General features: G+C 53.7%; 48 protein-coding genes, 1 tRNA gene, 1 other RNA gene and 1 riboswitch (1 of these 51 running past the window's edge). Of the genes, 16 read left to right on the top strand and 34 right to left on the bottom strand.

What is annotated here, in order from left to right:
• A protein-coding gene (locus HY913_09250) for a class I SAM-dependent methyltransferase (protein MBI4963451.1) crosses the window boundary here: on the bottom strand, positions 1-155 show its beginning. 970 nt of this gene lie to the left of the window's left edge; only the first 155 of its 1,125 coding nucleotides appear in the window; the start codon lies at positions 153-155; its stop codon lies beyond the left edge, outside the window.
• A 531-nt stretch (positions 156-686) separates the two neighbouring features.
• Here HY913_09250 and HY913_09245 point away from each other — a divergent pair.
• The 5 genes from HY913_09245 (at position 687) to HY913_09225 (ending at position 7,626) form a co-directional block, all read left to right on the top strand.
• Positions 687-1,166, top strand: coding sequence for a hypothetical protein (locus HY913_09245; GenBank protein MBI4963450.1), 480 nt, complete (start codon positions 687-689; stop codon positions 1,164-1,166).
• Between the two features lie 349 nt (positions 1,167-1,515).
• The gene (locus HY913_09240; protein MBI4963449.1) at positions 1,516-2,337 is read left to right on the top strand and encodes an efflux RND transporter periplasmic adaptor subunit; all 822 of its coding nucleotides are present in this window, start codon (positions 1,516-1,518) and stop codon (positions 2,335-2,337) included.
• Positions 2,338-2,344: 7 nt separating this feature from the next.
• Positions 2,345-3,859: a TolC family protein gene (locus tag HY913_09235; protein MBI4963448.1), complete on the top strand. Its 1,515-nt coding sequence runs from the start codon at positions 2,345-2,347 to the stop codon at positions 3,857-3,859.
• Positions 3,860-4,004: 145 nt separating this feature from the next.
• Complete coding sequence (locus tag HY913_09230) at positions 4,005-6,122, top strand: HlyD family efflux transporter periplasmic adaptor subunit (protein ID MBI4963447.1); 2,118 nt, start codon at positions 4,005-4,007, stop codon at positions 6,120-6,122.
• A 10-nt stretch (positions 6,123-6,132) separates the two neighbouring features.
• Positions 6,133-7,626: an HlyD family efflux transporter periplasmic adaptor subunit gene (locus HY913_09225; protein ID MBI4963446.1), complete on the top strand. Its 1,494-nt coding sequence runs from the start codon at positions 6,133-6,135 to the stop codon at positions 7,624-7,626.
• A 218-nt stretch (positions 7,627-7,844) separates the two neighbouring features.
• Here HY913_09225 and HY913_09220 read toward each other — a convergent pair whose 3' ends face one another.
• Entirely contained in the window at positions 7,845-8,159 is a 315-nt protein-coding gene (locus HY913_09220; GenBank protein ID MBI4963445.1) for a DUF3467 domain-containing protein, read from the bottom strand.
• A gap of 1,403 nt (positions 8,160-9,562) precedes the next feature.
• On the opposite strand from HY913_09220, the gene HY913_09215 reads away from it, so the two are divergent.
• Positions 9,563-16,678, top strand: a complete 7,116-nt coding sequence (locus HY913_09215) for a DUF4347 domain-containing protein (GenBank protein MBI4963444.1) — start codon at positions 9,563-9,565, stop codon at positions 16,676-16,678.
• 163 nt (positions 16,679-16,841) lie between these two features.
• Here HY913_09215 and HY913_09210 read toward each other — a convergent pair.
• The 9 genes from HY913_09210 to HY913_09170 all read right to left on the bottom strand — a co-directional run bounded on the left by HY913_09210 (position 16,842) and on the right by HY913_09170 (position 25,301).
• A tRNA-Ser gene (locus HY913_09210) sits at positions 16,842-16,930 on the bottom strand.
• Between the two features lie 74 nt (positions 16,931-17,004).
• Positions 17,005-17,478 (bottom strand): tRNA adenosine(34) deaminase TadA, encoded by a 474-nt coding sequence (gene tadA, locus HY913_09205; GenBank protein ID MBI4963443.1) that lies wholly within the window; start codon positions 17,476-17,478, stop codon positions 17,005-17,007.
• 60 nt (positions 17,479-17,538) lie between these two features.
• Entirely contained in the window at positions 17,539-17,931 is a 393-nt protein-coding gene (locus HY913_09200; GenBank protein ID MBI4963442.1) for a HEPN domain-containing protein, read from the bottom strand.
• Entirely contained in the window at positions 17,906-18,235 is a 330-nt protein-coding gene (locus tag HY913_09195; GenBank protein MBI4963441.1) for a nucleotidyltransferase domain-containing protein, read from the bottom strand. The genes HY913_09200 and HY913_09195 overlap by 26 nt, the downstream gene beginning before the upstream one ends.
• Before the next feature lie 55 nt (positions 18,236-18,290).
• Complete coding sequence (gene ilvD / locus HY913_09190; protein MBI4963440.1) at positions 18,291-19,949, bottom strand: dihydroxy-acid dehydratase; 1,659 nt, start codon at positions 19,947-19,949, stop codon at positions 18,291-18,293.
• 127 nt (positions 19,950-20,076) lie between these two features.
• Positions 20,077-20,610 carry a ferritin family protein gene (locus tag HY913_09185; protein ID MBI4963439.1) on the bottom strand — a complete coding sequence of 178 codons (534 nt, stop codon included), beginning with the start codon at positions 20,608-20,610 and terminating at the stop codon, positions 20,077-20,079.
• 61 nt (positions 20,611-20,671) lie between these two features.
• Positions 20,672-21,190, bottom strand: a complete 519-nt coding sequence (locus HY913_09180) for a ferritin (protein MBI4963438.1) — start codon at positions 21,188-21,190, stop codon at positions 20,672-20,674.
• 172 nt (positions 21,191-21,362) lie between these two features.
• The gene (locus tag HY913_09175) at positions 21,363-24,596 is read right to left on the bottom strand and encodes an efflux RND transporter permease subunit (protein MBI4963437.1); all 3,234 of its coding nucleotides are present in this window, start codon (positions 24,594-24,596) and stop codon (positions 21,363-21,365) included.
• A gap of 150 nt (positions 24,597-24,746) precedes the next feature.
• Positions 24,747-25,301: a hypothetical protein gene (locus HY913_09170; protein ID MBI4963436.1), complete on the bottom strand. Its 555-nt coding sequence runs from the start codon at positions 25,299-25,301 to the stop codon at positions 24,747-24,749.
• 272 nt (positions 25,302-25,573) lie between these two features.
• On the opposite strand from HY913_09170, the gene HY913_09165 reads away from it, so the two are divergent.
• Positions 25,574-26,164 (top strand): HDIG domain-containing protein, encoded by a 591-nt coding sequence (locus tag HY913_09165; GenBank protein ID MBI4963435.1) that lies wholly within the window; start codon positions 25,574-25,576, stop codon positions 26,162-26,164.
• A gap of 140 nt (positions 26,165-26,304) precedes the next feature.
• Here the strand turns inward: HY913_09165 and HY913_09160 are convergent, their stop codons facing one another.
• Positions 26,305-26,481, bottom strand: a complete 177-nt coding sequence (locus HY913_09160) for a hypothetical protein (GenBank protein ID MBI4963434.1) — start codon at positions 26,479-26,481, stop codon at positions 26,305-26,307.
• A gap of 166 nt (positions 26,482-26,647) precedes the next feature.
• Here HY913_09160 and HY913_09155 point away from each other — a divergent pair, with 166 nt between their 5' ends.
• Positions 26,648-27,493 carry a phosphate ABC transporter substrate-binding protein gene (locus tag HY913_09155; protein MBI4963433.1) on the top strand — a complete coding sequence of 282 codons (846 nt, stop codon included), beginning with the start codon at positions 26,648-26,650 and terminating at the stop codon, positions 27,491-27,493.
• 64 nt (positions 27,494-27,557) lie between these two features.
• Here the strand turns inward: HY913_09155 and HY913_09150 are convergent, their stop codons facing one another.
• The 9 genes from HY913_09150 to HY913_09110 all read right to left on the bottom strand — a co-directional run bounded on the left by HY913_09150 (position 27,558) and on the right by HY913_09110 (position 36,327).
• On the bottom strand, positions 27,558-28,472 hold the full coding sequence (locus tag HY913_09150) for a LysR family transcriptional regulator (protein ID MBI4963432.1): 915 nt from the start codon (positions 28,470-28,472) through the stop codon (positions 27,558-27,560).
• A gap of 40 nt (positions 28,473-28,512) precedes the next feature.
• Complete coding sequence (locus tag HY913_09145) at positions 28,513-29,520, bottom strand: radical SAM protein (GenBank protein ID MBI4963431.1); 1,008 nt, start codon at positions 29,518-29,520, stop codon at positions 28,513-28,515.
• The gene (locus HY913_09140) at positions 29,517-30,611 is read right to left on the bottom strand and encodes an NAD(P)/FAD-dependent oxidoreductase (GenBank protein ID MBI4963430.1); all 1,095 of its coding nucleotides are present in this window, start codon (positions 30,609-30,611) and stop codon (positions 29,517-29,519) included. Before HY913_09140 ends, HY913_09145 begins: the two co-directional genes overlap by 4 nt.
• A complete protein-coding gene (locus HY913_09135) occupies positions 30,601-32,166 on the bottom strand; it encodes a DUF116 domain-containing protein (protein MBI4963429.1) in 1,566 nt (521 codons plus the stop codon). Before HY913_09135 ends, HY913_09140 begins: the two co-directional genes overlap by 11 nt.
• A gap of 281 nt (positions 32,167-32,447) precedes the next feature.
• Positions 32,448-33,008 (bottom strand): hypothetical protein, encoded by a 561-nt coding sequence (locus HY913_09130; GenBank protein ID MBI4963428.1) that lies wholly within the window; start codon positions 33,006-33,008, stop codon positions 32,448-32,450.
• A gap of 97 nt (positions 33,009-33,105) precedes the next feature.
• The gene (gene lpdA / locus HY913_09125; protein ID MBI4963427.1) at positions 33,106-34,512 is read right to left on the bottom strand and encodes a dihydrolipoyl dehydrogenase; all 1,407 of its coding nucleotides are present in this window, start codon (positions 34,510-34,512) and stop codon (positions 33,106-33,108) included.
• 131 nt (positions 34,513-34,643) lie between these two features.
• Positions 34,644-35,198, bottom strand: a complete 555-nt coding sequence (locus tag HY913_09120; protein ID MBI4963426.1) for an OmpH family outer membrane protein — start codon at positions 35,196-35,198, stop codon at positions 34,644-34,646.
• A 221-nt stretch (positions 35,199-35,419) separates the two neighbouring features.
• Positions 35,420-35,860: a hypothetical protein gene (locus HY913_09115; protein MBI4963425.1), complete on the bottom strand. Its 441-nt coding sequence runs from the start codon at positions 35,858-35,860 to the stop codon at positions 35,420-35,422.
• Positions 35,860-36,327 carry a universal stress protein gene (locus HY913_09110; GenBank protein ID MBI4963424.1) on the bottom strand — a complete coding sequence of 156 codons (468 nt, stop codon included), beginning with the start codon at positions 36,325-36,327 and terminating at the stop codon, positions 35,860-35,862. The genes HY913_09115 and HY913_09110 overlap by 1 nt, the downstream gene beginning before the upstream one ends.
• 526 nt (positions 36,328-36,853) lie before the next feature.
• Between HY913_09110 and HY913_09105 the strand changes: the two genes are divergently transcribed.
• Positions 36,854-37,264 carry a hypothetical protein gene (locus HY913_09105; GenBank protein ID MBI4963423.1) on the top strand — a complete coding sequence of 137 codons (411 nt, stop codon included), beginning with the start codon at positions 36,854-36,856 and terminating at the stop codon, positions 37,262-37,264.
• A 219-nt stretch (positions 37,265-37,483) separates the two neighbouring features.
• Here HY913_09105 and HY913_09100 read toward each other — a convergent pair whose 3' ends face one another.
• On the bottom strand, positions 37,484-38,914 hold the full coding sequence (locus tag HY913_09100) for a sigma-54-dependent Fis family transcriptional regulator (protein MBI4963422.1): 1,431 nt from the start codon (positions 38,912-38,914) through the stop codon (positions 37,484-37,486).
• Complete coding sequence (locus HY913_09095) at positions 38,899-40,383, bottom strand: MCP four helix bundle domain-containing protein (GenBank protein ID MBI4963421.1); 1,485 nt, start codon at positions 40,381-40,383, stop codon at positions 38,899-38,901. Before HY913_09095 ends, HY913_09100 begins: the two co-directional genes overlap by 16 nt.
• A 590-nt stretch (positions 40,384-40,973) precedes the next feature.
• Here HY913_09095 and HY913_09090 point away from each other — a divergent pair.
• The gene (locus HY913_09090; protein ID MBI4963420.1) at positions 40,974-41,669 is read left to right on the top strand and encodes a CBS domain-containing protein; all 696 of its coding nucleotides are present in this window, start codon (positions 40,974-40,976) and stop codon (positions 41,667-41,669) included.
• Between the two features lie 380 nt (positions 41,670-42,049).
• Here the strand turns inward: HY913_09090 and HY913_09085 are convergent, their stop codons facing one another.
• The 8 genes from HY913_09085 to HY913_09050 all read right to left on the bottom strand — a co-directional run bounded on the left by HY913_09085 (position 42,050) and on the right by HY913_09050 (position 49,533).
• On the bottom strand, positions 42,050-42,490 hold the full coding sequence (locus HY913_09085) for a hypothetical protein (protein MBI4963419.1): 441 nt from the start codon (positions 42,488-42,490) through the stop codon (positions 42,050-42,052).
• 81 nt (positions 42,491-42,571) lie between these two features.
• Positions 42,572-44,347 (bottom strand): hypothetical protein, encoded by a 1,776-nt coding sequence (locus HY913_09080; protein ID MBI4963418.1) that lies wholly within the window; start codon positions 44,345-44,347, stop codon positions 42,572-42,574.
• 149 nt (positions 44,348-44,496) lie between these two features.
• The gene (locus tag HY913_09075) at positions 44,497-45,390 is read right to left on the bottom strand and encodes a sirohydrochlorin cobaltochelatase (GenBank protein MBI4963417.1); all 894 of its coding nucleotides are present in this window, start codon (positions 45,388-45,390) and stop codon (positions 44,497-44,499) included.
• A 321-nt stretch (positions 45,391-45,711) separates the two neighbouring features.
• Positions 45,712-45,898: riboswitch (cobalamin riboswitch) on the bottom strand.
• A gap of 132 nt (positions 45,899-46,030) precedes the next feature.
• Positions 46,031-46,693, bottom strand: coding sequence for an ABC transporter ATP-binding protein (locus HY913_09070; protein MBI4963416.1), 663 nt, complete (start codon positions 46,691-46,693; stop codon positions 46,031-46,033).
• Positions 46,690-47,433, bottom strand: coding sequence for a cobalt ECF transporter T component CbiQ (cbiQ, locus tag HY913_09065; protein ID MBI4963415.1), 744 nt, complete (start codon positions 47,431-47,433; stop codon positions 46,690-46,692). Before cbiQ ends, HY913_09070 begins: the two co-directional genes overlap by 4 nt.
• 66 nt (positions 47,434-47,499) lie before the next feature.
• On the bottom strand, positions 47,500-48,165 hold the full coding sequence (locus tag HY913_09060) for a hypothetical protein (GenBank protein MBI4963414.1): 666 nt from the start codon (positions 48,163-48,165) through the stop codon (positions 47,500-47,502).
• Complete coding sequence (cbiM, locus tag HY913_09055) at positions 48,162-48,773, bottom strand: cobalt transporter CbiM (protein MBI4963413.1); 612 nt, start codon at positions 48,771-48,773, stop codon at positions 48,162-48,164. Before cbiM ends, HY913_09060 begins: the two co-directional genes overlap by 4 nt.
• A gap of 7 nt (positions 48,774-48,780) precedes the next feature.
• A complete protein-coding gene (locus tag HY913_09050) occupies positions 48,781-49,533 on the bottom strand; it encodes a DUF4198 domain-containing protein (protein ID MBI4963412.1) in 753 nt (250 codons plus the stop codon).
• A 266-nt stretch (positions 49,534-49,799) separates the two neighbouring features.
• On the opposite strand from HY913_09050, the gene HY913_09045 reads away from it, so the two are divergent.
• The 6 genes from HY913_09045 to ssrA all read left to right on the top strand — a co-directional run bounded on the left by HY913_09045 (position 49,800) and on the right by ssrA (position 53,951).
• Complete coding sequence (locus HY913_09045) at positions 49,800-50,003, top strand: hypothetical protein (GenBank protein ID MBI4963411.1); 204 nt, start codon at positions 49,800-49,802, stop codon at positions 50,001-50,003.
• Positions 50,004-50,598: 595 nt separating this feature from the next.
• Positions 50,599-50,757 (top strand): hypothetical protein, encoded by a 159-nt coding sequence (locus HY913_09040; GenBank protein ID MBI4963410.1) that lies wholly within the window; start codon positions 50,599-50,601, stop codon positions 50,755-50,757.
• Positions 50,758-50,764: 7 nt separating this feature from the next.
• Positions 50,765-51,052: an HPr family phosphocarrier protein gene (locus tag HY913_09035; protein MBI4963409.1), complete on the top strand. Its 288-nt coding sequence runs from the start codon at positions 50,765-50,767 to the stop codon at positions 51,050-51,052.
• A complete protein-coding gene (ptsP, locus tag HY913_09030; GenBank protein ID MBI4963408.1) occupies positions 51,030-52,862 on the top strand; it encodes a phosphoenolpyruvate--protein phosphotransferase in 1,833 nt (610 codons plus the stop codon). The genes HY913_09035 and ptsP overlap by 23 nt, the downstream gene beginning before the upstream one ends.
• Before the next feature lie 9 nt (positions 52,863-52,871).
• Positions 52,872-53,339, top strand: coding sequence for an SsrA-binding protein SmpB (gene smpB / locus HY913_09025; protein MBI4963407.1), 468 nt, complete (start codon positions 52,872-52,874; stop codon positions 53,337-53,339).
• Between the two features lie 259 nt (positions 53,340-53,598).
• Positions 53,599-53,951: a transfer-messenger RNA gene (gene ssrA / locus HY913_09020) on the top strand.
• A 101-nt stretch (positions 53,952-54,052) separates the two neighbouring features.
• Here ssrA and HY913_09015 read toward each other — a convergent pair.
• The 3 genes from HY913_09015 to HY913_09005 all read right to left on the bottom strand — a co-directional run bounded on the left by HY913_09015 (position 54,053) and on the right by HY913_09005 (position 57,396).
• Positions 54,053-54,331: a hypothetical protein gene (locus HY913_09015; GenBank protein ID MBI4963406.1), complete on the bottom strand. Its 279-nt coding sequence runs from the start codon at positions 54,329-54,331 to the stop codon at positions 54,053-54,055.
• 351 nt (positions 54,332-54,682) lie between these two features.
• Entirely contained in the window at positions 54,683-55,282 is a 600-nt protein-coding gene (locus HY913_09010) for a hypothetical protein (protein ID MBI4963405.1), read from the bottom strand.
• Positions 55,283-56,139: 857 nt separating this feature from the next.
• Positions 56,140-57,396, bottom strand: a complete 1,257-nt coding sequence (locus tag HY913_09005) for a hypothetical protein (GenBank protein MBI4963404.1) — start codon at positions 57,394-57,396, stop codon at positions 56,140-56,142.
• Positions 57,397-57,671: the final 275 nt, after the last annotated feature.

Raw genomic sequence — 57,671 nt, 5'->3', positions numbered from 1 at the left:
TACGGCGCGACTCCGGGCGACGAGTTTGATCCTGAGTCGCGGACCTCTCCTCGAATAGCTTTTTCATGCACTGCAAGCAATTTGGATAACTGCGTTTGTTTTCTAACATCGTAACCAAAGGTTCTGATGGTGCTAAGGACACACGATTTCAACATGTTGCATTTCCGTTCGATCAAATCCGCTTATTTTCAGGCTCGTACTGAGCGGCCACAGGTACGAAATTTCACGCTTGCCCGCGAAGTCACCTCCGCGGGTCCAAGGTGATTGGCGGCCGGAAATTTTCATCGAGAATAGCCTCTATTCAGGTGATCCGTCAACTTGATATTTCGGGGCCTAGTAAGTATAAGCCCCGATGCCCGCTTCGTCGGTCTCATTAAACAGCAATGAATTACTACCAGCCGTTCCCAGTTGCGCGATGGCTTCTTATTTCGCGAAAGCGGGAAATGGTCTGACACGCCGGAACCTTCGTGCGAGTGGTAAGTTGCTGAACTGCCATAACTTTGCGGTCGTGCCAGTCTGTTTTTTGCCGGGGCTCCTCGCTGCGTATTTGGCACGAAACCTGCATACAGATCAGTGCGAAATCCTGGTGCACATGGCACAGCGCGGAGGTCTCCGATTAATAGCTGTCCGTGTTGGGCCAAGAAAATGGGTTTCGGCAGCATCAAGCAATGGAAGGAGTTATGATCATGTCAAGCCCGAATCTAGAGAGCATCATGCCAATTATGAAGGTAATGGCCCAGGTTGAGGGGACTATTGCGAATTTCTACAGGTCATGCGCGGAAACTTTCCCTAGCAGCAAAGTATTCTGGGAACGACTTGCAGAAGAAGAAACCGCTCATGAAGATGCGGTGAGGGAACTGATGCTCGCTGCTGCCGAGCACCCCGAAGCATTTGAAGTTGGTGACTCTTCGCCACTAGACGCATTGGAAGCTTTTGCCGCGCGAATACATACAAATTTTGAGCAACTTCGAATGGGTTATCTCACAGAGGAAAAGGCACTGTTGGTAGCTTATCTCATAGAGAACACATACGTTGAAGGCAAGTACGCCGGAATTATTAAGTTAAGGGATACGCGTGATTCGAAAACGTTGAAGAAACTGTCATCAGACTCAATTGAACACAGAGACAGGCTTGTCAGGAAGATGAGACAACAAAAAACAAAGTGACCCGGATGTGCATCACAGCCACTCCGGCAAGGCGGGATAATGGTTTTCTGCTTGACAAGCGCCGACGTGGATGGGATAAAGACCCAAACGATTATGTTCACTAGGTTCGGTTCTTTTAGTAAGAAGTTTATTTATTGCAATGGTAGGGTATGGAAAGATGCCACGAAAAGGTTTTTCTGTTTGCTTTGTGGCCGCTCTGTGTTTTTTGTGTTCAGGACAGTTCTCACTTGCAGATGAGGCAAGAAATTCTCTCCCGGACCCCGGTTGCTCGGAGCCACGGATAGGTAATTCCGCTTCCTCAGCCTTCAGTGTCCCTGCCGACCAAAAGACCCACCCTAGCGCCTTGACCATGACCAGTTCCGCTTATTCCGTGGAAAAGGCCCCTTCGGTACTGATAACACCTGGAGATCCCGAGCCTTTTAAGCAGATCGAACCACCAGACTTCTTAGACCAAAGCCAACAGAAGACTACTCTCGGCAAAATCGAAGCCACAATTATTAATCCGTTCCGCAGCGCTGCTATAGCCGCGGAGGTAAGCGGTATCATTGAGCACTACAATTTCGAAGTTGGCGATCACGTTAAGAAAGGAGTCATCATAGCCGAGATTTCCAAGAAACGCTATGCGCTGGGGGTGGAGAGAGCAAAGCAAAGTCTGGATGCTTTTAGAATAGCCTTGAAGAGAGCGCAAAAAGATAAGGAAATAAAAGAGAAGCTCGTTTCATTGGACGCAAGCAGCGTGCAGGAGTTGTTGAGGGCCGAGGCGGAGGCTGAAATCACCGAACAGAAAATCCATGAGGCTGAGACATTGCTCAAGCAGGCGCTTCTCGACCTGGAAGCCTGCCAGGTCAAAGCCCCCTTTTCCGGTTATTTGGCCATTAGGTACAAAGAGCCTTTTGAGGCGGTGGGCTCGCTTGAGAAGATGTTTACTTTGGTCGACAGCAGCAAGGTCTACGCCGTGGCATACGTGCCTGAAAATCTTATGCCACTTTTCAAAAAAGGGGCGAAAGCCGCGTTTAATGATTCCTCCGGAAGGCAATTTGTAGGTGAGGTCGACAAAATCGAACCGATCATAGATCCGAAAACCGGCACCCAAAAGATCTTCGTACTGATGAATAATGCTGAAGAGCAGCTTGCCATAGGTATGAGCGGGGCCTTGGAGTCCGTCCAATGAGGTCTCCATGATGTTCCCGCTTCAGGGATTTCACAAGAAAGCTGCGCTAATAAGCCTGTGCCTGCTCGTTTCGCTGCTGGCGTCATGTCGGGCGTCGTTGCTCAACGGATTCCGCCCTGCAAATCATGTGCAGGTCACCGACTCCAATTCCGCGATGACGCTAATTAATCATCGAGTCAAGCCCGCTACAACGGTGACAGGTAAACGATTTCTGACCCTGGAAGATTGCAGAACTCTTGCGCTGGGCAACAATTTGGACTTGCAGGCCGCCCGCCTGGAGGAATTGACCCAACAGGCGATTCAGTACAGCAATCGGACCAGGATCCTTCCACATTTTATCTTTTCCGGTGACCTAAGCGAGAGAAGCAATCTGCGCTATTCTTACAGCGACGTGCTTGGCTTGGAAGGCGCCCATCCACGCTATCAACAGCAAAACCTCGGCGGTGCCCAACCCGGAGTCACCAGCTTTTCCACCGGGCACGAGAGGAGCACCTGGTATTATGTCTTGGAGACCCGGTGGAGCCCGACGGATGCCGCTCTAGCCTATTATGTGACTAAAAGCAGCGCCAATGAAACGACAAAGTCTCGTTATCACAAGCTCAGGATAGCCCAAAAACTCGTGGAGCTGGTAGACTCCTCCTTTTTTCGTCTTCTCGCCCTTCAAGAGGTCTTGCCTCTGGCCGAGAACCTCTTCTCACTCCGGAAAGGAATGCTATACAAGACGGAACAATTGCTCCAAGATAGATTGGGTAAAGTCGAAGAGTACCACAGAGCGGAACAGAGAACCTCCAGGGCGAAGAGGCTTCTGGGGAAGATCCGCAACGACATCGAGAATGAACGAAACATTCTTGCTTCGGCAATGGCCTTGTCACCCGATTATTGCATAGATGGAGGATTTCGGCTCGAAGGGGCCCTTTCCAGGCCGAGGTTCAGTTCGGAGTTATGCGAATTGGAAATGATAGCAGTTCGTAGACGGCCCGAGGCTTACGAGGCAGGCCTTGCTCACCTGAGTTCCGTGAACGATCTGAAGCGCACGATTGTCAAGTATTTCCCAAGGGTTACCGGTTTTTGGCGACACGCGCGAGACAAAGATAAATTCCTGTACGATCCCGCTTGGAAAGAGGTTGGTATATCGATTTATTTCGACCTGGTAGAATGGCTGGCCAATGTCGACGAGTCCAAAGCCAGCCGGATCAAATCCGAGAAGACGGAGAGAGAAATGAGCGCCATAGCACTGGGGATTACCTCCCAGGTCCGCCTGGCAGCCTTAAAGTACTTCGACGGGATGGATGAGCTGGAAAATGCGGAATCCAGTGTGGCCAGCCTTCGAAAGGTCCTGCATGCAGTAGAGGCGAGGGTCTCCATGCAGGATGTGGAAAGGCTCATGGCGGAGGAGGCGAGAGCCGAGTTGCTTGAGGCCAAAATCATGAGAATACGGGCGCTTGGCGAGGCCAATGCGACCCTGGCCGCTCTACAAAGTTCAATGGGAACGAATTATCAAGAATCGATGTCTGATCAATGACATGGAGCCTGGAGAAACGGCCTAGGTAAGCCCCTCCGACATCTCTTGATCGCTTATTGACTGGAAGCTGCAATTACCAGCGCTTGTTGACAATTTTGGACGCACAACAAATCTGAAATAACGATGATCCTGCGAGGAGTCGAGCATGGAAGGACGGATCAAGTTTCGAGTCGACCTTCAGGCGCACAAGTACGACGATGTGGAGGACAGAGACACCGTGGTCCTGAAGGACCCTGTCTCGGGGAAGTATTTTTACCTTTCGGTCTATGAATACCGCCTTTTGAAGACCCTCGATGGTAATCGTACTCTGGAGGAGGCTACAGAGCGACTGGCAGTCATGGGCTATTATTATTCGCTTGAGGAGGCGGGGGCAATTGTGGCGAAGGCAGCCCAGATGGGCCTCGTCCTGGGCACTAAATTCGGCACCGCGATGTTTCAGGAGCACCTCAAGCAACAAATTGAAGCCTCCAAGAAAGCCAGGCGCTGGGCGAGCATCTATTTCATGTTTATTCCCCTCTTAAATCCCGACAAATTTCTGGAAAAGACGCTCTGGATAGCCAAATTGTTTGCCAACAAGTTCACTATCGGCTTGTTTGCCCTGGCGTTGCCCGGAGCCATTTACTGCCTCATCTCAGGGCTTGCCGGGACAGAAACCGAGTACCTGTTTTTCTTCAACCTGGAGAACCTCATCTATCTATGGATAACCCTTGCTCTTACGAAATTGCTGCATGAGTTTGCTCACGCTTACGTGGCGAAAAGTTTCGGGATTCATGTCCCGGAGATGGGAGTGGCGTTCCTTATCTTTTTCCCATGCCTGTTCTGCAATACCACGGACGCATGGCAGTTAGCCGATCGCAAGCAGCGCATAGCTATAAGCGCGGCGGGTATTTTGGTCGAGGGCGCCTTGGCAATTGCGGCCACATACGTTTGGTATTTCACAAATCCCGGGGTCATCAATTCACTGGCCTTTTACCTTATGGCCGTTTCTTTCTTTTCGACGGTTTTGTTCAACGGCAATCCCCTCATGAGGTTTGACGGCTATTTCATCCTCATGGACTGGCTCAGACTGCCAAATCTGTCCACGAGGGCCCTGGCTTATGTAAAGTACCTGTTCATGAACAGGGTGCTCGGGATTTCCCTCTTTGTAAACCCCGCTACAACGCCCAGAGAGGTCATTATCTTCTCGATCTACGGGGTGTGCGCTTTCTTGTATCGGCTCTTTCTGTACACCATGATATGTGTGGGTGTTTACTATCGTTTTGACAAGCTCCTGGGCCTGATTCTGGCTTCTCTCGCATTCGTGTTGTTCATTGTGATTCCCTTGACCAAGGGCGTCCGAACCCTATATTCGAAGCGCAAAGAGATCCATCCGCAGCCATCGGGCGTCTTGGTTTTTTCCGCTCTGGTCTGCGCTATCGTCCTGATTTTGGTGGCCCCGCTGCCGAGAAGGTCTATTTACCCATGCTACCTGGCATCGGCCAAGGTTCAGAAGCTGACTGTGCCTCTCCAGACCTCGGTAGCGGATGTTTTTATCCGTGAGGGCAAAGAAGCCTCAGAGGGGGCTCTGTTATTCACGCTGGACGATTCCCTTTTGAAGCTGGCTTTGTTCGAAAACGAAATTCGGCGGGAGATATTGCGTACTGAAGTAAAGTATCTTCTTTTGGATCCGGGGCATCGGGGCGAGGCTGCAAGCAAGGAGATAGAACTGCGCAAATTGGATCACAAGACCGACCGTATTAGAAGAGACCTTGCCCTGGCCGAAAACGGAATAGTGGCCCCTTTTGAAGGGGTGGTCACTAACATGGATTACAGGTTGCAAACCGGGTTTCAGCCGGGTGAAGGGGTAGTGGTGGGCGAGTTCGAATCCCTGACAGACTGCACCGTTTATGCTCTCGTTCCGGCAAAGGATCTTCCCAAACTTCACACCGGCCAAGACGTCAGGATTTGGTTCCGAATGGGATCGGGAATAATCCTGACGGGCACTATTGAAGAGATTAGACCTTACGGGGAGCAGGACCTCAGAGATATGCCGTTCTCGAGTCGCTTTGGGGGGGACATGGCCATTGAGGCAAGAGGAGAAGATCGTACGGACGTCCCCTTGGAAGCCCTCTTCCGATGTTCAGTAAGTTTTCGGAATGTAGACCGCAAAATCCCTCTTGGAATGACCGGCAAATTGGTTGTGGATTCACCGCGAACGAGTCTTTGGAGCCGGTCCGTGGAAGGCATTCTCGAAGGCTTTCATAAAGAGTCGATCTTCTGGTAAAGGAACAGATATGGCTTCGCAAGTCCCAGGTATACCAGGCCAGGTTCCAGTGCAGGCAAAAGACCCGCGAGATCCCGCCGCGATTTCCCGGGAAAGAATTATTGTCTTGAGCCTTGAGTTCTCCCGCAGAGCGCTGGAAGCTCGTTCACTGGAAGAGCTTTACTTTTTGCTCACCAACGATATTCGGGCTCTTGTCGAATTCGACAGGTCGTTCTTGATCACCCACATCAGGGGAGAGTCACGCTACGTCGCAGCAGGAAACCAGCCAATTACGGAAAAAAAATCCAAATTCAGCCAGGAGCTGGACAACCTTGGACTGCGGATACAAGGGCTTAATAAGACAGTACTATTGGCAAGCCCAGCTGACTTGGAAAAGCTGTCTGACGACGTGCTCGCTCCGGAGTTCAAAGACGCTTTTCGTTCATATATGCACTTCGCCGAATGCACGGGCATCTTGTGTGTGCCTCTGATCTTCGATGGACAAACCTTGGGGCACTTGTTGCTGGAATACCTTGATGGGAAAGCCCCCGACCAGGTCAACGTCCTTGCCCTGGCGAAGTTGGCGCCGGTCTTTGCGGCAGCGCTGGCCCAAAGATGGGTTTTCGCTCAAAATCCCGAGCTTTCAAGGCTCACAGAGGTTTCGTCCTGGCGCCAGAAACCGGTTATGAAGTTTTTGGCGGGACATTGGCTTGTACTGGCAATTGGGGCGCCTCTGCTGATTGCGCTTCTGTTCATGATCCCATTTTCTTACCCAGTGGGGGGCGAAGCAGATATCGTCCCTCGGGACAGGCATGTGGCCTTTTGCATGACCGATGGATTGATCGACAAAATCCTGGTTGCCGAGGGCTCTCAGGTGAAACAAGGACAGGTTCTAGCCACCATAGACCCTACGGAGTTGGATTTCAAAATAAAGACCTCTGAACGACAGCTCGAGTTGCTTACTGCTGAAATGACTCTGTTGAAAAGGTCTTCAGGACAGGATATCTCGAAACTGGCTGAAAGCAGGCTGGTAGAACTAAAAGCCAAAAACGTGCAGACCGAATTGCAGTTTTTTCAATGGCAGAAGCAGTTTCTGCAAATCAAAGCACCTGCATCCGGGGTAGTTACCACGAAACACGTGGAAACTCTCATAGGGAAGAAATTCAAAGCCGGTGAGCCTTTTTGTGAAATCGCAGCTCCCGGAGAATTATGGGCGGAAATTTATGTCCTGGAAGACAAAGTGAGTAGGATTAAAAAGGGACAAGATGGTGTTTTGAATCTGAACAACGAACCTCGAACCGGGTACGAGATTGATGTCAAGGAGATTGCCCCGCGTGCAGAAGCCATTCCGCGTCTGGGTAACGTTTATCGTGTGAGAGCGTCTTTCCGAGGCGACCCGCCACCGCGTCTCAAGGTAGGCATGAAGGGAGTCGGGACAATTTACGCGGAAAAAACGAGCGTGTATTCATTTATTACTCATCGACTGGTCGCCAGGTGGAATCAATTGGCGCTGTACCTTCTGTGATGGCCAAACGTGTCATTGCGAGTCCGCAGGCCCGAAGCACTCTCCGTGGCGTGCCAAGGAGAGTGCTTCCTTGGTAATGCGGGATTTCACGGCTCGCAATGGCAACGTTACGGTCTTTGCCGGCCAAACCACCGAGCTTCAAGGGCACCAAAATTCGGGAAATTGGGTCTTGCGCCATGCATTAGTCCCTAGGGCAAGGGCTTGCAGGTGCGCCTCGGCTAGCCGATGTTGCCGGCTTCTTTTCTTCTCGCCTTCGTAACCTGAACTGTCTGCCCCAGGATTCTGACCAGATCTTCGGCCTGCTCAAGCGTCATGTAAATCTGGTGCTCGTAAAGTTCCACCATCGCCTGCTCGCCTTTCTCGTTGCTGCCGGGGACATACCGCCCGAAGAAAAGCGAAATGTCTCTGGGGCTGGTAGCCACCATCGCGCAGTTGCTGTAGTAAATGCCCATCTGCTTAGCCATGGCTCTGGCCGGGGCCCCTGGTTGCTGCGGTCTCGCTTCTTGTTCCTTGTCTGTCGTGCTGTCTGCCATATGTTTCTCCTTTCCGCACAATTCCACGTTTAGTATTCAGGCCGGAAGAAAACCAATACCTTCAACACCGAATCTCTGTCGAAGGGATCGTTTACCAGAGTTACCGTTTGGCATCAGTGTTCCAAGGAGGAAGAATTCCGGTAACCCTGCGTGCGATTATCCTCGACCTCCGGGAAGTTGTTACACGTATGTGTTGAACATAGTCAAGCGCAAAGCGCGCCCGGTTTTTATTGCGGCCGCGTTTGACGTCAGGTGTCGATCGTAAAGCACCCAAGCAAACCCGAATAAGACACCACAATCCTTGGGTAATTCCTGGGGCACATGCTTCGCCGGTGAATGAAAGGCAGGTTTGAAAGCTCTCAGAGGCGTTAAGTTTGAGTCGAGGGGTCCATGCTGACAAAACTTGACCGTGACGCGAGAATTTGCAGATGTCCGATAGATACAACTTAGTCAAGTATTGGCAGGCAGCAAGACTAAGCGATATATTCCGCTCCAGATGGGCGAGTGCTAACAAACCCCGAGTTAAGCGCTAGTGTTCCGCGTGTCCGAAAAACGCGACACGGCCAACCAGCCGCTGCGGGACATTGAAACCTCTCGAATCAAGCAAAATGGCATTCCCGACAATGTCAGACAGTTCCGCGCGCGCTTTTTTTGTCGATTGACCCGGTACCAACCTTCCTGGGGCGGGACTGATTTGCGCGAGAAAACCTGTAGCGTGTCAGAGAACCGCTCGCCTGAGAACGTGTTGAAAAGACATCATATAGGGTACTTTCCTGGAATCTCGTGTCAGAAAAGCGCTCCTGGCCGAAATTCCTCCGTTCAGGCCCCCTGCTTTACCGTAGTCCAAAAAGTTCCACAATCTCAGCATGATCTGCGACAAACCCACTGATAGAGATCCTGGCACGTGAGTTGCATAGATCGACGTAACCCTTCCAAAGTACCAATAGAGGGGGGGATGTTAGGTGCGATGTCAATGGGACGCACGGAAAGAGACAAATTTGGACCTTCGAAAGGTTTAGGGTCCCTGGCATTCCGAATGTGGTGGAGTAGGTACACGCGCCGCTTACCGGCGCGGCAGTGAAGAAATAGACAGGATGTAAAAGCAAACTTAGAACGCAAAAGCCCCGCCTCCCTTGGTGCCGGCAAAACCCCTCGGGACGGGACTCTTGCTGCAGACGTTTGCCGCGATGGAACCGCGCGAGCCAGGGGGTCTGCTGCCCGTTCTTATTCTGCGCCCCCCTCGACTGACCTGTCAAGGCCATTTCCGCTCTGTGACTCGGAAAAACGTGGTTCCTACGATTCCGAAGCTTTCAGGAATTCTAAATGCTAAACGCTTTTCAAAAGGCCATCGCAAGCGGTCGGGTTTGACCGAAATATCTATAGCCATTGACAAGAGGTGAACCATGAGTCGTTCGAGATTTTGGAGCCGAAACAGGAATTACCGGCCGTTAACTCTGCTCCAACAACTGGAGGAGAGAATTGTCCTGGATGCTGCGGTCAATCCGGCCCCTCAAGACAACCCCAACGGCAATCCGAGCGGTCAGCCGGACCAGGGGCCTGGGCCGGAGCAAGCTCCTGCCGGGGCCGAAGCGGCGGGCGGCAGCGCGGACGGCAATGCCGGTCTGGTGGGACAGGTCCCTGACAGCTACCAGCAGGTTTTCAACCAAGACCTGAACGTGGTCCTCGTGGCCAACAATCTGGCCGACGTGCATGCGGTTACTCAGGCCGCAGCCGAGAACGCGCAGGTGATCACGTACGACGCGGCCCAGGACAACCTGGCCACCATCACGGCCAAGCTCCAGGATCTCGTGAGCGTCGCGGGCCACACGATAGACAATCTGGCGATCGTGGGTCACGGGACCGAAGGGAATCTGGTCATTGGAACCGACCAGATCCAATTCTTCAGCCTTGCTCAATACAGCGCCACCTTCGAAGCGCTGGGGCAGACTCTGAGCCAGGATGCTCAAATTCAGTTCTACGGCTGCTCGATTGCCGGTGATGCCCCGGGCCAGGCAATGGTTGACAGCATTGCCGTTTACACCGCAGCGGATACTTTCGCTAGCACTAATACGACCGGCGGAACTGCGCATGACTGGACGCTTGAGTATTCGTCGAACTCCAGTGTCGCCATGAACGTGGTGTTGAACGCCGGTGCTCTCGCCTCGGACATCACCCCGCTGGCGGATGCGGTGCTGGTTACAGAGACTGATACCAGCAGCCCCACTCTTTACAATAATCTATCCAATTATGCGGTAATGGGCCAAAAAATCTATTTTTCCACAAATGACGGTATATATTCCACCAACGAGTACGGCGAGCCCTGGGTATATGATATGCAAACGGGTACGGCCACTCTGTTGAAAGATATTGCCGCTCAAGGCCCTGCTTACGGCAGTGTCGCCAAATTTTTCACGGTTTCGGGAGGCAAAGTATATTTCCAGGCCCAAGATTACGTAAATGGGACAGAACTCTGGGTGAGCGATGGCATAGCAGGTGGCGATACCCATATGGTTGGTGGAGCTGCCGGCCTTAACCCAACTGGTTCCAGCACCCCGACTTCGCTGATTGATGTTAACAATACGCTCTATTTCCTCGCAAATGACGGAAGCGGACAAACACTCTGGAAAACTGATGGCACCAATACTGTCGAGTATGCGACCGGGACCGCGTACAATCCATATAACGTGTCTGGCATCGGGAGCTTGACCAATGTCAATGGCACGCTTTATTTCGTTGGGACCAGTGCGACCTATGGCGGAGCGGAAGTCTACATGGTGGATGGCACGGGAAATATCGCGTTGGCCGCAAACATCAACACAGCTGCCGGAGCAGGAAGCAATCCTGCAAGCCTGACCGCGGTAGGCAGCATGCTGTACTTGGTCGCGAACGATGGTGGCGGACTGGCCGTCCACCAGATTAACGGCACGACGGATACGGAAATTCCCAATAATCTCAGCATCACGGCCTTCGCGAACCTCACCAACGTAAACGGAACCCTCTTTTTTGCCGGGACTACGGCCGCATCGGGCCAGGAACTCTACCAGGTATCCGGCGGAGCAGAATTACTGGTCCAGAATATTAATGCCAACGGAACCTCAGGAAGCAGCCCTGCAAGCCTGACAGCGGTAGGCAGCACGCTCTATTTTACTGCCAACGACGGGACGGGTGTTACCCTGTGGCAGAGTGACGGCACAACCACAGGAAAAGTCCAGAATTTAACCGGCAATGATGCGGTCACATCCTTCACGAATCTCACAAATATCAGTGGAAAACTCTATTTTACCGGCAGCAGCGTATCCACAGGTTCCGAGCTTTACAAGGTGGAAGCGGGGAACATAGCGTTGGCTCAGGACCTCAACCTAGGTGAGAATCCAACGACCCACGCTGCTCTGGGCAGCAATCCGAAAACCATGACGGATATTGGCGGCGGTAAGATGATTTTCACCGCCAACGACGGGTACACGGGCATTGAGCCTTGGATCTATGACGGCACGAATCCTGCCACATCACTCGACATCAATCATCTCGGCGGCGGCCCGCAGTGGTTGACCAATGTCAATGGCACCCTTTACTTCGCCGCGTCAGACGGGGCTCACGGCCTTGAATTATGGAAATCAGATCCTGTCACCGGCGTCACCAGCATGGTGGCAGACCTCAGTCCGGGGACAGGCAACGGAGTTGTCCCCTATGGTACCGGGAATCCTATGGTTAATGTTAACGGTACCTTGTTTTTCCTGGGAAACAGTTCTACAGGCATGGCTGGCGCCCTCTTCAAGATAGACAATGCCACGGGCCAGCCCGTCCAGGTGAAAGATGTCGCCACTGGTGGCAGTGGCGTCGAGTGGCTTGTCAACTTGACTGCGTTTAACGACACCCTCTACTTCCAAAATTACGACGCGGGGATGTACTATCTGTGGCGCAGTGACGGCACAGCGACCGGCACAGTCGCGGTCACCGACCCGAGCGGAGCAACGATTAGAAACACCTCAACTCCCTATTTCACTAACGTCAATGGGACCCTCTACTTTCAAGGCGGGACGACTGGCTTCACACCAAATGGCGCTGAGCTGTACAAGATAGATGCCAATGGCCATCAAGTTATGGTTCAAGACCTTAATGGACTACCAGGTAGCTACGTAGGCAGCAGCCCCTCATATTTGACTGAGGTGAACGGCACGCTCTATTTCGCTGCTACCGTAAATAATGTCATCAGTCTCTATGAGTATACTCCCACAGATCCCACCCCGACAATAAGCCTTGTTGACAATCCCGGCGGGGTTACAAACGTCCAAAACTTGACAAACGTGAATGGATCCCTGTTCTTTACAAGCACGGCTACCGGCAACACCGGTAAGCTTTTCTACGTTGATGGTGCAGGAACGATTCAGGGTGTCACAATTACGTGTGTCGATCCCAACGACGGTTCCACCATTACTGGCACCTCGCCATTAAGTCTTTACAATTCCAACGGAACTTTGTTCTTTTCCGCTGATTCTACAAAGGGTGCTTCTTCAATTGGGAAAGAGGTTTGGACCTATGACACCGCCACTGATACCATATCTTTGTTGAAAGATATAAATCCGACCAGCAGTAGCGTCTTCACTACCAACACATTTATGCATCTTGATGGATTGACGTACTTCAAGGCCACAGATGGTACGACCGGCGATGAGCTTTGGCAGACCGATGGAACAACCGCCGGGACAGTGAGGATCGGTTCGGCCGGTCAGACGGAGATTTACCCGGGCGCCACGGGCAGCAATCCGGCTAACCTCACGCCGGTAAACACGACCTTGTTTTTTACAGCCCAGGGACTCGGGATCGGGACTGAACTCTGGAAAGTTCAAGGCGCTGCTACCAACGCCATTCCAACCGTCAACGCTGCCATGAACCAGAGTCACACGATCAATGAGGATTCCGGGGCTTTGAACCTCCAGGATATCTTTATTACCGATGGTGACATAGGTGACACCATAACGGCCACGCTAACCCTCAACAATCTAACAGCGGGGGCTCTCTCATCCACCGGCGGCACGTACAATCCCGCAACAGGCATCTGGTCGATGAGCGGCGCGGTGGGAGACGTTAACCTTGCCCTGCAGAACCTCGCATTCACGCCGAACGCGGACTGGAACGGGACGGTCAACGTCTCCACCCACGTGCACGACGCGCATGGCACCGGGCCTGCCAATGGGCTTATCACCATCAATGTCTCCGCGGTGAATGATGGGCCGGTAACCAGTGACCTGGCCCTCACCATTGCGGAGGACAACTCCCTTGTCGTGTCGGGCTGGACGTTCAATGACGCCAAAGATCAGGTGGTAGGCGGATCGACCGCGAACAATCCCGTTTCAGTTCACGTCGCGGATTTGCCGCTTAATGGCACACTTTTCGACAATGGAGTGGCGCTGACAGCACCCGGTGACGTGCCCTGGTCAGACCTCACCGCCGGCTTGACCTTCCGGCCGGATCAGGACTGGAACGGCCTCACATCCTTCGGGTTCACCGTAACGGACGATGGCGGTGCAACGAGCGCCCTGGCAACGGCCAACATAAGCGTCACAGCAGTTAACGATGCGCCGGTAAATACGGTTCCCTTACCGGTGTCGGTGGCTGAGGATGCGCTAACTCCGATCGCCGGCATCCAGATTTCCGATGTGGATGCGGACCCGAACGCGGTGCAGGTAACCCTGAGCGTGTCTAACGGGACATTGCAGGTTAATGGAGCCGTGGCCCCAGCTTTGCAGATTGCAAACAACGGCACGGGCAGCGTTGTGCTGACAGGCACACTGGCGGAGGTTAACGCGACTCTGGGGGCTGTAGCAGGTCTCCAGTATCAGTCTATCTTAAACTACAACGGGCCGGATACCCTGACGGTATCCACCAGTGACCTGGGAGCTACCGGAAGTGGCGGCACGCTGATGGATATCGATCCGGTGGCTATAACGGTAACTCCTGTGGCGGATGCCCCGGTGAATGCGATCACACCGGTCAACGTTCCGGCAAACGCCAGCCCCACGATTCCCTTGATTGCCAGCACCTCGCCTGATGTTATTCCAGGGATCCAAGTGCACGATGGTGATTTGAACGACACTCTGTTCGTGGATATCCAAGCGGGCACCGGCGTGACCGGGCTCAGTTGGGGGAACGGAACGACGTTGGCTCCCCAGTATGTCTTCGCCGGTACCGAGGGGTATCTGAACTCGTTGTTCGCTAACCTCAACGGCCTCAAAGCCCATGTTGCGGCCGGGTTCTCGGGTCCGGCGACCGTCTTGATAACCACTACGGACCTCAGCGGTCTATCGGATACGGACACCTTGACAATCACGTTTGACGGGCCGACCTCTGCTGCACCGCAGATTACTACCGGACAGGTTGCGTACACGGTCTATGAAGACCATGTCGGCCCGGTGAGTCTCGGTTCGTGTGTCAGCGTGACCGATCCAAATAGTGATCCTCTGACAGTGCATCTGACTGTTTCGGCTGGATGGAGCGGGCTGAATGCCACGCCTTTCGGCCTGGCATCGGTGACGCCGGTGGGCGGCGGCACTGTGCTGGACATCAGCGGCTCCATGTCTGACGTGCAGGCTACGCTGTTGACCCTGCAAGGAACCCTGATTACTGATTTCAACGGCACAGCGACCTTTAACGTTACGGTGACGGACAACATCAATCCCATCGTGACTGCGCCGCCCGTGGACGTTCCCGTAATAGCGGTCAATGACGCTCCGGTGAACACGGTTCCGGTATCTGTTGCGGTAGATGAGGACGTGCTGACTCCGATTAGCGGCATCTCGATTTCCGATGTGGATGCGGGTACTAGCCCTGTGCAGGTGACGCTGAGTGTTACCAACGGCACATTGCATGTCAACGGAGCCGTGGCTCCTGGTCTGCTGGTTGCAAACAACGGCACTAACAGTGTTGTGCTGAATGGCACATTGGCGGAGATCAACGCGACTCTGCTTAATGCAACAGGTCTCCAGTACCAGTCAGCATTGGACTACAACGGTCCGGACACCTTAACTGTGGTATCCGATGATCTGGGGGCCTCAGGCACCCCTGGCCCGCTGACGACTGACACCGATCCGGTGGCGATAACCGTGAATGCAGTGAATGATGCCCCGGTGAATACGGTGCCTGTATCGGCTCTGGCAAATACCAATGTGTTGAGTCCGATCACGGGCATCTCGATTGCTGACGTGGATGCAGACCCGAGCGCGGTGCAAGTGACGCTGAGTGTTACCAACGGCACATTGCAGGTGAGTGATGCCGTAGGTGGCGGCTTAGGGGCCGCAGGGATTTCGGGCAACAACTCGGCAAGCGTTGTGCTGACAGGCACATTGGCCGAGATCAACGCGACTCTGGCTAATGCAACGGGTCTGCAGTATCTGTCCGGGCTGGACTATGTGGGAGCGGACACGCTGACTGTTTCGACCAGTGATCAGGGAGCCACAGGAAGCGGTGGAATACAGACGGACAGCGATCCTGTGGCGATTACAGTTAGTGCTGGCGCAGTCAACGACCCGCCTGTCATAACTCTGAGCAATATCGTGCAGCAGACCGATGCCAACGGCGCTGTGATCTTCAATTTGGCAAACGGCAACCTGATCTCAGTCGGGGACCCTGACGCGGGAACCGGCCTACTTCAAGTAACTCTGACCGCAACTAATGGGACCCTGACATTGAATGGAACTGCAAATCTGGATTTCAATTCTCCGGGTGGTGTAGGTGACGGAACCGCGGACGCGACAATGACCTTTACCGGGACGCTCACGGACATCAATGCGGCCCTTGACGGGATGACCTTCAATGGTAATGCGGGTTACGTCGGACTGGCCGAGGTAACGGTAACCGTCAACGATCAGGGCAATACCGGTTCAGGCGGAGCCCAAAGCAGCGCCCCTGGTGTGGTCAACATTTCGGTAGAGCCGTACGATGTATGGTTCCAGGGCTTCGGCCCTGATGCCGGTTGGGATGTTTTCAACTATAGCAACGGAGACACGATTCACACCCATACCTACGTTGTCGGGTGGCGGCATATAGCTTCTACGGGCGCCTGGGAATTCTACAACACGGTTGCCTGGGTGGGCACCGACGCCCTGGGCAACGCCCCGTACGCGGACGGTAACGGTCCGTATGCCACGTGGTTCCTCGACACTGTTCCCGGAGGGGTCTACAACGGGTACGAAGTTTTCATCGGCGACGGAGTGACTCAAATCTCACTGGATCACACGGCTCCGGGAGCCACCATGTGGCAGCAGACAGTTGCCGGAGCCTGGTCTTATTTTGACGGGAGCGCGTGGAACCCGACCGCGGGGTTCAATGTTGAGCCGATGAACGTATGGTTCCACGGGTACGGCCCTGATGCCGGTTGGGACGTTTTCAACTATAGCAACGGAGACACGATTCACACCCATACCTACGTTGTCGGGTGGCGGCATATAGCTTCTACGGGCTCCTGGGAGTACTACAACGGCACAGCTTGGGTGCCTACCACGGGATTGGGCGTAGTAGTCTAGTCCATAGATTCCACTTAGAGCGGATTCGCCTCTTCCCCCTGCAAACTCGCAGGGGGAACGGGGCGTTTTCTCGTTCTGGAGGCAACAGCCAGCCGCCCCGGCCATCCTCCGGAAAACTTTGTGCAGAGTGTTTTTTTGTAATGTGTTGTTTTTAGGAAGGGTGTGGCGGAGAGAGAGGGATTCGAACCCCCGGTGCCACAAGGACACAGTTGATTTCGAGTCAACCCCCTTCGGCCTCTCGGGCATCTCTCCGCCGGCGGTGAGTTCGCGCTGGATGCTCCCCGGTGCCATCCTACAGAACGCCAACCCTCCGCAGTTCATCGGCATCAGCGGCTGTTCTGTCGCAACCCCCTGAAGAACCGTTGCAGGAGTTCCGCAGACTCCTTTTCCATGACTCCTGAGACCACTTCGATTTCGTGGTTGATCCTGGGGTCATGGGAAAAGTCGAACAAACTGCCCACTCCTCCCCAACGATTGTCCCTTGCTCCGAAAACCAGACGCGGCACACGCGCGTGAAGCAGGGCGGCTGCGCACATTATACACGGCTCCAATGTAACATAAAGGGTCGTATGGAGCAATCTCCAGTCACCCAGAGTTTGCGCGGCCTCCCGCAGCGCGATGATCTCCGCGTGTGCGGTCGGGTCCTGCTCCGCCTCGACTCTATTGTACCCGCGGCCTATGATTTCGCCGCCATGAACGACCACCGCTCCGACAGGTGTTTCGCCCTTTTCACCAGCCCTCTGGGCCAGCTGCAAGGCCACCGCCATGAATTGTTCTTCCAGTTTACGGCTTCTTTTCATGGCAATGCCACGCAGCCCAAGTATATGGGAGATAACAACCCACCCTTCCGGCGTGAAATGCTACTGGGGACCCCCTAATTGGCTCTCTGCCCAGGCTATGACTCGTTCGAGGTGTGCCCCGATGCTGGCTCTATCCAGCTCGCAGGATTCCAGAAAGTCATAGCGGAACAAGACCGCATATGGAGTTAAGGTCTCAAGAATGTCCAGATCGGGTGGATTAGGCAGACCATTTTTTCCGAGCACATCTATCAGTTTCCCCAGGTCATGCGTTTTCCGTACTTCAACTCTGTGGTACGCCAGAACAGCCTTCAAGCACTTCTCCACCACTTGTTGAGCATGGAACCCCACAGACTCATCGGAGATAGATTCAACCCTGGTTAGAAGCAGAAAAACCTCGAGATCCCTATATGCAAGGCTCATGAATTTTCTAGCCAAGTCTATCGGTTGCTTCATGCAGAACCGTGCCTTCTTTCAACGCCCAATAGAGCACGCTGCCTGGCAGATGCCCCCAATCCTCGACTTCCTGCTTAGAGACGACAAGCAAATCCACAGATATATTTAGTCCTCTCAGCACGCCTCGGAGCCGAACCATTTCCTGAATTTTATTGTTGACTTCGTCTTCGACCACCAACAAATCAATGTCACTCTCTTCTGTAGCCTGTCCAGTTGCATGAGATCCGAACAGAATTATCAGTATCGGTTCCGCTGTTTGTACCAATCTACGAACGGCTTCTTCTATGGTACTTTGGGCAATCATCAAAAAGATCCTAAATGGGCGTCGGGCCTCTGGTGCAAGCACAGCTCGTGTCAGCTCACCTCAGCACCGCCCCTTGGGCCGCGGAACTGACCTGGGTCGCATACCGAGCCAGGTAGCCGTGGGTTATCGAGGGCGCCGGGGGCTTCCACTTGGAGCGCCGCGTGGCAAGCTCTTCTTCGGATACGTTCAGGTTAATAGTTTTTGCCGGAATGTCTATGGTAATCTCGTCGCCGTCTTGAACCAGGGCAATTGTGCCGCCGTGAGCTGCTTCAGGCGAAACGTGCCCTATCGCGGCGCCTCGAGTGCCTCCACTGAATCGGCCGTCAGTTATAAGAGCAACTGATCGGTCGAGACCCATGCCCGCCAGCGCTGAAGTAGGATTCAGCATTTCTCGCATTCCGGGCCCACCGCGCGGCCCTTCATACCTAATGACAACTATGTCTCCCTGCTGAATGCCTCCCCCTAGTATGGTCTCGACGGCCTTCTCTTCCGAATCAAACACCCTCGCTCTGCCTGTATTCTTGAGCATGGCGGGCGCCACTGCGGACTGCTTTACCACCGCTCCGTCCGGCGCCAGGTTCCCTCGCATAATGGCTATTCCGCCGAATGGGCTGTGAGGATTGTCCAGAGGCCGGATTACCTCGGTGTCATGCACGGCCGCACTTTTGATGTTTTCGCCAAGTTTTTTGCCGGTGACGGTCATTACATCCGGGTTGGCGAGACCTCCGGTGACGAGTTCCTTCAGTACCGCGTGGACCCCTCCTGCCGCGTTAAGGTCCTCCAGATGATGAGGCCCACCTGGGGAAAGCGAGCAAATATGAGGAGTGCGTCTGCTGATTTCGTCGAACAGTTCCAGATCGATCGCTATGGCTGCCTCACGGGCTATGGCCGGAACGTGCAGGACCGTGTTGGTGGAACATCCAAGTGCCATGTCCACGGCTATGGCGTTTCGGAAAGCTTCCGGGGTAGCTATTTGCCTCGGCTTGATGTCCCGTTCCACAAGCTCCATGACCTTCATGCCCGCTTGCTTGGCGAGCCGGATTCGAGCCGCATCCACCGCGGGAATGGTCCCATTACCGGGCAGGCCGAGTCCAAGCGCCTCAGTAAGACAGTTCATGGAATTAGCCGTGAACATACCAGCGCATGACCCGCAACCGGGGCAGGCCTTTTCTTCCAATTCGGCCAACTCTTCCAGGGTCATGTCCTCGGCTTTCACTCTTCCCACAGCCTCGAAAACGGTGATCACGTCGGCTTTCTTGCCCTTGAACCTGCCCGCAAGCATCGGCCCGCCACTGACGACAACCGCGGGTATGTTGAGCCTCAGAGCGGCCATGAGCATTCCGGGGACTACTTTATCGCAGTTCGGGACCAACACCAGGCCGTCAAAAGGATGGGCCACGGACATTATCTCAACGGAGTCTGCAATAAGCTCTCGGCTGGCAAGAGAGTATTTCATCCCCATGTGTCCCATAGCGAGTCCGTCGCAAACCCCGATGGTCGAGAATTCCAGAGGGGTTCCTCCGGCCATTCTGATTCCCGCCTTCACAGCGCCCACAATGAGATCCAGATGAATATGCCCCGGCACCAGTTCATTGGCGGAATTTGCTATCCCGATGAGGGGGCGGGCCATCTCTTCGTCGGTGAGGCCCATGGCTTTCAGAAGCGCTCGGGAAGGCGCTCGAACCAGGCCTGTTTTCAAAATGTCACTTCTCAAAAGGTCCTCCATATCGCAAGTTCTCGAAAGGGTAGGGCCGCAGACTTATTTGGGAAAAAAGGTCTGCGGACAAACCGGAACGAAATAATCCGGTTCGGGCTTGCACAGGGCTCTTCATTGCAGCGAATCAGGCCCCGTCCAGCACGTGATGCTCGTGTTCGACAAACCAAGATTCGGGATTCGTCAGATAGAATTTCATGTCGGCAAGGGATTCGTAGTGTATATGCTCCTCGGCGATCATGCACGAGATGAAGTCCCGCTCGATGGGATCAGTGGCCCTTTCCAGCTCTTCTCCATAGAAATCTATGGCTCCCTGCTCCATGGCCAGGCCGACATCCAGCGCTTCCACATCGCCGCTTTCGGTTTTAACTTTTGGCCCCAGTTTCACCATTCGCTCTCGGAAAAGCTCCTGCAGCTTCTCGTTGGTTCCCTGAAGGGATTTCCATTCTGCGGACCACGCCTTGCCGCTGTGAAGCGAGTCATAGATCATCTTCACCCGTTTTATGTGGATTCCTTCTTCTTCCATAAGGGTTTTGAAGATGTCCTTGCCGAGCTGGTTGGAGCACTTCGAGACTGCGTCTCGATAGAAGTCGCGACCTCTCTGTTCCTTTTCAAGTGCAGTAGCCAACATTGCCATAGATTTTTCCAATTTCCCTGCCATCTTATCCTCCTGTAGTCAATTCGGGCTGCCCGACGCAGCGTCAGCGGCCCCTGTCTTTGATTTACTCGCCACTCGGAGCGGCCGGCATTGTGAATACCCTGGCAGCCAATTCCTGATCTATCATGAAGAGCCCGCTGCCGTCATGGCCTGCAAGTTTTAATTTATGGACCACTTCTTCGGTGGACGCTTCTTCCTCGACCTGCTCGGTGACGAACCATTGCAGGAAAGCGTTGGAAGCATGATCTCTCTCCTCAATGGCAAGATCCACCAAATTATTTATCATACTCGTGACTTTCCGTTCATGGGAATTGGCGTCTTCGAACGCAACAATAGGCGAATCCCAACGGGTCGGCGGGGCCTCCAAAGCGGCCAGCACTACAGTGCCATTGCGTTCGTTGACGAAGTTATAGAACTTCATGGCATGAAGCATCTCTTCTTGGACCTGGCATTTCATCCAGTTGGCGAAGCCCTTGAGGTTGATCGACTCGAAATAGGCCGCCATGGACAAATAGAGGTATGCGGAATACAATTCCCTGTTGATCTGCTCGTTAAAGGCCTGCTGAATTTTGTCGCTTATCATACGTTTTCCCCTTTCTAATTGGCAAGCCGCGTCAGGAACCGGCCGGCACGGAGGTCCTCAAATTCGATGTTAACCGGTTTATAGCATGTGCGCAGGCGGACGCATGGTTTGTCGCTACATACAGACTAACCATTGACTCGATTTTCTGCAATCCTAAACAGAAGGAAAAAATTTAAGGAGCCGTATGCTTCCGTTTGTAAATCAAATAGTAAATTATGGGGACAACCACAAGCGTGAAGCAGGTGGAAGCGAAGATCCCGAAGATAAAAGACCACGCGAGCCCCGAAAAGACCGGGTCCAGTGTGATGACCCATGAGCCGAATATAGCAGCTCCTGCCGTGAGAAGAATGGGGGTGAACCTCACCGCGCCGGACTCTACTATCGCCTGCTTGAGGTCCAGGCCCGCGGCTGTCCGCATGTGAATGAAGTCAATCAATATGATGGAGTTTCTCACGACGATTCCGGCAAGGGCGATCATACCTATCATGCCTGTAGCGGTGAAGAAGATGGAGTCGGGATACCTGCCGACCATCTGCGCCAAAGTCGCGTTCAAAAAAGCGAAGCCGGGTAGAATGCCGATCATCGTAAGGGGTATGGCCACCATAATGACCAGGGGAATTACGAAAGACTGAGTCTGCTGAACCAGTAAGATATAGATCAATATAAGCGCTCCTGCGAACGCGAGTCCCAGGTCGCGGAAGACCTCAAGCGTAATTTTCCATTCTCCTTCGCCGGCCAAATTGACTTTGAATCCTTCCTTGAGAGGGGTCGTCTCCAGCGCCGTTTGTAGATCGAATATGGCCTCCACCGGACTGCGACCGGCCATCTCGCCTGTGACGAAGACCACCCGTTCCATGTTTTTTCTGTATATCGTCTGGTCCACAAGGGTTTCTTGCAAGGCCCCAAGTTCATTAAACGGTATCATGGACCCGTCAGCGGATTTGACACGAATCGGCCCCATATCTTCAACCCGGGAGCGCAGGGACCTTGGAAGGCGGAGATTGATCTCCAGAGGCTTCCTTTCCGAATCATCATGGACCGCGGAGGGAGATTCGCCACCCAGGAAAATTGCCGCGGACTTGGCGATTTCTTCTTCTGTGATCCCATGAAGGCCCGCCTTGGTACGGTCAACGACAAAGTTATATTGCATCTGAGGAGCCTGAACCGAATCATCCACGTCAACCACCATGGTTGTTGACTCCATGATCTTGCGAATCCCCTGGGACTGGGCGATTAATTCGCCGTAAGAGGCCCCTGGCGGCCCATATATTTCAGCGACCAATGTCGAAAACACCGGAGGTCCCGGAGGGACCTCCACTATTTTCACGTTCGCTCCGTTCATTGCGCCGATTCTTTGGATGTCCGGCCTGATTCGGAGGACAATCGCGTGGCTCTGGTATTTCCTTTCATGTTTGTCCAGGAGATTGAGGCGTATGTCCGCGTAATTGCTCCCCCTGCGCAGGTAGTATTGTCTGACCATGCCATTGAAATCTATAGGCGATGCAATTCCCACAAACGACTCAACATCGCGAACCTCGTTGACTGTTGCCAGGTACGATTCCAGATCCGCCACTACCTTGGCGGTCCCTTCAAGCGTTGTGCCTTCCGGCATGTCCACTAGCACCAGGAACTCGTTTTTGTTGTCAAAAGGGAGCATCTTGACGGGCACCAGTTTTACTACCACGAGCAGTACCGAAGCAAATAGAGCGACCACAACTCCGGCAAGGAAAAAGTAGCTCTTACGAGGACTGTCAAGGAACGGGACAATGATTCTTTGATAAGCACGGTAAATAGGGCCCGATTTGAAATCGTAGGGCTTTTCATCGACATCATACGTGCGCTTCAGCGCGTGATACGTCGTCCAAGGGGTCACCGTGAAAGCTATAACCAGAGACATGAGCATGGCTATGGGCACATTCAGGGCCATAGGGCGCATGTAAGGCCCCATCATGCCGGTTATGAAAAATAGTGGAATGAACGACGCTATTACCGCCAGAGTAGCCAAAATAGTCGGCGGACGAACCTCGTCCACCGCTAAGAGGGTTGCATCCAGCGGAGGATGGGTCTTCATTCTGAAGTGGCGGTGGATATTCTCAACGTCAACGATCGGGTCGTCCACGAGTAGGCCGAGGGACAGAATCAGGGCAAAGAGAGTCACCCTGTTTATGGTGTATCCCACGAGCAGATTTGCCATGAGCGTAACTGCCAAGGTCATGGGAACGGCGAGCGCCACGATCATTGCTTCGCGCCACCCGAGCATCACCGTTAGAAGAGCGATAATGCTTATGATAGCAATGCCGAGATGTTTTACCAGTTCGTTGACCTTTTCATCCGCGGTCTTGCCGTAGTCTCTGGTGACGAGGAAGTTGACGTCCGAGGGCACGACGGCTTTCTTGAGTTCAGCCACGCGTTTGACAAGGCCCTCAGCCACCTGAACCGCGTTGGTCCCTTTTCTTTTGGCAACGGCAATCGTAACCTGGTTGTAAGACTTTCCCTGCACAGCGGCTTCCAGTCCGCGGGTTTCCGGGTCACGAGAAGCCCCCGGACCGAAAGTCAGGCGGGTGTAGCTTTCCGGCTCTTCCGGGCCGTCAACGATTTCCGCCAGGTCCCTCAGAAATACAGGGCGTCCTGCATGCACTCCGACCAGAAGCTCCCTGACCTCGTCCACGGACTTTATGAAAGGGCCGGCATCGACCAGTATTTCCCGGTTCAACTGGTCCATGGACCCGGCTCGAAAGTTGACATTGGCCCCTTTGAGGGCCCTCTCAATCTCCAGCGCCGAGATCTGCCTTGAAGCCATTTCCTCAGGGTGGAGGAGCACCTTTACCTGCCGTTTGCGTCCACCGACTACGTAGGCTCGTCCTGTGTCGGGTATGCTCTGAATCCTGTGGAGGAGTTCGTCGGCAACCCGCCTTAATTCATAGTCAGAGTAAATCGAGCTGTACAGCGCAAAAGTGACAATAGGGACATCGTCAATTTCGACCGGCCTGACAACCCATCCGGTTACACCGGGCGGAACCTGATCTACGTAGGACATGATTTTACTGTGAGTTTTCAGGAGGCTGGCAACCCTGTCTTCGCCCACGTAGAACCGAACGGTAACTACGGCCGATCCGGGCCGCGAGGCGGAATAAACATATTCGACCCCGTCGATTTCCCAGAGCTTTCGTTCGAGATTTATGGTTACCAGGTTCTCCACTTCCTGCGCGGACGCGCCGGGAAAGTTGATGAGCACGTCTAACACAGGAACCACTATCTGAGGCTCTTCTTCGCGCGGGGTCAGAACCAGAGCCGCTGCTCCCACAAGAAGAGATGCGATGATAAATATGACCGGCAGCTTGGAAACGAGGAATGCCTCAACAATTCGGCCCGTGAATCCGAGATTATACTTTTCGGAAAGTTTCATGTCCCCCTACCACGATTCAACAATTTAAACGAATGACAGGACAGTCCGATCAGCCCCAATTGACGCCCGGAGGGGGTAGCGGTCGCAAGTTCTTTTCCTCAAATGTTGCTGCCTTGGCTCCCCTAACGCAAAGGGACACTATTATGTCTCCTATAAATGCTCATTTTTTTCATCACAGAAGGTAAATACACCTACAGCCTTCCGAAGGGATTCGAGGTTGGTTTCGGAGATACCGGCTATCTCATAACCGGAAAGCGTAATGCCGGACTTTGAATCGGTTCTCACCCACCTGCAATGTGCTTCCAGCGTAAACGGAAGAATTGCCGCAAACGAATCCGCTTGAATCAAGAAATTCTTTTTGTCGCCAACTTTTGCCCGAACACCGGCAACCTGTATTCCTTTTTCCGTCAGGTCCCTTACATATCCTTCGGACCGCAGATCCCCCAAATCGATAACAGGAAGTCTGACTACGGGATAGCATCGGGCTATGTCTCGCATCTCGTCCAGGTCCGCGGTGTCATCCCCGGGAGGCATCCGGAAGAGAAGTTCCTTTTTGGTGCAGAACTCGGCTTCTATTAGCTTCGTGAAAACACTCATCAACCCCTTCATGGAAAGTTGATATTTATCCATCAAGTCCGAATTGGACATACCGCTTCGGATATCGGTCACAACTTCTTTAGCCGGGATTCTTCGTTTCAAGGCCATTCTGTCGTCCTCCCCGATTCCGATTATTCTACCACACTATCTCGTAATTTTTCTCGACAGATATTGATCTTGGGACCCATTTACTCCCTGTAAGGAAACATAGCAGGCATCCAGCGTGCCGCGGGATTCCCCCGGGCCTCCGGCCGAGATGACCGGCAAGTTGGCGCCAATGGCGGCAGAGTGATTTTTCCCGCGAAAGTGGACGATCACTGCCAAAAAAATGTTGTTCCTCTCTGAATCTGATGTAAACTTGAAGAACCAAAAGGTAGAAAATGACACAACACGAAGCTCAAAAGCCTAAATGGGGCATCTCCCACGAACAAGCCCAGGCCCTTATGGAACAGTTCCTCGAGTCGGAAAGTATGCGAAAGCACTGTCTTGCCTCGGAAGCCATCATGAGGGCGTTGGCTCCGCGATTCGGCGCAGATCCCGAAATGTGGGCACTGGTGGGGCTTCTCCACGACCTTGATTACAATGAAACCCGCGACCGTATGGAACGCCACACCTTGGTGACCGAGCAGATTCTCGTTGAAAGAGGGGTAGACCCGGAGATAGTAGAGGCAATCAAATATCACAACGCAGAGAATCTAGGTCTGACACGCCAAGAGCCCATACATTTCGCACTTACCGCGGCGGAGACGATAACAGGCATGATCTCCGCAACAGCTCTGGTCTATCCGGACAAGAAGGTCGCCTCCGTGGCGCCCAAGTCAGTAAAAAAGAGGATGAAAGCCAAAGAATTCGCTCGTTCCGTTAACAGGGATCACATACTGTTGTGCGAACAGATCGGGATCAGCCTCGATGAATTCATTTCCATAAGTTTGGAGGCCATGTGCGGGATCAGCGACCGTCTGGGGTTGTGATTAACCAGAGGCTGCGACCGATTTGACATACTTCATATTAACGGAATCTCCAAGAAGTCTCCGGAAAGGTCAGGGAGGGCCTCCGGGGAACACGTTTTAATAAAACCCGAACCTTGAATTTTCTCCTGCTCCTTAGTGTGTCAGGTGTTCCGAAGCTTGCCGGAAGAGTTCTTCCTGCTCTTTAGAGCGGGTGAGATAACTTCAACGAGGGCTTTTACGGAAACAATCTTTACAAAAACCTTCAAGTTTGAGCAGAGACCTTCCGCTCCGGAGGATTTATGAAGAATCCTCACTTGCCCAGTATCCGTGATTTCCACGACATCTCCTTGAAACACGTTCACTACTTCAGTGTGCGGATGATATATCCACCTGTTTTTTCGGACAACCGACGCGTTTTTGCTTCAAAAGGTTGAAGTCATCGAGTTGAGTAGATTCGGTCTCGGCGGTTCAAACAATCATTCGTTTATCCAAAGGAGTGAAACGATGGACAGAAGCCGTTTGATGCCGGTCTTGGTTTCGTTGGCCCTGCTCATAACGATGATGGCCACTCCCGGCCAAGCCCAAGAGAAAGGCCGCGAGATCTTGAAAGTCAAGGGCGCCAACGCCATGGCCAGCATCTGCGACAAATGGGCGGCGCAGTTCACTGAGAAAAACCCGAACGTCAGGGTCGTCGTGAGTGGGGGAGGAACTGCGCTCGGATTCGATGCGCTTTTTGACAAATCAGCGGATCTGGTGATGGCATCTCGCAAGATAATCCCCAAGGAGATTCAAACCGGTGCGGTGGCAGACATGTCACCCGCTGAGGTTGAAATCACTCGATCCTGCGTGGCAATCATAACGCACCCCAATAACCCGCTCCGGCAGGTGACTCTGGAACAACTGCGGAAGATCTTGGCCGGAGAGTTGACCCAATGGAGTGAATTGGGTGGGCCCGTTGAACCGATAATCGTGGTCACCACAGACCAGGTCTCAGGCACATCCATCTTCCTTCGCGAAGCGGTTATGGAGAACGACTATTTCTCCTCGGATTCCAAGATTAGGCCCTATTACCATGATATCATTAGAGAAGTGGCGGCCAGAAAACCTTGGGCAATTGCGTACTGTGGCCTGGCCGATGCGGAAAGAGCCGTGGCAAAGAAGTCAATAAAGATCCTGGGGCTCCAGCGGGAAGCCCAGTCCCCTGCCGTGTTACCGTCCGAACAGACCCTTCGGGACAACTCTTATCCCTTGATTCTGCCCCTCTTTTTCTATTGGGACGGTGCGGCACGGTCACCGCTTGTTCAGAGATTTGTCGACTTCTGCAAGGAGAGGAGCAAAGAATCCCGCTAGACAATCCTGGAGCAGAGGATGAAAAGCTGTGCCTTTGAATAATCTGTCGGCATGATGGCGGAAGCTAAGTTGAAGCCGACTCCGCTTCTTTGACCGCGGTCCGTAAGTGGGCGAGGAAGGCCTCACACAATGGCGACAGCCTGCGGTTCCTGCGCTGAACCAGATACAGGGGACGATAGAAGCGAATCCCATCTATTTCCACAGGTTCCAGTGCCCCGTATTGCATGTCGTCTTCCACGGCCTGACGCGACAAAATCGAAACGCCGATTCTTGCCTTTATTCCTTGACGTACCGCTTCAGTGCTCCCCATCTCCGCAACAACAAAAAGACGGGAAGCATCGAAGCCGTGTTCCTCAAGTATTCGCTCCATGACCATCCTGGTCCCTGACCCTCTTTCTCGAAGGATAAAGGGCTCGCCAATCATCTCGTCAGGACTGATGCGCTTCTTACGGGCCCACGGGTGCCCGGAGAACACGGCCAATATCAGCTCATCGGTGAACAGTTCTTCGAGCAAGATTCGGCGATCATTCCATTTGGAGCCGATCATACCGGCCTCCAAATCTCCTTCCAGTACGGCCCGCACTATTTGTGCCGTGTCGGAGATCCGCAATGTCATCTGAATGGCTGGATGAATAGCTTTGAAAGAGCCAATGAACCTTGGAACCACGTACGTTCCCGGAATTGTGCTCGCTCCGAGGGTCAGGTGCCCTGACAGGTTCCCTTTGAATTGCTCGAGAGCCTGGACAGCCTCTTCGCGCAACTGGATGATGTTGCGCGCGTACTGATAAAAAACCCGGCCCGCCGGCGTGGCGAGAACTTCGCGTCCCAGTCGGTCGATCAGCCTCTCTCCAAGCGCCTCTTCCAGAGAACGGATATGCTCGCTGACGGTCGGTTGAGACAATAGCAGAGCCTCAGCGGCCTTGGTGAAGCTCTTCAGTTCGATAACCTTGCACAACACTTCCAAGCGCCGCATATCCATGATGTCTCACCTCTGGGTTCGAAATGTGCTATCTGAAGCGCTACCCCAAAGAACAGCAGGTCTCCTTGTACACCACATCCAGGCCCCTGACTTGCGCTTCCTCCAGGGCTCGATCGGATGGCAGCGCCAGCGAATTGACGCCCGCCTTCACAGCCAGGACATCGAGGGCCCTGCCGTAATGCCCGCGTGGCCTCGCGCAGCCCAAAGACGCCTTGAGATTCGGGAGTTTCAAACGCGCCTCCGCGAGGAAAGCAGCCACCCTGCTCGGTGACGGCACGGAGATGTCACTCATGGGGGTCCCTTTTTTCGGGACCACCACTACCACCACATACTTGTTGAGCGGATATTGTTTCAAGATTTCCAGTGCTGCTTGCTCGCCTCTTTCTTTCCCGTAATAAAGCCCGTACAGTACATGCGGCACGATTTCCAGTTCCGCTGCAGCCAGCGCATCGAGCGTCTCTTGAATGGAACGCACCCCACCGGCCAGGTGATAGACCTCTCGCGCGGTGGCATCGTCTCCTATGACATCCACCAGGGCCTGATCCACGCCCGATTCCTTGAGTGCCGCAGCGGTTTCGCTGTCCACCTGGCCTGAATGCACCGTAATGGTCAGGTCGGTTCGGGCCTTCAGCAAGCGGATGGCCTGAAGGAAGCCCTTCCAGGGCAATCTGCCTTGCTCATCGCAGCCACCCGTGACAAGAAGTCCGAAATCACCTCGGGCCGCGGCTTCCAATCCCAAACGGAGTAGAGATCGCGAATCCTCTGCATGGGGCATGGTCTTGAGCAAAGTGCCCTTGCAGTGCTCGCAATCCAGTTCGCATCGGTTTCCGGTTATGGAAACCGCTCGGTACTTTCCTCGTCTGCCGTTGACCACGAACATCCCCGGAACATGTACGCTGAGACGATTCCCGTGACGGTTCCTCGATTCAAGCCAGGCGCGCTCGCTCAGCAACGACAGTTCCTCTGACTCGAAGCTGTCGCTGGTAGTCCCTTGAGTGAAACCCGCGAGAGGATTATCTGTTCGAGGAATGTTCTTGTTCGGGTTCACTGAAAGCGCTCCCTAGTCTTGTAGCCTTTGAACGCGATCCATGTCCTTTCGCAGACACGGTCAAAGTCTGGTTCATTCCAGCTATCCATCATGACGCGGCGCTTTTTGAGCGCATGATCTATGATTCCGCCGTACCGGCCCTTGGTCTCAGCCTCGTAATCGGCCAAAGGCTGGCGGCTGCCACTCTTGATGGCCTCCGCGACGGCTTGTCCGGCCTGCCTGCCGGAGAAAACCGCCTGCGGAATTCCCGCACCGGTAATGGGATGAGTCAGGCCTGCCGCGTCACCACAAAAGACGACATTCCCAACTACTAGGGAATCCCTGACGCCGGACACCGGTATTACTCCGCCTGAACGGGCCAGTTGCCCCGGCCGGATCAGTCCTGCGCCGCCCAGGTAGCTCAAAAATTGGGCGAGAATCCGGCCGGTATCAGGGCATTCGCGAGGATCAACACCAACACCCACGTTGGCGGTTTTTCCTTTGGGAAAGACCCAGCCGTATCCGCCGACAATAGATCGATCCAGAAAAATGTAGGTCCTATCAGAGACTCCACAAAAAGGGGCCTCCACCTGAAGCCCGCGGAGAAAGCTCGCCTGCTTAAGGCCCAGGGCTCGGGCAACCGTTGACAAAGCTCCGTCCGCGGCTATTACGAAACGAGGACGGAATTTCATTTCCTCCTGGCCCGAACCGGCAAACCAGTCTTGGTTTTCCTTTCGCAACAGTCGAGTTGAACACAACACGGTTGCACCGGCTGCTACGGCCTCTCGTGCGAGGTCGCGGTCGAAGCGCACTCGATCGATCAAGAACCCTGGGGACGCGACCAGTTTTGTCTTATGACTGTCCTGTCCGACACCTTCGATCGTCCGGGTTTCCATCGAATCCACACGATGAATCACTGAAGACTGGTCCATATCGAACTCGACAAAGAGCCGTTCCGGGACGAATTCGCCACAGTGAGGCTGCTCGCCGATTCTGACTTTGGCATCTATCAATACGGTGGACATTCCTGCACGAGCAGCGGTGGACGCAGCGCATGAACCGGCCGGACCGGCCCCGATCACAAGTATGTCGCAAAGGAATTCAACCGACATTGAGACGCCTGATTGTTTTTTCGATCAAAGGCAGATTCAGAAAGGTCTTGTTGTCAAAATTGCCTCTGTACGCGTCCATTCCCTTACCCAAATCGTAACAGGTTGTGGAATCGAGATTTACCAACACCCCGCGGGCATTGACTCGCTCCATCTCACGCTGGTGTTTGGAATAGAAAGCTTCGCAGCAAGAGCCCACGTAGACACCGTCTTCGCCCGCGCACTTGTTGTGCAAAACCTCCATGAGATGTTCGAAGCTTTGCACGGTAACGGGATCCATGTTGAAGGAGCGTGCAAGCGCGAAGCACTCCCCGATCTCGCAGGATCCACACTCGTCACACCCCGCGACCCTTCGATAAGCGCAAGCCAGGCTCTTGGAGCAGTAGGGAAGGAGCAACCATCTGGGTCTGTGCCTCCTCAATTGCTCTGGCGACAGGTTGAGCAGGAAAAGTTCGTTGATTTCCGTCCGGGTAAAATCCTCGCGCATCAAAAGCAGCCGTTCACCTGCGGAGGCTATGGCCTGTGCCACAGTCTCGCAGTCGATTCCGATAATCTTCCCATCATATTGGTCCAAAAAAGACCTCACAGACTCTTCAAGCTGAGTTCTCTCGGCGCGCACACCGACAAGAGCCGCTTCCAAATCGTTCACGAGCCGTGTGGGAACGGCAAAAAAATCTCCGGCAATCAAGGCCTGCCGAATTCGTCGGCCTCCAGGGGCCAGCCACAGATGCACCCTCAAGGTTCCAGCTTCGGTCTGGGTGATAGACCGGATCGGCTCCCCTTCATCTTGTGGCCGAGACCGTGCCGCAATCCACCCAGGGCTCTGGAAGTAGCTCAGTTCTTCATTCAAGCGTGTCTTTTCCAGATCGGTCAGGTCTCCGGGAATAAGCTCGATTTGTAGTTGATCTGAGAACTCTTTAGCGATGACTTGTTTGATTGTCTGAATATCCGGGGTGGGTTTAAGCAAGTCCGAAAGGAAACATATCCTTTCCATCAAAGATTCGATTTCTCGCTTTTTCAATTTCTCCACGGGCACTCGCAGGGCCTTGAGAAAGAACTCAATCTCGTTCTCGACGAGCAGCGTGCCTTGAAACATGTACCCGCCGGAAACCGTGGTTCCGCCGGTGCCGGAGATTTTGCGCCCGTTGATTTCGATGTCGTTGCGGGGCCGGAAGCGGGCAGGGACGCCCAAACGAGAGATCGCGGACGCTGCTGCCATGCAAATTCGGTTGAGTATCTTTTCGTAATTCCCATGAAACGGCGCAGAGCCGGGTCTGCCGAACAACTCCCACCCGAGGGCGGATTCCTGGAACAGGATGGCACCGCCACCAGTATGCCTCCTGCTCATGTCAATGCCATGAGACTCACAGAAATCCCTCCTTATTTCCTGGTGGATATCTTGGTGGTAACCCACAAGCGCGGCAGCAGGCTTGAATTGTAAGAAGCGAATTGTCGGCGGCGAGGTCCGGGACGCGACTTCTTCGAGTATGATCTTGTCAAGGGCCATGTTGGCCGCGGCAGACAGACTTCCCGTGTCTAACAAACGGAATGCTTGCAACTGGCTTCACCTTTGACGCGCGTGCAAACCTGAACAATCTGCAATGCTACTCGTTGGGAATTGTGGTGGCATGCGGTCGCTCTTTCAAGGCATGGTTTGCTTGGGCACGGCACGCCGTACCCCTCTAGCCGGCTTCAGCGGATCATCTTATTGCGAGAACACGGCGTGCCGTATCCATTAGGGATTTGCCGCAAGACCCGATGCGCTTCAGTCCAAAAGAAGAATTGCGGGAATAACTCCTGACTATCGTTTGTCGACTCTATCCGGAACCACATTAACCCTTACAGCCAAGTGACAATGTAGGTGCAGGATTCATCCCCTTTTCCCCGACATGGTTGAGAGTCATCGTGTCTGACTAGGACATCATAGGACCCTGGCAACTTGAACCTCTTGGCAAACCCCTCGATGACCCCTCGATCGAACGAACAGGGATACGGGTTGGGACAGGTCATTGTTGCCTTCCCTAACCCCACCTCCGTTCCGAGAAGCTTGTAATCATAGCGTCCTATCTCACCGCCTCGGTGGTTCATGTGATAGGCTACGTCTATGGACGCCAAGCACTTCTGCAAGTCATCTATGCCGGGAGGCAGCGCTGCATGAAGGGCAATCTGTTCCCCGATGCGGAAAAGCATTTGTGTGGAGAAGGATTGGGAAATCTGCTTCATAGCATCGAGAAAATTCTGAAGGGCATAGAATTGGTTAGGTTTTGGGTCTGACAGTCCGTGCTGCTCCAGGATGCGGAGACCGGACGATCTAAATTCTTGAGGGAAGGCGGCGAGAAACGCCATCAGCACCTCGCCGGCCACTTCTACTGCGGGTGACAACGATTTGAATTCAGCCATTGTGTTTTGCTTCCTATTTGATATCTCATCTACAGAGTCAGAGTGGTCTCCAACAAGAATCTCCCCGGCAAATTCCCGCTCTCAAGGAAAGACGGTGTCAGGCGGGGAAGCGCTTAATCCTAGGCTCCGCGTGGATCGGCCCGTCAAGCAGACCAAGCGCGGCTTCTCGCACTCCTTCTGACAGAGTGGGATGCGGATGAATTGCCTCGGCAACGTCCGAAGCCGAGAATCCCTTCTTCAGAGCCAAAGTCATTTCCACGATCAATTCTGACGCTTGCGGCCCGAGGAAATGAGCGCCGATCAACCTGCCGGTGTCGGAGTCCTCGATCAGTTTGAGCCACCCCCGGTGTTCGCCGAGGGCTTGAGCCTTGCCATTGTTCGCGAGCGAAAACATACTTGTGCGGAACGAGCGTCCGGCTTGCTTGGCCTCCTCTTCGGTAAACCCTACCCAGGCGATTTGCGGATTGGTGAATATGCAAGAAGGCACAATACCATCGTTCAGGGGGTTGTCGCGGTCCGCGACGTTTTCCGCTACAATTTCCCCATGGTATGACGCCAGGTGCGCGAGCATTTTCCCTCCGACAACATCCCCCGCCGCGTATATCCCTTCAACCGAAGTACGAAGGAATCGATCCACCTCCAGAGATCCGCCTTGCACACGAAGCCCCATTTCTACCGCGCCGCATCCATCTAAATTGGGTCGGCGACCCGTTGCCAGCAGAACCATGTCCGCTGTTACGCTCTTCTCTTTGCCTTTCTTCTCGTACACCACCTGGAGGGAAGTCCCCTGCTCCCGGATACCATGAACCTGCACGCCGGCCTCGGATGTGACACCTCTGCCCGGCAGGAAGCTCGCATACCTTCGAGCCAGTTCCGCATCCACGTTGCTGAGGATCCTGTCCAACGCCTCCAGGACCGTGACCTTGGTTCCCAGGACGGAGAATATGTCTGCAAACTCCTGTCCGATGATGCCACCGCCGATGATCACTAGATTGTCCGGGATCTTGCGGACATTCAGCATTTCCCTGGTAGTCAAAACGCCGGGCGAATCCACTCCGGGAATGGGCGGCCTCCACGAACGGGCGCCGGTAGCGACTACTACGTTCCGAGCACGGATGACTTCTCCAGTGTCAAGCAGGGCGGTTCCGGGGTCGAGGATCTTTCCCGCGGCCCTGAACAGGGCTACTCCTGAGGATTCCAGGAGCTTTTCCAGATTGGAACGCACCCTTTCAACCACATCGTCTTTGCGTTTGACCATCCGTGAAAAATCGACTCTAGGTTCCCTGTCGAGGACCCCGCCCCGAACTGCACGGCGGACCCAATGCAAGCCCTCCACATCTGCCAGGAGCGACTTTGTGGGAATGCACCCGCGGTTAAGGCAACACCCCCCGATCCTTTCCATTTCGACAAGAGCAACCTGGAGCCCTAACTGTCGGCCGCGAAGGGCGGCAACGTAGCCCGCGGGACCGCCGCCAATGACTGCCATGTCGTATTTCTCAGTCATTTCGGCAAATCACGCTATCCTTCAGAGACTTGTGTTCGCGCCTTTTCCGATGAATTGACAGGCGGAAATAGAACCTGGAGGTTGACCTGCAAACCTGGTTTCACGACCACATCCGGCTGATTGACTATGCCCTACGGCCTAAGGAGACCTTCGGGCAGCGGCATGGTGTCAAGGGCTTTGGCCACCTTATCAGTGATGTCCCCAACATCCTTTGAATAAATAATGGTTTCGCTCGCCAGAACGACCGTGTACCCTTCTTCATTGGCTATTTTGGCCACAGCTTCCTGGATTTGGCTGTTGATCACATTCTGTGCAGATTTTTGCTTGAAGTTTATCTTGACCTTTGCCGTCTCCTGCTCGGAACGCAAGTCTTCCTTTATTTTCTTCAAATCGGCTTCGAGTTTTTCTTTTTCTTCCTTTGAAAGCTTATCTTGGCCTTCTTTAAGTTGCTGCTCGACCTTGCCGATTTCCGTGGACAGAACGTTCATTTTTGTCACGGAATCCGTCTGCATCTTCTTCACTTCTTCTATAATGACCTTGACCTTGGTAGACTGATTGAACACCTTCTGCAAGTTGAGTTGAGCGAGCTTGACCTCCGCAGCCGCCGAAAAACCGCACAACAATAGCGACAGCAGAAATGCGGCTACCAGGGCATGCGCCGTCGCTACAAATCCGGGAATTCTCATTTGACGATCCTTTCTGTAAACCTTTGGAATAAAAATAGCGGAAAGCCAGTTCCAAGTCACTGGCAATCAATATAGGGTTCCCTTACCTCATGTCAACTGACCGTGGCCTCTCCTTTTGAAAGGACGGCGTGGCCTGACGATCTGGGGTCTTCGGACAGCCAAGCGGACTTAAGGGCGCTTTCGAACTGTGGTAAAAAGTGGTACCGATAAAATCGGCCTGCTTATGCCTCAAGCTGCAAAACTCTCTGCTTCAGCCATTTGGCGTGCCGCATTTCGTCGAAGAGCTGCTCTTCCAGCATTTCCAGGGTTATCAAATCGCCCTCTACGTCCGCTACCATCTCGGCGTACGCCTTTATGGCGTTTTGTTCACCTTCCAGTTCGAGCTTCACCATGGCAGGCGTCCCCTGGCCTTTGCTGATTTGTCCCATCTCTCTCCCTTTAGCGGAAGCTTCTCCGCCCGGTTGGACAGGCATCCCTCCCAGTTCGATTATCCTGGTCGTCAAGCTGACTGCATGGGCATGCTCCGCAGGGATGATGGCCCTGACACCTGCCACGATTTCTTCCTCCGGTATGGCGTCCGCATGTATGCGATAGTATTCCAGCGCCATTAGTTCCCCCTCCAGGAGCTTGTTCAAGCGACGGATTAGATCTTCAGGATTCATCAGCTCCTCTCCTCTTGGGACCGGCCTTCGGAAACAAATAGTACCGGTATGGTGGATCGTCTCCGCACTTTTTCTTCAATGTTGCCGAAGAAGAAATTGCCAATGGGAGATCGTTCGCGGTTGGTCAAGGCAATTAGATCAAAGTCTTTTTCACGGGCATATCTCACGATTGCCTGCGCTTCGGGCTCTTCCACAATCAAGAACTCGGTGACGACTTCAACCCCCTGCCTGCGCAACGATTCTTCAAGCTTCGGGAGATAGGCCTCGGCTCGCAACCTGGCTCTGTAACCGGACGACCCATCCTCCATCTGCATTTGTCTTTCGAACGGATCATCGGCCTTTGCCAATCGATAAACGAGAATCAAGGTAAGCGACGACTTGAATTCGAGCGCCAGAGTTTTGACATGCTCGATGACCACTTCGTCGTTTTTCGATCCATCCAAAGGGATCAGTATTTTCTTGTACATGGCAACCTCTCGTGGGTTCGAGGCCCCGTAGGAACGGCCATCGGGTTACCTTGACGCATTGCCGAAATTAATTCAAGGACTTTTGCCCGAGCCGGCCGTAACCTTTCTTTTCCGGGTGGGGAAAGGCTGTCATTGCGGCCCCGCGGGATGGCGGGGGAAAAATCTCCGCCTTTATAGCAGGTGTCAAAATTGATGTCCGCTAACCAGCGAGGATGTTTCTTGCGGTAATTTGCTGACATCAGGTGATTTACTTGTAGTGGGTGCCACCGCTGGCTTGTCCAGTCCCGCGGTGGCGGGACACCCAAGCGACCATCTGTAATTTTTCGGGGACGGATGAAAAACGACAAAGATTTTGACAAGCGACATATGCGTTGAGGATGCTTTGTCTGTTAACTCCTTGCAACGGCGGAGCACCGACAATTCGCCCACTTAACGGAACGTTTGCAAGCGACAGCTGTCCCTTCCTCCGGCAAGCACTTGCCACAGAACCGCGGCAAGAATATAATTTGACACAAGGAGATGTTTCATGACCCCGATTCACATCGAAGTAGTGGTTCCCCTCATAACCGCGTTAGAGTTCAGGTGCAGCAGGTGCGGCCCGATCTTTGAAGGACTTGATGTGCAGAAACATTACCGCGATTCCTGCGAAGACGATTATCCTGAAGACTGGAAGCAGGACCTAGCCAGATTGGGCGATTGTCTTCAAAAAATATCCGAGACTTACAAGCACCGCGTTCGTATCAAGATAATAGACGCTCAGTCTCCGCTCGGATTGTGGAAGCAACTTCGCCATCGTGTTTCGGGGACGCCTGCGTTTGTTGTGGATGGCAAAGACGTCTGCGTAGGTTGGAATATCGACCGGCTGGAGGAGTTGGTAGACGCCCGGATCGATGAAGCTTCCCGCCAAATAGCTGCCAGGCTGCACCGGGGTTCGTGACCTCCCCATAGTCTCATACTAGTTCGCTTTCAAACAGTAAAAGACAGGTGGAAGCAAAATCCGCACTGACCTGGGGCACCAGGTCAGTGGCACCCAAGATCGCATCACCTTCGCGCTGTGGGTGCGACGGACCTGAGCTTGGTCAGGTCCGTGCATGATTGGGTCGAATGTTAATTGTTTGACCACGCAATGTCATCAGGCATTCCGAGCGCTTGGCCGCTAGCCGCTCTTTACCGCTGTTTCTATTCTAATGCCGTATTTTTCGATTTTAGCCAGGAGAGTGGGCCGCGAGAGGCCGAGGAGTTTGGCTGCCTGGGACCGATTGCCTCCTGTAAGGTTAAGGGCCTCGGTGATCAGCAAACCTGAAAACCGGTCAACTACGTCGCTGAAGACCTTGTCTCCCGGCTCTGAAGAAAGTGCCCGGCGAAGCCACTGACGAACGGATTCGTCGTCACGGTCGCTTCTGACGGCTTTCCCCGCACTCTCGCCTCGGATAGCTTGAGACATCTCGTCGCCGTTGATTGGCGCCCCTCGGCTAAAAATCAACGCTTTCTGAATGGTATTGCCCAGTTCTCGGACATTGCCGGGCCATGGATAGTTGTTCATGATGGTTCGGGCTTCGTCGGTTATTCCCGGGCTCTCCATGGTCATCTCTTTGGCAAAACGGCCCAGGAAGTACTCTGCCAACATCACGATGTCGCCGGAGCGCTCCCTTAGTGGAGGGAGCCTAAGCGTAACCACCTTGAGCCGATAGTAAAGGTCTTCCCGGAATCGTCCTTCGGCAAGCGCGGCTTCCAAATCGCGGTTTGTGGCCGCGATGACCCGCACGTCTACAGGGATGGGGGAGCGGCCGCCAAGGCGCTCTATGCTTTTTTCCTGGAGGAGACGAAGGATCTTGGCCTGGATGCTGAACGGCATGTCACCGATCTCGTCGAGAAACACTGTGCCGCCGTGAGCCTGTTCAATCTTGCCTACCCGGCGATTAACGGCCCCGGTGAAGGCCCCTTTCTCATAACCGAAAAGCTCGCTTTCAAGTAGCGTTTCCGGGATGGCAACGCAATTGATTACCAGAAAGGGCTTTTCCGATCGTATACTGTGCTGGTATATGGCCCGTGCCACAAGCTCTTTCCCGGTTCCGGATTCCCCGCGAATGAGCACTGTGGCGTCCGTCGAAGCGACGCGTCCTATGGCTTTGTATACCTCCTGCATCGACTTGCTGCGTCCGAAAATTACATCGGTGGAATCCGCCTCTGTGGCAACATCCAGCCCAACGCGTGAGCGCATGAAACGCCCCGCTTCGAGTCCTTTCTCGATCGTCGACAGCATCTCCGGTATATCAAACGGCTTTAGCACGTAGTCGAAAGCGCCCATCTTAGTGGCTTCGATAGCTGTGTCTGTGCTCCCGTACGCGGTCATCACTATGACCGGCAGCCTGGGCTCGATCTCATGCATGGCCTGAAAGGCCTGGAGACCGTCCATTCCCGGGAGCCTCACGTCCATGATGACTAAATCCGGGACACTGCTGCGAACCAATTCCAGTCCCCCTTCGCCGGTGGGTGACGTGCGGACCACGTGTCCCTCCGCTGTCAGAAGTTTCTCGAAGCTGTGCCTTAATTGTGCGTCATCGTCTACTATCAGGATGGTTGCCACGTCTGCTCCTCCCCTGCCGGCAGCGTAATTATGAAGGCGGCCCCTTCGCCCTCCCGAGACTTGAGGTCAAGCCAACCGCCGTGCTCTTCCACAATTCTTGTGGCAATACTGAGCCCCAGCCCGGTGCCTTCTTCCTTGGTGCTAAAAAACGGTTGAAAAAGCTTTGCCTGAATGGACTCCGGAACCCCCGGCCCGTTGTCGCTCACACGTATTATGACCACCGGACCGAGATTCTCGGCTTGGCTCTGCCGCTCCTCGATTGTGATTTCTCCGCCGTTTACCATGGCCTCACAGGCGTTAACTATCAGGTTTACGAGAACCTCCTTCAACTGGTCCGGATCGGCCAAAATTTCCGGAAGCCGGCCATCTCTTTTCACTTCCACCCTCACATCATACGATTCGAGCCGGTGGTGGAGAAGCTGAATCGCCATGTCCACCGCGTCTGAAGGGCTGACCTTTTGCATCTTCAGCTTCGGAGGCCGGGAGAATTCCAAGAAGTTCCCGACGATAGTATCAATGTGGCGGATCTCCTCCGTGATGACCTCGAAATCTTCTTTCTGGCTTGAGGACAAGGCCAACGAACGCTCCATCGAGAAGAGTCGCATTTTAACCGAAGTGAGGGGGTTGCGTACGCTGTGGGCCACGCCGGCAGCCAATTTGCCCACAAGGGCCCACTTTTCCGCCTGTTGGAGATGCTCTCGGCTCCATTTCAGCTTGCTTTTCGTCTGATCCACGTCTGCGATTAGATTATGAAAACGCAAACTCAGCGCTGCCACCTCATCCCCGGCCCCCACATCGCTTTTCGGCGTGCTGGTTTCCAGGGCCAATTGGCGGATGGGCCCCAAAATCTGATTGAGCAACGTGTACGCGAGAACCACGGCCAGCACTATGACGCTGAAAAGCGCCACCAAAGCCAAAAGGTTTATCAATTGCGCACGCGCCTTCATGCTGTCGCGGGCCGAGGCTAGTCTGGCTTGCTGTTTGTCTTTATACTCATTACAGAGTTCAATAATGTTGAGAAACTGGAAACGTACCTTCTTATGCAGCGCGAATCCGGCTTCCTTTTTGCCTTCTTTGTACAAGGCAACTACTTCTGCTCTGGAAATCGAGTACCGCACGTAGTTTGCTTCGATTTGATTGATTATATCTCTTTCTTGAGGAGTGTCGGCGGTCATCCTGGCCCTTTTAAGCCAATCTTCAAACTGGTGGTGGTGTTTTTCCAGTTGCTCCAGCCACATGGGATCGGAGTCTTGAAAATAATATGACACGAAGCCTTTCTGCATGCATATGGCGTTTTCCAACTCCTGGGCCGCCTGAAGCGCCACCAGTCCGGAGTCCGTCACTCTGGTGACAAACTTGTCCATCAAGTACCCGTAAAAGATAGACACCAGTCCGCCTCCCACTGTCACAAGGACCAGAGCTGACAGTGCGAGGAGAATCCGGGTACGCAAGCTTATCCGCTTCCACATCGCGGGTGCCTCCACATCCCAAGTTGTTAACGGGATTCCAACAAGCCACACTACCCTTCAACAGGATCAGAGTCAATATTCGCAACTGCTCCGTGGGCCTGTATGCCATGCGCCCTCATATGGGTAACATCGGGAAGATGGGTCGCTGCCTTCGCCGGCCTCACTCAATGTTACTTGTTTGACCGTACATTCGGTGTTAAAGGCAGTGTGTGGTCGTCCCGGCAAGCCGAGCGGTATTTCCATCCCGTTTCATCCACCGCGGAATGTCCGCGGAGGGAACGGACGTCTTTACTGCCCCCGGGGTCTTGACACGTTGTAAAAAACGCTGACACGCACAGGCCTGGGTTCGAGGCCGCAGCACCCTGTTTGCAACGTGCTTTCAGACGAGGAAGGTGTGAACGAAACAATTATGCACGTGCGGTCTCCGTGCAGATAACCTGCTTGAAACAACATTTCTGATCCTGCACCCACAGCGAACTTGCCTTGGAGGACAATCCATCTCTCCGACGGCTCAGTCTAATGGCATGGCAGTTGCTTCAGAGTATTATAAGTCAGAGGCGACATGGCCCGAACGGAAAAGGAGAAGGGAAATGTTAGTGAAATACTGGATGAACAAAGACGTGGTCCCGATAGACATCAGTGCTTCCATGCAGGACGCCATCACCTCGATGAAGGACAAGCAGATTGCCCTGCTGCCCGTACTCAAGGGAGGAGATCTCGTAGGCGTGATTACGGATCGGGATCTGAAGAGGGCCTCCGCTTCGGACGCAACGACGCTGGACGTTCATGAGCTGGGTTACCTGCTCTCAAAAATCCAGGTCGGGGACATAATGACAAAAAACCCGATTACCGTCCCGCCTGACTTTACATTGGAAGAGACCGCGTCAGTTCTCCTCCAAAACAGGATCTCAGGCGCTCCGGTATTGGATGCAAACGGCGCCGTGGTGGGGATAATCACTCAGGCGGACCTCTTCAGGGCCTTAATCTCTCTCACCGGCCTGGAGAAGCGAGGGGTACAATTCGCCTTTCAGGTCGACGACCGGCCAGGCTCCATCAAGGACGTCACAGACATCATACGAGAGTACGCGGGGCGTCTTGTGAGTATTCTGACCTCTTATGAGCGGGCGACGCCAGGTTTTCGCCGCTTATACTTGCGGGTGTTCGGGCTCGATCGCCGAAAGCTGCCTAAATTACTGGACGCGTTGCGAGACAAGGCACCCATCCTGTACATGGTGGACCATCGGGATGGCACGCGGGAGGAATTCATAGAAGCCGACCGCACATGATGAACTTGGCGTTGCGGTGATCTGCAAGGTAATCGTTCACCGGGCTTCCACGCCTGGGCGTGGTGCGCCCGGTGGGGATGGAGGGGGAGACCATCTCTCCCTCCAAGCCTCCCCCATCGTGATTCTAAGGCCTTAAGACCGTCCCGGTGAACGGTTACTCTGCAAGTGACCGGTCTTGATCAAAATGATTCCACAATTTGAAGCCGCTTTCATCCGGCATCCAATGGGTGAAGGTTATTGCCTGGGCGCCGCTGCCGGCAAAGCCGGCCGCGGCGCGCCCCAGAGGCAAGTCCCGGAGTTTTAGACTTTTCCTATGAAAGACCGCCGGACAGTCACAGGCCAATCCCTCCATTGTTTACGGCAACCCGGACAATGCGCTTTCAGCCCAGCTTGCACGAGTCCCAAAGTCGGTCAGGGCCCCCTTCTTCTCCTCCTTGGTCTCCCTTCTCATCGTCCTTTTCGTCCTCGACGTCATCGTCTTTGGGCTCGGCACTAGCCCTTTTTGGGCCCTTATCCTGATTGTTATTGCTTCCATTCCTGCCGGCCTTGATTTTGTCCCAGTCGACATCTCGAAGGTCAAGGTCTCCGTCCACATTTGGGATCAGGGAGTCTCCACTCTTTGCATCAGCGATTAAGAGTGCTGAAAAGGCCGGGTAGAGTGATGCCTGGGGAACATAGGGGCGTGGGTGCGGATTTCCAACGGTCAGAGGACGATCCAAGCAGCCCTGTGGGCCTATAACAGAGATTATATCGGTGTCCGAGTGCGCGGCCATTGCCGCCAGCGGGATCACGATCAGTAAGAAAACCGCCATTGTTTTCATTTTTGCAGCCTCCGCTCCATCGGCGCTCAAAGTCTACTTGAAGCGCCTTTACAAGACTCGAAATCGAGAAGTTTTTGTTGTTTAGAAGGAAAATCTCAAATTAAACTGCCCGCCCAATACCGGGTCGATCCTTCTGTCAGGTCTCGTGCCGAAGAAGTTCCCGGCCACGCCTGTCTCCCAACCGGGGACCGACCTGTCTACGCACGCATAATTGAACCATTTGCCCGGCTGCCAATAAGCCACCAGCCCCCCGGCTGTACAACCCTCCAGGAGCTTCCAGTCCAATCCCGCATCGATCTCGTACCCCAGGGAGGTATCCGGAATATTCGGAGACGCGGGGTACCTGTTGAAATTGAAATTCAGGTTCCCGTCGGGCACCAGGCTGAAAGATCCAAGGCCCGCGTTGGGGCCTATACAACCCCAGCTGTAACCGTTGGAGGTACGATTTGCATAGGTGAAGGTACCGAAAAGGTTGAGATTGGATGCCACGGCATAGTCGAGCCTTGCGGCCAGAACAAAAGCGTCACGTAAGAACCCGTTCCCGTTGAGATTATACGCGTTGAGCCCACCTCCGTAATTGTACCCGAGCATGTACGAGTAAGGCCTGAATACGTCAAAGTTGCCCAGATGATTGTCATAGAGGGGGTGTCTGACAAACAGGGCCGGCTGCTTGCCTATGATTATGCCCGCTCTCCTGTCCGGACCGGGGAGCCTGGAAAGGAGGAGGCTCAGCTTAGCAGGACCTGATATGACCCCCATTTCAATCATGTACCGCCATTGCTCCACATAGGAAGGATTGGGAATAAAACCGCCGGGGGGCTGAAATACCACGGCAGGGTTCAAGTCGCCGCTCCACCTGTCGGTCCAGTACGCCCAGGCAGCCTCACTATTGAGGAAAAACCGGCCGTTGTTGTACTTGAAAAACGCTGTACCGTGGAAGATTTCCGAGTCCTGGGCCACCAAGGGGAAGACAGGCGGATTGAGAGGATCTATTAACAACGCTTCCGGACCTATGTGATACCCTCCGTACGATCCGAGTACCCCTGCTGTTATAGGACCCTGGGAATAGGTCATGAACAGGAGAAAGTCCTTGGAAAAGGTACCGCTCGAGTCCGCGCGGCTGAAGTACTGTCCGTTTGCCACGGTAAGGGGAACGGTCAACGGATATATGGGCAGATTGAAATAGTCGTCCCCTCCGAACAAGACAAAGGTCGAGTTTGCAGCCGACCTTATTGACGCGATGCTGGATGTACCCACAAACCTGTACGGAGAGTACGCGATCCCGATGTCCAGCGGACCGAAAGGGGCCACCAGGGCCATCGATTCGGTCGTGGCCGCATCTTCTCCGTCGTACTGGAGCCCTGTGCCGAAGGACCAGGGCCTCTTGCCTATGGCCAAAATCCCTATGGGCAATTGCGCTGTGGCCCAGAACATGGTCCACTGGCCCTCGCTGAACGCGCGGTTAACCCCGGGAGACTCGTACGTGTGGTAATCCGGGGCATTGAAATCATTGAAAGTGCCCAGGCGGTACTTGGCAGAGAGCCTTATGGCCTCGTTTATCCTGATCTTGGGGAGAAACTCCACGTTGAAGTACGACCAGTTCGCCTTTGCTCCGGTAGTAATATTGGTGTCGAACTGGCCACCGTTCCAGAAATTCAGGTTCCCGGCCCTGGTACCAACACCGTTGTCCACGTTGTAAAGGCCCAAAAAACCCTTGGTACCCTGCTGGCTATACCACTCGTGGGTCCAACTGAACGCTCCCTCCAACTGGAATTCCCAGGCCTGCGCCGCGGGGCCGGAGAAACACAGGTATACAGCCAGGAATACCGCCGAAAGGAGACCCTTAACCTCTCGCATGTTCCCTCCTCCCAGAAATAGTGTGCTACTCAAGTTAAAAAGATATGCTGATAATAGCACACAATTGAAAAACGTGCCAAGAAGAACTCTTTAAATTGTTTTCAAGCTTCCGAGTAGCCGGTCGGAGCAGTGGCCAGGGTCACGCGGGCCTACTCGAAATTAGAGAAAGCCTTTTTCATGTGATCAATCCAGACGTCCACAACCTCGGGGATCTCTGCCGTCCCTTTCAGGATGCATTCGACTTCCATCCCGTTCTTCCTGAGAATCGACCTCCAGCTATCCTGCTCGTCCCCGCACATGTCGTTCCTGGCGTGGTCTCCGGCCACTGACATGAGAGGCGCGAGGTAGACTTTTTTGGTGCTTTTTTTCTTGAGTTCTGGAAGAAATTCCTCGATCTTCGGCTGGCCCTCGACTGTTCCTACATACACGTTCGGATCAATCTTTCCGAACCAATAGTTTATGGCGGCATAAGCGTCATCTGCTGGATGATGCTCGGAGCCGTGCCCCATGAACACGACAGCGTCCAGCGGCTTTCGTTCCCTGGGAATCGATTTCATCAAGGCCTTGGCCACTTTTTCATGGTCATCACGAGAAGAAAGCAGCGGCCTGGAGACCCGAATCCGCCTGATTCCCCCTTTCATGCTATCGAACGCGTGTGAGTTCGTCTGCAGGTCATGAAATTCCTCTCCCGGGATGGTATGGAACGACGCCACCAGCACATGGGTGTAACCGTCCTCCATCATTTTGGCGAGAGCAACCTCAGGAGAATCCAACTGCTTTCCCTGCTTCCGGAGCTTGTCGCGTATAACCTTCGAGGTGTAGGCCCATTTGACATCAACATTCGGGAACGACTCGTTTGCCCGCTTCTCTATCTGACGAAATGCATTTTGAGCTTCAGGCACACTTGTTCCGAAAGCTACAAGGAGTATCCCCTTCTTCGTTTCTTGCTTGGTCCCGTACTTGCCCCCCGAAGCCGCGGTAAAGGTCGCCGCAAGCGTGACAAGGGCAGAAAAAACCGCAATCGCAACTATTCTCCTGTTCATTACTACCTCCTTCAGCTACGCTATTGGTTGCTCCAATTTCTTTCCGCGCTCCTGGAGCCTCGAAAGAGCGCCTCAATTCCAGCCATTTTGTTCGACGCGATGGGAATCCGAAGGGGTCAGTGAAGGAGGGCAAGCCTTTAGGCCATGATCTGCAGGGACGCCCGTGTCCGGACGGTCTTCCCTGAGGATTCGAGAGCTAAAAGGGATCCTGCTCGAAAGAGGCTACTACACCAAGAACAAAAAAAGTCCCTGGACCTCATGGGTCCACGGACCGACCTGTTCCTTGTACCTCTGGATGCACCCCACAACTCCTCCGGTGGTTGGTACTTCCTCCCTGCGGGCAGGTCTTCTGGCTCACGGATCGTCCTGTAGCCGAGCCTTCCCAGGGCAGTTAAGCCCCAGTGGCATAAAACGGCTCCAGTACCCGTTTACAGCGGCGGGCCCGCTCCTGATTCTCACAGGATTCCCTATTAATCCACATTGGGGAGCCCGCAGGGTCGAATACTACTTTTTCTTCATAAAACACTGTGTGGCCGTTTTGTCAATCATTTTTCCAGTGTCAAGCCGGCCAAGCGCGCATCAAAACTGCAGGGGCTGGGCTGCGCGTTTCCCTACTCGCAACTGGCCCCCGATGAGAGATCTACGTCTCAAGGCTTTTCCAATCAGCAGGTCGAATTTGGCCCCCTTTGATCTCCAGCAATGTTGTCGTAGTCCGCTTGATAAAATCCCGGTCATGAGAAATGATCATGTAGGCAATGTCTGAATCTCGTAGGATATGGATCAGGCGTTCGGTCGTCTCTTCGTCGAGGCCGCCGGTTGGCTCGTCAAGTATCAGGATTTCCGGCTGCATGGCAAGCACCGTGCCCAAGGACACGAGTCGCTTTTCCCCGCCGGACAGACGGTAGGTCACCCGCTCTTCAAACCCGTCAAGTTTAAGAGTGGCCAGCGTGGAGGCAACGATCCGTTTGGCCTCTTCAGGGCTCTTTCCCAGGTTGAGCGGACCGAACGCCATGTCTTCCAGCACGGTAGGGCAAAAAAGCTGGTCGTCCGCGTCCTGAAAAAGGAAGCCGATACGGCCCCTAACATCTGTGAAGTCCGCTTCCTTGGTCCTGAGCTTCCCAAAGATTTCGACTTCTCCGGATTCCGGGAACAGCAGCCCCATGATGATATGGGACAAGGTTGTCTTGCCTGATCCGTTCGGCCCGAGCAGACCTATGCGATCACCAGGATTCACGCGAAGGTCCAGGCCGTCCAAGATGTATCGGGAGTTGTACTTGAATCGTATGTTGCTGAGATGAATCATCTTACTATCAAAATCACTCCGCAAGAAAGTGCGCTCCAGGCTGCGAGCAGGTAATCAAGCCTCTTCATTTCGTAATGGTGGAGAATGTAGAACTTTTCTTTGAACCCGCGACACCTCATCGCCCGGAGAATGCTTCTGGATCTATCGAAGCTCTTCACCAGCAGCATCCCTACAAGATAAGCATAGGTACGGTAGGTGTGCAGGTTCGTTCCAGGCCTGAACCCCCGGATTCTTATTGCATTCAGGAGCTTGTGATACTCCACATGAATCACATGGACGTACCGGAAACAGAAAAAGAAGAGGTGCACCAGCTTGTCCGGCACCCCCATGTGGCTCAACGCGTGGACAAGTGTAAACACTTGAGAAGTGCCCAAAAGAGCTATGACCGCAAGGATTATTGCATTGGACTTCAGGGTTATCAGCAAGGCGTAAAGCACGCCTTCCCGATGTACTTCAAGCGGGCCGATGGAATAGATCGTTTCCCCGGGATGGGTGAAAGGAAGAAAGAGCCAGAGGAAAAGAATGAACCCGTTTACCACCGCGAGCCTAAAGAGCACTCTGGCGATGCTGATTCGGGCCACTGCAATCAGTATCAACGGGAACACCAACGAAACCGCACACGCGGATATGGAATTGTTCAGCGCTACCACCACCGAAAAGACAAACGCCGCGATGATCTTTACGCGAGGATCCATTTTATGGATAAAGGAGTTACCGAGGGAGAATTCTTCTATTTCCATTCGCAAAGTCTCCGAAAAAAAGTAAAACGCCGGGAGGAAAGCCCTTCCGAAGAAAATACTCCCGATTTATCCGCCACGCCTTCGGCTCATAAAATAGGCGGCCAGACCAAAGATACCGAGGATCCAGCCGATTCCGCCTATGGCTTCGATCACGCCCGGCCCTTTATTCTTTTGCTCCAAAAGAAGCTTTTGCTGATTGCCGATCATTGCAACCAGCGGCTGAAGCCTGCTGTCCAAAGCTTCTTCCATCGCCTTTTTCAGCCCGGTCTGGTCGGTGACCGGGTAGTTTCCCTCTATGGTCGCGGTCTCAGGTCGGTCCTTGGTTTGCGGTCGCTGCTCTGAAGCGGCTCCGGTGCTGTTGGCACCGCCTGCCAGTTCCGCGGCGGTCAGTGTGAATTCCGCCCGGTGGCCCATTCCCGCGTGGAGGACCACTTTCAAATCGCCCTGCAAACGAGGCAGATCCGTCAACCGAAAAGCACAGACACCACTGGCATCGGTTCTTCCATCTGCGAGCTTTGTCCCTTCACCGTCGAGTAACTCGACCACACAGTCCACAGCCTTGGCTTTACCGCCGAAATACCCCTGAACCACCATTCGACCGGTTTCCAAATACGCGTACACGTTCACATTGTGAGCCCCGGCCGATGGCAGACCCAGAAGGGCAATCGCGGCGGCCATCGCAAGTCCTGAGCACAATTTGACCATGCTATTGCTCGGTACGCGATGTCTCATAGGGAACCCTTTCCCGGTAGCATTTCAGGTCTGACCTTTCGGACGAATTCCACGAGAAAAACCGTTATTATTCCTTCGATTATCATTACAGGGACATGAGCTATGATAATCAATTTGGCTGCAGTGCCGAAAGCCTCTCCAGTAGCGACCAGACAAAGAGCCACCAGAATGCCCGCGAAAACCACAGCTCCCGCACCTGCCACGAATTCGCCCACGCCCCTTATCACGGGGTGGGAGCTTTGAATGGCCCTTCCGCATGCAAGAGACATTAGTACCGCAGGGAAGGCCATGTTGAACGTGTTCACTCCCAGGGTTGTCAGACCTCCAAACTGAAAAAGGAGCGCCTGAAGAGTCAATCCCACTAGAATGGCCGGGAACGCCGCCCATCCCAGCAACAGGCCGCAGATTCCGGTCAGGACCAGGTGAGCCGCGGATGGCCCGATAGGAACGTGAATCAGCGACGCAATAAAGAAGACGGAAGAGAGCACAGCGACTTCGGGCAGTTTGTCATAGCTCATTTTCCTAAGCCCGATGGTCACTCCTCCCAGCGTAAGGGCCGCTCCCGCAGCAAGCACCGGAACTCCGAGGATGCCTTCAGAAACGTGCATTTTTCCCTTACTGCATCGGATAAGCGTGAACCCAGATAACTGCTCCGAGTTCCACCTTCTTATCGTTTCCCTGATGTTTTACAGGCTCATCAGCCTCCATAACGGCAGAGAACCCCCACCAACCGGGTTTGGGCATGGTAAAGGAAAAAAGCCCATTAGCGTCGGTTTTCACCACCTGCTTCACATGGGAGTCGGTGGGGGCCTTAGTCTTCCCTTTACCCCACCATTCCACTTCGACATTGGTTTCCGCTGAAGGCTTGCCATCCTTGAAAACTTGACCGGTGAACAAATTGCCTGCATACAAACCGTAAGGCCGGGTTAAGGGCACGATCTCGGCAGGTATGCCGGCTGTTGCCGCTATGGGTTTGTCCCATCCCTCCTCGGCGCCCAAAGCATCGACGATCACCTTTGTCACGTGAACGATGAACTTGTCTTCCGCCGGCTCCCAATATGGTTTAGGTTGGAGAAAGAAAACGTAATCAGCAGGCTTGGTTATCTTGAAGTTGGTTTCCCATACGGACTTGCCTTCCACGTTTTTCTCTCGTAGGTTCTCCCGCAAGTCTATTGCACTGTCGCCGATCACGACTCCAAACTTCTCCGGCTTGTCCATCTGCATTTGAGGCCCGCCCTCGAACGGATGAGTGAACTGAATCAGGAGGCCGATCTCCTTCTTGTCGTCCTTCCCAACCACATCTTTGGATGGAATGATCATGGCGAAATGCGCCAGGGCGGTACCGTACGCCATCAAGAAAACGGCCATGGCAAAGACCACTATGCGATGTGAATATCCCACGGTACTGATCTCCTTGAAGTATTGACGGGCCTGCCGGCGGAGCGTGATATTACGATAGGCGCTTTCGTGCTACGAGTCAAGTATTTTTTCCAATACCGTGGCATCATTCTCCGCCGACGGCACCCTCTTGATTTTTGCCTAAGAATCAGGCATACATAGGCCCAGGATTAAATGTTCTGACACAACGCTTCGTGCATGGAGCTGTTAAAGCCGATAATCCAAAGAGGTGCCGCATGGGACTAAAACTAACCAAGGTTTTCTGGCAGGTAGCCGCGGCCTTCCTCTTGGTCGGAATGGTGCTCCTTTCAGCCTCTTGCGCTCCACTCAAAGAGTTCTTGCAAGGAGGTCCCTCCTTCAGCGAAGCGGATCAGACCATTCCCGGCGGGAGGAGAGTGCCCATCCCTCCCACTGTGGATGACCTGGGCGTGAATAATTGATTGCGGGCCTGTTTGTCGAGGAACATCGAAAACCCTGGTTCCTTGAATCAGCCCTGTAACACCTCGGTTATAGTGATTCTCAGAAGTTTTCGCGGAATGAGGCCAGAGTTTTTGGCCGGGTCAACGGCGGCCAATAGGCCCCCCTACGGGAGACGAGATCAAGCCTGGAACTACAAATGTAGGGCGGCCTATTGGCCCGCCGCAAATTACTAGGCGGGTCAAGATGAAGCCCGCAGAGGCACCCGCTGGCCAATCCGTGATTACTTTCGAGAAAAAGTATAAGAAGATAAATATCGTCCCCTTTTCGTCGCTAGCAGTGAAATCGCACGTTCCGCGGGAAAGCAATCCAGGTTTTGGCCGTGCAGAAGATTAATTCGGGCTCACGCCGCCGCAATTCCAGAGAGATGCGAATCACTTTCCATATCCTGAACCGAATAGTTCCTTCAGGTGGCCCGCGTGCCATTGACAGGCCTGCATCGGTAGTTTAAGGTGAAATCATGCTGCCGGCGAACCGCGACCGGTCCGTGTGGAAAAAATGAGTGCTCGGGTTTCTTGGCGGCCTCTCTTGTTGAGAACTCTCCGGAATCACGCAAAAATGCAGGAGATCAGGTTATGGTTTTGCGTCCGCCGTGCTTTGAGAAACCTGTGTCCGGCCTCGAGGAGAGAAGACGCGGTCAAGAGACATCTGGAACCGGTCAACGCGAATGTGTTCATGCAAGCCATGATTTTGTTCGTAATACTTACAGGCGGTTAAAATCCGGATGATGCTCGAAGAGAAAATAATCGAGGAGACCTTGACGGTCGGCAATCAGCTCGGGCTTCACGCCAGAGTAGCGACCATGATCGTCCAGACAATGCGCAATTATGCCAGCAAAGTTACCCTGGGCAAGGACGGTGTGGAAGTTGACGCCAGAAGTGTGCTAGGGTTGCTGCTCCTGGCCGCGACACCCGGGAGCGAAATCGTTGTAAGAGCGCAAGGCCCCGATTCCAGGCAAGCCCTCGAAGAAATAGGCCGACTGATCCAAAATGAAGAATTCGATAACAAGTAAAACCGGGACACCCGGCTCGGCTCCCTCTGCCAATAACTCCATAAATACCTTGATGAAGGGAATTGGGGTTTCGGGCGGCGTAGGTATCGGCCAGGTGGTGGTGATCGAGCGCCTCACGGAGGAGATCTGTCCCCGTTGGGTCCTCAAACCCCACGAGATCCAAGCAGAGGTCGTCCGGTTCGAATCCGCGGTAAGGACCGCGGCAGACCACCTCAAAGATATAAAGAGCCGCATCGGTCCACATCATCCTCTGGGCGATCACGCATACATTCTTGATACGCACATCTTGCTGCTCGAAGACCGCATGTTTTTCGAGGGAACCAAGCATGCAATTTCCAGTGAACAACAAAACGCGGAATGGGCCGTTTCCGAAACAATAGCGAAGATTATGTCGGCCTTCGACACCATCGAAGACGATTATCTGAAGGAAAGGGCCAGGGATATACACTTCGTGGGAGAAAGGGTCCTGCGAATACTCATGGGGATCTCGCCTGAAAGCAAGATCCATCAGCTACCACCGAACTCGGTGATCGTGGCTCACGATCTTTCACCCGCGGACACTGCGCAGATCAAACGCGAGAGTGTTTTCGGGTTCGCAATCGATATGGGGGGCAAGACATCTCATACCGCGATCATTGCCAGGTCCCTGAAATTGCCCGCGGTAACAGGCCTAGAAAATATCTCCCAAACAGCCCAGACCGGAGATACTGTCATCATTGATGGGAGCACCGGGGTTGTGATCATTAACCCGGACCCGGAAATGCTGTTACGGTACAGGCAAAGGCAGGAACTATACAGCAAGTACCAGCAGTCATTGATGACCTACGGCCGATTGCCCGCGGTAACCCGGGACGGCAGCCGATCGGTAAGGATTTCCGCAAACATCGAGCTTGTTGACGAAATCGAAATAGCGCTCAATCACGGATCGGAAGGCATCGGCCTGTTTCGCACCGAGTATCTATTCCTCGGCAGGCGTGACTTGCCGTCTGAAGACCAGCAATTTGAAGCGTATCGACAGGTCCTGAGCCATAATCGTCCCAATCCTGTGACCATTCGCACATTGGATGTGGGCGGTGACAAACTGGCCGCGGGAATCACCGTTTCCCAAGAGTCAAACCCTGCGCTGGGCTTGAGGGCTATTCGCCTCTGTCTCGAACGACGGGACATTTTCAAGACTCAGCTTCGGGCTATTTTAAGGGCCTCGGTTCATGGGGATTGCCGGCTGTTGATCCCTATGATCTCGTGTCTCACGGAACTCCACATGAGCAAGGCCATTCTTGAAGATGTCAAAGCCGAACTCGTTTCCGAGGGTCAGGAATTCAGCCGGCGGATGAAGCTGGGGATTCTGGTGGAGGTGCCCGCGGCTGTTGCCATAGCGGACCTGCTGGCCCGTGAGGTGGATTTCTTCAGCATTGGCACGAACGACCTGATACAGTACGCCTTGGCAATCGACAGAGTGAACGAGCACGTCAGCTATCTCTACGACACCCTGCATCCTGCTGTGCTTCGGCTGATTCGCCAAATAGTGTCCGTCGGCCAGGCCACAGGTATTGAGGTAGCAATGTGCGGAGAAATGGCCGGCGATCCTCTTAACATCCCGATTCTTATGGGACTAGGGCTCGACGAGCTTTCGATGAATGCTCTCTCTATCCCAATAGTTAAGAAGTTTATTCGCCTGATAAGCATGGACGAATGCCGCGAATTGACTCAGAAGGCTTTTCAGATGCAGGAGGCTCAGGAGATTCACTGCCTGCTGGAAGGGTGGATCAGGGAGCGCTTCCCGAACGACTATTTTGTCGATCAGACCTAGTGCCTCGTTATGAAACAGGACGATCATGTAAAAATTATATGTAAGAACCGAAAAGCCTATTTCAACTTCGAGATAGAAGATACTTTTGAAGCAGGCCTCGCCCTGCTAGGTTCCGAAGTAAAGTCCCTCCGAAACGGCAAGGCCAATCTCTCCGATGCTTATGCTAAATTCATTGGCGGGGAAGCCTTCCTTGTCGATGCTCACATTTCGCCGTACGCTCAGGCCAACCGCGAGAATCACGAACCGCTGCGTGAACGCAAGCTGCTCCTTCACAAAAAGGAGATCAGAAAACTGTTCGGCAAGGTAAGCGAAAGAGGCTTTTCTGTCATTCCATTGAAACTTTACTTCAAGAATGGTAAGGTCAAAGTGGAAATGGCCCTTGCCAGAGGTAAGAAGGTCTACGACAAAAGGGAAGCCATAAAGAAGAAAGACCAGCGCCGCGAAATGGAACGCATGGCCAAATACAAGCTGCGCTAGGAGAAGAGAAGAGATAGAGAAGAGATTGTGGGGAGGCCCTTTTTGTAAAAAGTGCCTCCCCACGCCCCTCCCCAAAAACTTTCATATCCTGCTCGCTGTGTGTCTTCCGCCGGTGGCGAAAGACACACAGCGAATAAAATATGTAGCTTTTGGAAAAGAGCGCGAGGACGACTTTCTTTCACGGAAAAATGAAACAAAAGGCACAGGTGACTGTCTTTTATTTTGGCTTCGAACGATTTCGAGTGATTATCTAACGAAAGGGGGCGCCCTGGTTTCGACGGGGATAGTTGAGGTCAAGGTTGCATGTCGAGCACTCCGGTGACTCGTTAAACCGCCGGTAATAAACATACTCGCCGATAATCACGAGTACGCTCTAGCCGCGTAAGGCTAGCGTCTCTCCGCCTTTCTCCTGCGAGGGTGGAAGAGGCGACGTTAGCGGGATAGCCGATACTCCGGACCCGTTGGGGTTGACGCGAAACATTTAGCGGGTTGGTCTGGTGAGAACCTGTTCCGAGGGGGCCTCACCGGGCGAGACACAAATCTCGGAATAAGCATGTAGACGCCTTGTCCGAAGATTTCCGGACGCGGGTTCGATTCCCGCCGCCTCCACCAAATCCAAGAACTCGAACTCCCTGCAACCGTTTCGTCGTGAGATGAGTCAAGGGCAGACTGCCCCTTTTTGACCCCTTTTCACGTGGAGCCTCGTTTCGGCCTCAGAAGGCTCGTACCTTTTCTATGTTCGGCCATACCTGTTTAACTCTGTTCATGCAATAAGCTAGCAGCTCTTGTAACGCAGGACTCACCTTGGGAGCACTGCGCTGAAACTTGACAATCTCGAGTCCAAGCTCACCTGTCAACTCCGACCCCGTTGTCCAGGCTATTTCATGAAGCAGCATGTGCAGTCGCTGCGCAACTTGGTCATGACCTTCAGAGCGGAGCATGGTAATTAATGTCTCGAACTCATCTTCACCGGGCCGGGACGTGCTGTTCATGCCACCCTCCTGGAATGGGTGACCCCTTCTTAACGTCATCGAAGCCGGCTGTAATTCTGAAGCCAAACCCATGATCTGGCATAGCTTCAGAAGGCAATATGAAGGCCTCTGATTCCACTGGCTCCGGCTGTCGAAGTTGCAGCTGATTGAGGTGCGACAAAATAAAGTCCCTCGCGCTGTCTATTGGCATGGCACTCCTCCGGACATTGTGATTAGCCGATTAAGATTTAGGATTTGACAATGGCCATTTTGCATCGCCCCTAGGTTATCTCTCTCCGATAAAGTATATAGCCCTGGCCTGCCTTTACGCCCTAGAAGTTCACTCTCTGCAGAACAGGAGGAGACCAATTACTATTTGCCAACCGTTGTTTTGAATGAGAAACTTCTGGAAATCTGATCCAGAATCGCTTTGTGTTTATTGCTTTCTGCTGCCTGGATCCAAACCTCGAACTTGCCCATCTGGGCGCATAAACAGAACTCACGATCTGATTCACCTTCCTCGGTACCCCTGACTCTACAGTCACCTCGATACAGTGTGGCGCCGTCCTTGGACAAAATGGTAGGGTTTGGTATTAACCTTGGACACGGTTCCAACATTTTTTGCCCGGTCGCATGATCGTACACAAATATTTCTAGCCAATATCTGCCAGGCTGGTTAAACGGCTCTAGTGAATCGTCGAACTCGTAGTTTTGAAATCGAATGTACTCGAATCTTCCACCGCTGGAAATATGCCGCTCTATTCTACTCGAGGCAGGAACTTGGAAAGAAAATCCAAAGGTTTCGTTCACGATCGATTTCCAGCCAGATTTCGTAATCGCGTAGTCGGTCCAGGTCGAGAGTTCCGCGCGAATCGTTTTGGTGTCATCGGCGGCGAACAGGGCTGGCCCCAAAAGAAACACCATAAGGGGAATACAAGCAGTGCGCCCGAAGAGTGTGATCGCTTTGTTCATTGCTTCCTCCTGGAACTCATGTATCTTCGGACTCAATACCACGCAGTGTCATCCAGCATACCGGACGACAGCGGCGGCATCAAGACCAGAGCCAGCCACCACTTTGTGACCACGGGAATGCGTCGAGTTTTCATGAAGAATCTCCGGTTCATGCTGCAAGAGCGTAGGGACTCACCCCCGGATCAAAGTCCGGGGCGCTCTGCGGTGAAGTGTCTTTCTTATCTTGCCCCATACTGACAACAACTCCTCCCGGAGGGATGCCAAGTTGAAAAGCGGTTGTGAAACAGTCGAAGTTGTGGATCAATTAATAGAAAAGGGGTCAGGTCTGCCCTTGGCTCATGTTCGGAGTTGCCTTAGCACCCCGGTTGACCATAGAAAAAGCGATGCTGCCGGCTTCCGGGGTCTATTCGGCGCGCGGGCAGTAGCCAGAGGTTGAAATCCTCTCTCAGCGCACCAGCAAAAACAGAGAGAAAGGCCGCGATATGGAGTGCCCACGCCACTACTGTTCAACATGAGCCAAGACGAGACTCGCCCCCTCTACGGAATTACGAAGCGTTTTCTCAACCGGTTATCGCGGATGTGGACACTCTCGTGCAAAACGCCGTTTTACAGCGGTTCTCGAAAGTTCTTTCCGACTGGAATCGCACTGCTGGACAAGCCAGCAGAAACTGTCTCAAAACCCTAAAATGGATACATTTCCGTGTAGGGGCGCTTCGAGAAGCGCCCTGATTTCGGGCGGTTCACGAACCGCCCCTACCGGCCGGCCGATGAAATCCTCAGTTCTGAGACAGTTTCAGCAGTGGCACCCACAATTCAGTCGGTGATTACTTTCGAGAGCTGCTATAAGTGCTGTGAGCCTAGTACTCCAGCCGGACCCAGCGACCGCTCGGCGCGATGGCCAGAAGTTTCACTTCGATTCCGGCTACGGAGAGGCTTTGCCCAGGCTGCAGCCGTTCCGAATCCGCGACCTTGCCGTCATTGTCCGCGTCGATAATCACTGGATCGTTGGAATAGTCACCGTCGGCATTCCCATCGAATGTGACCACCTTGTAGGGATTGCCGTTGAGTTCGATCTGCCCTTCCCAGTAGCACTTGGGGTAGAAGCGTATGCCGCCCATGTTGCTCGGGAAAAGCCACAACCGATAAGGTACCGCGGTCTCTTCTCCCTTGTAAGGTAATTCCAGAGTATAGTGATTTGGCGCTGCGCTTGGCCCTTCGCCGACGAAAGGCCCGGGGTCATCTGTCATGTCACCGTTTCGGTTGGCATCAAGGTAGATCTGCGGCGGATTTGATCCCTCGGTGATCATCAGAAAAGTTTGCCCGGCCAAGGTAAACCGGTCGTAATATCGCTTGGCGTCTGTCTCGGGGGGGAATTTCTTGAAACCCTGATTCGGATCCGGCGTTTCGAAGAAGTGTACGCCTCCGGACCCTTGGGTTACAGACAGACCCAGCGGAGGCCCTTCCGAAGCAAATTTCAGTTCGAGTAATTCCCCCGTGTTCATGACGAAGATATTCGGAACTTTATCGGCTTTTTTTTCCTTGCGGCTTTTCTCTGCTGGAGGTTTGGTTCTCGTACCGGACTGCTTGAGCGCTTTTTCTTGCGACTGAGGTCCGCCTTTCCCTGCAACGGCTTTAGGCTCCTCCCGGCCCTTGTCTTTGGACCAGAACAAGAAATACCCGGCTCCGAAAACCACTACGGCGAGGAGGCAACAGATGAGGAGCCAACGCTTCCCCGCATTTGAATCGCTCTCCTGAACGGTTAACGGGGCCCAGCTTCCCTCTTCCCGGAGTGCAACGAACTTTGACACTATTACTCCGCAGACAGGGCATTCCGGGCTTTCAGATGTCAAAAGGGCGTCGCACGCGGGACATTTTTGCAGAGTGGGAGTCTGAGCATCCTCCCGTGGGGCGACATTCAGGGTTGGCAAAGACGCTGATAACCTGTGCTTCTCAGCTTCGGTCAAGTGACCGGCTGCAGACAGCTTGCGCAATACGGATTCCAGTGACCTGTCGGACAGGCCATGCTTTTGCTTCAGTTGCCCGCCGTCCATACCTGCACGGATGTCTGTTAGAAGTTGCTGAGCGCTAATTCGTCGCTTTTCGGTGGTGGCCATAACGCCGTCCTTCCTTGGGGGACGATTTTGAGGCAGCCCGGTGGCCGTCACAAAACGCACTCTATGTCTCGTCCTGGGCACGCTCGGTGTTCAATGCGTGATCCCCTTCTTGAAGTAGGTTGAACGGTTATACGGGTTGCCAAAAGTAATGTCCATTTGGCCAGAAGATAATCAATCTGGTCTTCAGATCGTATCTACGGGGCCTACTTTTCAAGAGCGTTATAACGCCCGTCGTTCCCGCGAAGGCGGGAACCCAGGAAATCCCGCGAGACGCG

The sequence above is a fragment of the Desulfomonile tiedjei genome (assembly GCA_016212925.1).
Classification (GTDB): Bacteria; Desulfobacterota; Desulfomonilia; order Desulfomonilales; family Desulfomonilaceae; genus JACRDF01.
Note: the sequence above shows the minus strand (reverse complement) of the source record. Positions and strands in the feature narration are given on the sequence as shown.

What these genes read in the sequence shown, in the direction of transcription:
- HY913_09245 (MBI4963450.1), top strand. Translation starts at nt 687, where the DNA reads ATGTCAAGCCCGAATCTAGAGAGCATCATGCCAATTATGAAGGTAATG.
- HY913_09240 (MBI4963449.1), top strand. Translation starts at nt 1,516, where the DNA reads ATGACCAGTTCCGCTTATTCCGTGGAAAAGGCCCCTTCGGTACTGATA.
- HY913_09235 (MBI4963448.1), top strand. Translation starts at nt 2,345, where the DNA reads ATGATGTTCCCGCTTCAGGGATTTCACAAGAAAGCTGCGCTAATAAGC.
- HY913_09230 (MBI4963447.1), top strand. Translation starts at nt 4,005, where the DNA reads ATGGAAGGACGGATCAAGTTTCGAGTCGACCTTCAGGCGCACAAGTAC.
- HY913_09225 (MBI4963446.1), top strand. Translation starts at nt 6,133, where the DNA reads ATGGCTTCGCAAGTCCCAGGTATACCAGGCCAGGTTCCAGTGCAGGCA.
- HY913_09220 (MBI4963445.1), bottom strand. Translation starts at nt 8,159, where the DNA reads ATGGCAGACAGCACGACAGACAAGGAACAAGAAGCGAGACCGCAGCAA.
- HY913_09215 (MBI4963444.1), top strand. Translation starts at nt 9,563, where the DNA reads ATGAGTCGTTCGAGATTTTGGAGCCGAAACAGGAATTACCGGCCGTTA.
- tadA (MBI4963443.1), bottom strand. Translation starts at nt 17,478, where the DNA reads ATGAAAAGAAGCCGTAAACTGGAAGAACAATTCATGGCGGTGGCCTTG.
- HY913_09200 (MBI4963442.1), bottom strand. Translation starts at nt 17,931, where the DNA reads ATGAAGCAACCGATAGACTTGGCTAGAAAATTCATGAGCCTTGCATAT.
- HY913_09195 (MBI4963441.1), bottom strand. Translation starts at nt 18,235, where the DNA reads ATGATTGCCCAAAGTACCATAGAAGAAGCCGTTCGTAGATTGGTACAA.
- HY913_09185 (MBI4963439.1), bottom strand. Translation starts at nt 20,610, where the DNA reads ATGGCAGGGAAATTGGAAAAATCTATGGCAATGTTGGCTACTGCACTT.
- HY913_09180 (MBI4963438.1), bottom strand. Translation starts at nt 21,190, where the DNA reads ATGATAAGCGACAAAATTCAGCAGGCCTTTAACGAGCAGATCAACAGG.
- HY913_09175 (MBI4963437.1), bottom strand. Translation starts at nt 24,596, where the DNA reads ATGAAACTTTCCGAAAAGTATAATCTCGGATTCACGGGCCGAATTGTT.
- HY913_09170 (MBI4963436.1), bottom strand. Translation starts at nt 25,301, where the DNA reads ATGGCCTTGAAACGAAGAATCCCGGCTAAAGAAGTTGTGACCGATATC.
- HY913_09165 (MBI4963435.1), top strand. Translation starts at nt 25,574, where the DNA reads ATGACACAACACGAAGCTCAAAAGCCTAAATGGGGCATCTCCCACGAA.
- HY913_09155 (MBI4963433.1), top strand. Translation starts at nt 26,648, where the DNA reads ATGGACAGAAGCCGTTTGATGCCGGTCTTGGTTTCGTTGGCCCTGCTC.
- HY913_09150 (MBI4963432.1), bottom strand. Translation starts at nt 28,472, where the DNA reads ATGGATATGCGGCGCTTGGAAGTGTTGTGCAAGGTTATCGAACTGAAG.
- HY913_09140 (MBI4963430.1), bottom strand. Translation starts at nt 30,611, where the DNA reads ATGTCGGTTGAATTCCTTTGCGACATACTTGTGATCGGGGCCGGTCCG.
- HY913_09130 (MBI4963428.1), bottom strand. Translation starts at nt 33,008, where the DNA reads ATGGCTGAATTCAAATCGTTGTCACCCGCAGTAGAAGTGGCCGGCGAG.
- lpdA (MBI4963427.1), bottom strand. Translation starts at nt 34,512, where the DNA reads ATGACTGAGAAATACGACATGGCAGTCATTGGCGGCGGTCCCGCGGGC.
- HY913_09120 (MBI4963426.1), bottom strand. Translation starts at nt 35,198, where the DNA reads ATGAGAATTCCCGGATTTGTAGCGACGGCGCATGCCCTGGTAGCCGCA.
- HY913_09115 (MBI4963425.1), bottom strand. Translation starts at nt 35,860, where the DNA reads ATGAATCCTGAAGATCTAATCCGTCGCTTGAACAAGCTCCTGGAGGGG.
- HY913_09110 (MBI4963424.1), bottom strand. Translation starts at nt 36,327, where the DNA reads ATGTACAAGAAAATACTGATCCCTTTGGATGGATCGAAAAACGACGAA.
- HY913_09105 (MBI4963423.1), top strand. Translation starts at nt 36,854, where the DNA reads ATGACCCCGATTCACATCGAAGTAGTGGTTCCCCTCATAACCGCGTTA.
- HY913_09095 (MBI4963421.1), bottom strand. Translation starts at nt 40,383, where the DNA reads ATGTGGAAGCGGATAAGCTTGCGTACCCGGATTCTCCTCGCACTGTCA.
- HY913_09090 (MBI4963420.1), top strand. Translation starts at nt 40,974, where the DNA reads ATGTTAGTGAAATACTGGATGAACAAAGACGTGGTCCCGATAGACATC.
- HY913_09085 (MBI4963419.1), bottom strand. Translation starts at nt 42,490, where the DNA reads ATGAAAACAATGGCGGTTTTCTTACTGATCGTGATCCCGCTGGCGGCA.
- HY913_09080 (MBI4963418.1), bottom strand. Translation starts at nt 44,347, where the DNA reads ATGCGAGAGGTTAAGGGTCTCCTTTCGGCGGTATTCCTGGCTGTATAC.
- HY913_09075 (MBI4963417.1), bottom strand. Translation starts at nt 45,390, where the DNA reads ATGAACAGGAGAATAGTTGCGATTGCGGTTTTTTCTGCCCTTGTCACG.
- HY913_09070 (MBI4963416.1), bottom strand. Translation starts at nt 46,693, where the DNA reads ATGATTCATCTCAGCAACATACGATTCAAGTACAACTCCCGATACATC.
- cbiQ (MBI4963415.1), bottom strand. Translation starts at nt 47,433, where the DNA reads ATGGAAATAGAAGAATTCTCCCTCGGTAACTCCTTTATCCATAAAATG.
- HY913_09060 (MBI4963414.1), bottom strand. Translation starts at nt 48,165, where the DNA reads ATGAGACATCGCGTACCGAGCAATAGCATGGTCAAATTGTGCTCAGGA.
- cbiM (MBI4963413.1), bottom strand. Translation starts at nt 48,773, where the DNA reads ATGCACGTTTCTGAAGGCATCCTCGGAGTTCCGGTGCTTGCTGCGGGA.
- HY913_09050 (MBI4963412.1), bottom strand. Translation starts at nt 49,533, where the DNA reads ATGGCCGTTTTCTTGATGGCGTACGGTACCGCCCTGGCGCATTTCGCC.
- HY913_09045 (MBI4963411.1), top strand. Translation starts at nt 49,800, where the DNA reads ATGGGACTAAAACTAACCAAGGTTTTCTGGCAGGTAGCCGCGGCCTTC.
- HY913_09040 (MBI4963410.1), top strand. Translation starts at nt 50,599, where the DNA reads ATGCAGGAGATCAGGTTATGGTTTTGCGTCCGCCGTGCTTTGAGAAAC.
- HY913_09035 (MBI4963409.1), top strand. Translation starts at nt 50,765, where the DNA reads ATGATGCTCGAAGAGAAAATAATCGAGGAGACCTTGACGGTCGGCAAT.
- ptsP (MBI4963408.1), top strand. Translation starts at nt 51,030, where the DNA reads ATGAAGAATTCGATAACAAGTAAAACCGGGACACCCGGCTCGGCTCCC.
- smpB (MBI4963407.1), top strand. Translation starts at nt 52,872, where the DNA reads ATGAAACAGGACGATCATGTAAAAATTATATGTAAGAACCGAAAAGCC.
- HY913_09015 (MBI4963406.1), bottom strand. Translation starts at nt 54,331, where the DNA reads ATGAACAGCACGTCCCGGCCCGGTGAAGATGAGTTCGAGACATTAATT.
- HY913_09010 (MBI4963405.1), bottom strand. Translation starts at nt 55,282, where the DNA reads ATGAACAAAGCGATCACACTCTTCGGGCGCACTGCTTGTATTCCCCTT.
- HY913_09005 (MBI4963404.1), bottom strand. Translation starts at nt 57,396, where the DNA reads ATGGCCACCACCGAAAAGCGACGAATTAGCGCTCAGCAACTTCTAACA.